This window comes from Bacillus sp. PPSBB_2 (assembly GCF_045291115.1).
GTDB lineage: Bacteria > Bacillota > Bacilli > Bacillales > Bacillaceae_G > Bacillus_A > Bacillus_A cereus.
Genome location: NZ_CP147983.1, coordinates 590735 through 648405 on the forward strand (window position 1 = coordinate 590735; position 57671 = coordinate 648405).

Below are 57671 nucleotides of genomic sequence, written 5' to 3' on the forward strand. Positions count from 1 at the left end.
AAGGCAATTGTTTCAATACATAAAGCTAATATTAAAAAGTATGTCCCAATTTTAAGGGAAAGTTTACTCATTTTTTCACCATACCTTATTCATAATAAAGAGTCAGTGGTATACGATTTCCCACTGACCGAAGTAATTATTCACTTTTCCATTTATATCCGACTTTATAGACCGTTTCTAGGTAATCTTCAATAGGAAATCCTTTTTTGCGTAGTTTATCACGGATATTACGAATGTGTGAATCAATTGTTCTATATTCGATATCTGTTTCATAGCCCCAAATTTTTTCGATTAAATCATCTCGGCTATAAGCACGGTTTGTATTTTGTAAAAATAGTCCGAGTAACGAAAATTCGATAGGAGTTAATGAGATTTTTTCATCATAAACTGTGACAGTATGTTTCGTTTTATCCCACTCAATACCATTGAAACTAACAAAGCCATCTTTTTTTGTACGGCGTAATATAGCCTCGATTCGTGCGACTAATACATGCTCATCAAATGGTTTTGTAATATAATCATCTGCGCCCATCGTGAGGCCTTTCACCATATCGTAGTTTTGGTTGCGAGCTGTTAACATAATGATAGGAACGTTGGAAATTTGACGAATTTGATAGCAAGTATCCCATCCATCCATACTTGGCATCATAACATCTAATAAAATAATATCGAATTCTTTTTGTTCGATTAATTTTAGTGCTTCAAGGCCAGAGGTAGCTTTCATACAAAAATAGCCGCGAGGGCTTAAGAACAGATCTAATAATCGTAACATACGTTCTTCATCGTCTACTAATAAAATTTTTACCATAATCTTGTGCACCCCAAACTGTTCATTCTACTTGTATAGTTTACATGAAAATAATAAAAAACTCTTTTTATGTGATTGAATGGAGGGCTGATTTTTTCGCTCAGAGTAATTGACATAAAAAATGCACTAGTTTTGCACAACTATTTTTTATAATAGAAAACGTAGCGACACAAAATACCCTATGTTGCGACATAACGTCATGTCATTTTATTTATAAAATGACAATTCCATTCTATTGTGTATGTGAGATAGAGAGGGTTTTCGTATTCACCTCGCATCGGATAAGAAAAATTTCCTATCTCACACTTTTTTTAAAAGGAGATCATACACATGAATTCAAAAGAAGAAATTTCAAAAAAAGAAAAGCAAGATCGTAATACGGTTGTCATGTGCGTTGCCGTATCTATGGTTATTATTATAAGTTGCGTAAATAAAATTTTGGGGATTTTATAATATGAAAAAAGCTGATTGCTTCTTAAGAAGCAATCAGCTTTTTTCATTGTTAGGGGGAGTGTTCATATAATAAACCAAGGTAAAATTGCTAATCCAGAAGTTACAATTGCTGTAGTAAATATTAAAAGCATAGCTCGTTTGTTTTGTTTCATGTCACATTCTCCTCTACATATCAAGTACATGCGATCAGCGTGGGATGTAGTTCCTCACTGAGTAAAGTTTCACTTTATATTTTTAGTATAATGAATGGAAAGGTTTGGTACGATCGATAAAGGTGACATGAAGATTACATTGTTGTAATGAAAAAAACATCTTTCTTATTAAGAAAGATGTTTTTGGAAAACTCCCCCACTGAGTAAAGTTTCACCTTATATTGAAGTATTAATCATTTAAGAACAGAACCATATGTTCCTCGTCCCAATATTGACCGTTATGTTTTAATGAACGCTCTTGTACGCCGTAAGTTTGGAAACCTAATGACTCATATAATTTTTTTGCTGCATCGTTACCAACTACAACATCGAGCATAAGTTGTTCTACATGTAATTTATCGGCATTTTTAATAATTGCTTTAATTAGAGCTCGTCCTGCTCCGAGACCACGTGCTTTTGGGGAAACAAAAACGGAGCCAATTTTTGCTTTATGTTCTTGTTTAATGAAAGGCTTTGTTTCTAAAGTAGCGATACCAATTAAATCGTTATCTTTGAAGACCCCTAGAGTATACTTATCCGGATTGCTTAATCGTTTTGCCATAGCAGCTACAGGATCCTCATGTTTAAGAACATCTTCATAAGAAGAGCTAAAAGCTTCCGGGTTCTTCGTTAAACCTTCCATACAAACTTTTAAATATATTTCTGCGTCCTCTGTCGTTAATAAGCGAATTTCCATCGTTGTAACCTCCTTGGTCGATTTTAAATAAAATAAATCCATTGCTTTTATAAGAATGTGTATGCGTTTTGTTAGAAGTCTCTTTTAATTTGTAAAAGAATGAAAAGATATATGCTACAATGTTTTGTTTTAATTATGTAATGAAATTATATATTAACTTTATTAACTATTCAAGTGTTTAATATGTTACATTTTTATAACTAAAATAACTCCTCGATTGAGGAGTTATTTTTTAAACATTGGATTGATAGCCATCAATTCGTTTTGGATGTGTGTAAATATTACAAGAGTCATTTCTAATAAACCCTACGACTGTAATGCCTAAATCATGGGCAAGTTGCAATGCTAGTTTTGTTGGGGCAGATTTAGATAGAACAATTTCACATCCGATTTTTGAAACTTTGAGTAAAATTTCAGATGAAATACGTCCGCTAAATGCGATAATTTTTCCTTTAACAGATATATCATTGCGTAAACAATGACCGTATATTTTGTCTAATGCATTATGTCTTCCGATATCCATTCTTGATAGAAGGATATTATTTCGATCACATAGCGCGGTATTGTGAACACCACCAGTTTGGCGGAAGGTAGTGGAAGATTGTTGTAAAGTATTCATTAAGTAAAAACATTCTTCAGGAGTAATTTTTACGTGTATATCATGTAAGTCTTTTGCTTTTGCTGCGTCGTTTACGAAAATAAAACCTTGTCTACCTTTTCCGCAGCAAGAAGTGACGTATCGTTTATTATATAAAGTTTGATAGAGCGGATTCACTTTTGATGATTTTACATGGACAATTCCGTTATCTTTTTGAACCCATAGTTCTTCAACATCGTTATAGGAAGAAATAATCCCCTCAGAAATTAAAAAACCAATTACCATATCTTCAATATAATTTGGTGTGCATACGACTGTTACATATTCTTCACCATTCAATTTAATAGTAATAGGAGATTCTGTAACAATCTCATCCAGTTGTTTTGAAAATGTACCAGATTGATAACGTACAATTGTATAAGTCTCTTGCGTAGGCCCCATATTTAATTCCCCTCGTAGAATATAGTTTAGATCAGTATTTCTGCTTTCTAATTACCCTGATTTTAAAAAAAATAGATAACAAGATTCCTTACGGAATTTGTTTCGATATTATTGAATTTCCCAGATACAATGGATGTATGGAAAGGATCCATCGGGAATTTGCTCATTTCCCCTGTAGCTCTGTCTACGATAAAAAGTCTGTTACCCGAGCCATTGCTATCACTACCAACACACTAGCTGTTTCGATAACTGATTGGGCTTTTGGATAGTAGTTCAAAAGGTAGCCCCCAAAAGTTGTCATTGTATTCTCGTAGGCGAGGTTGTGGTTACGCAATGAGCTTCTGGGAAATCCCATAGTATCGAAGCATATTCCAAATAACCAATGAAAGGAGGTCCTTCCAAATGAACTTATTTGTCGGATTAGATGTCAGCTCTGAGAAACTAGATGTGTGCTTTTTATCAGACGATAACCAATTGACAATTCTTCTTGAAGCGAGTCTCGGAAATGACGTGAAAGGCGCTCATCAAATTAAACAAAAAATTTTAGAATTTCAAAATGTGTACTCGTTTTCTCAAATCGTCATAGGCATGGAGTCAACTTCTATGTACAGCTTTCATCCTGCTACATTTTTTAATGAGGATCGAGAATTAAAGCGTATAAATACCGTCGTTACCATCGAAAATCCTTTTCGCATCAAGCAATTCAGTCGAATATTTGATGAAGATAAAACAGATAAAAATGATGCGATGCGAATCGCTGACTTTTTAAGAATCCAAAGATTCACTACGTCTCCCATTAAAGAAGAGAAATATATGGCTCTTCAACGTTTAACTCGCACACGTTACCAATTAATTGGACAACTTGTAGAAACGAAACAACATTTTCTCGAAAATTTAACTTACAAATGCAACACGCTCACGCGTGAGTTAAAGAATAGCGAAACTCCTTCTTCTGTATTTGGAGCTACCTTAATCGCTTTAATGACAGAAGATTATGGGTTAGAAGAATTAGCTCAAATGCCTTTAACAGATTTCGCCTCTTTGCTTCAAGAAAAAGGTAACGGCCGGTTTAAAAATCCAGAAGGATTAGCGAAAACGATTCAACGAGCCATTACTATGTCTTATCGTTTAGGAGAAGTCGCTCAAGAATCCATCAATATTATCCTGAGTATTCTTGCTCGCGAAATTCGTGCACTCGAAGCCAGTATCAAAGACCTTGATAAGGCAATTGAACAGCTCGTAATGGTCCTACCAGAATACCAATGCTTGACGAGTATTCCTGGTGTTGGAAAAGTGTATGCTGCTGGATTACTAGCTGAGATCGGACAAATCCAACGATTTGAAGACCAAACGAAACTAGCTAAATATGCCGGATTAAGCTGGAAAATCAAGCAATCTGGAAATTATCAGTCTGAAAATACGCCCTTAACCAAACAAGGCAATCGTTATCTTCGCTATTACTTAGTTGAGGCTGCCAATTCAGTAAGAAGATATTTGCCTGAATATCAAGCATTTTATCAAAAGAAATACAAAGAAACACCCAAACATCAACACAAAAGAGCCATCGTCTTAACCGCAAGAAAATTTGTGCGTCTGGTGGATACGCTACTACGTAACCATCAACTCTACACGCCACCAAGGAGCGTGATAGAAAAATAACACTTTGTTATTGACGCAATCTTGGAAACGGCCCGAAAAAATTTCATTTTTGGTCGGGTCTATTTCCGTATGCTGAAAAAATCGCACCTAGAAAAAATCAGTCTTGTTTTACTCTTGACTTATTACCACTAGACNCATTGCTATCACTACCAACACACTAGCTGTTTCGATAACTGATTGGGCTTTTGGATAGTAGTTCAAAAGGTAGCCCCCAAAAGTTGTCATTGTATTCTCGTAGGCGAGGTTGTGGTTACGCAATGAGCTTCTGGGAAATCCCATAGTATCGAAGCATATTCCAAATAACCAATGAAAGGAGGTCCTTCCAAATGAACTTATTTGTCGGATTAGATGTCAGCTCTGAGAAACTAGATGTGTGCTTTTTATCAGACGATAACCAATTGACAATTCTTCTTGAAGCGAGTCTCGGAAATGACGTGAAAGGCGCTCATCAAATTAAACAAAAAATTTTAGAATTTCAAAATGTGTACTCGTTTTCTCAAATCGTCATAGGCATGGAGTCAACTTCTATGTACAGCTTTCATCCTGCTACATTTTTTAATGAGGATCGAGAATTAAAGCGTATAAATACCGTCGTTACCATCGAAAATCCTTTTCGCATCAAGCAATTCAGTCGAATATTTGATGAAGATAAAACAGATAAAAATGATGCGATGCGAATCGCTGACTTTTTAAGAATCCAAAGATTCACTACGTCTCCCATTAAAGAAGAGAAATATATGGCTCTTCAACGTTTAACTCGCACACGTTACCAATTAATTGGACAACTTGTAGAAACGAAACAACATTTTCTCGAAAATTTAACTTACAAATGCAACACGCTCACGCGTGAGTTAAAGAATAGCGAAACTCCTTCTTCTGTATTTGGAGCTACCTTAATCGCTTTAATGACAGAAGATTATGGGTTAGAAGAATTAGCTCAAATGCCTTTAACAGATTTCGCCTCTTTGCTTCAAGAAAAAGGTAACGGCCGGTTTAAAAATCCAGAAGGATTAGCGAAAACGATTCAACGAGCCATTACTATGTCTTATCGTTTAGGAGAAGTCGCTCAAGAATCCATCAATATTATCCTGAGTATTCTTGCTCGCGAAATTCGTGCACTCGAAGCCAGTATCAAAGACCTTGATAAGGCAATTGAACAGCTCGTAATGGTCCTACCAGAATACCAATGCTTGACGAGTATTCCTGGTGTTGGAAAAGTGTATGCTGCTGGATTACTAGCTGAGATCGGACAAATCCAACGATTTGAAGACCAAACGAAACTAGCTAAATATGCCGGATTAAGCTGGAAAATCAAGCAATCTGGAAATTATCAGTCTGAAAATACGCCCTTAACCAAACAAGGCAATCGTTATCTTCGCTATTACTTAGTTGAGGCTGCCAATTCAGTAAGAAGATATTTGCCTGAATATCAAGCATTTTATCAAAAGAAATACAAAGAAACACCCAAACATCAACACAAAAGAGCCATCGTCTTAACCGCAAGAAAATTTGTGCGTCTGGTGGATACGCTACTACGTAACCATCAACTCTACACGCCACCAAGGAGCGTGATAGAAAAATAACACTTTGTTATTGACGCAATCTTGGAAACGGCCCGAAAAAATTTCATTTTTGGTCGGGTCTATTTCCGTATGCTGAAAAAATCGCACCTAGAAAAAATCAGTCTTGTTTTACTCTTGACTTATTACCACTAGACTTTTATATGTATTTCTCTCCCACATTTATCATAAAACAATGGGAAAAATAAAAACACCTATTAACAAGAAGATCACAGATTATTTTGGTTATTATTGTATATGTACGATATAATAGAACTGTAGAATAGTGATATTTTCAAGCTTTCGTAGTTATACCTTATAACATCTAGAATCGACTTCATAAGAAAGTATTTGGGTAGAGCGTTTCAAAAATATGTACAGTAATGCGATTTTGAAAACGGATTCATGATTGTGTTGTACAGTTGGTTGTAAGGAGAGGGGAAACTATGGCAGAACAGACAGTCCGTGTAACCGTCGATGGTAAAGAATTTTCTGCATCAGGTGAAAAGACGATACTACAATTATTTAACGAGAGTAATTTGGAACATCCTCAAATTTGTCATGTACCAGAAGTAGATCCAATTCAAACTTGTGATACGTGTATTGTAGAAGTAAATGGAAAGTTATTGCGTGCTTGTTCAACGAAATTAGAGAACGGTATGCATATCGAAAGACAGTCCCAGCGTGCAAAAGAGGCACAGACTGAGGCAATGGATCGAATATTAGAGAATCATCTACTGTATTGTACCGTTTGTGATAACAATAATGGTAACTGTAAAGTCCACAATACAGTACATATGATGGGAATTGAGGAACAGAAATATCCGTATGAGCCAAAAGTAAGTGCGTGTGAAGTGGATATGTCACATCCGTTTTATCGATATGATCCAAATCAATGTATTGCTTGTGGACAGTGTGTAGAAGTATGTCAAAACTTACAAGTGAATGAAACTATATCGATTGATTGGAGCTTAGACCGTCCACGTGTTATATGGGACAATGGTGTAAGTATAAATGACTCATCTTGTGTAAGTTGCGGGCAATGTGTAACAGTATGTCCATGTAATGCGTTGATGGAGAAATCAATGTTAGGTGAAGCTGGATTCATGACAGGATTGAAACCGGATGTGTTAGATCCGATGATTGATTTTGTAAAGGATGTAGAGCCGGGATATAGTAGTATTTTAGCAGTTTCAGAAGTAGAGGCTGCGATGCGTAAGACGAAAGTGAATAAAACAAAAACAGTTTGTACATTTTGTGGTGTAGGTTGTTCATTTGAAGTATGGACGAAAGACCGCCACATTTTGAAAGTGCAGCCTGTTTCAGATGCGCCGGTTAACGGTATTTCAACATGTGTAAAAGGCAAATTTGGATGGGATTTTGTAAACAGTGAAGATCGTATTACAAAGCCATTAATTCGCCAAGGAGATATGTTTGTTGAAGCTTCATGGGAAGAGGCTCTTGAAGTTGTTGCATCCAATATGCAGCATATTAAATCGGAATATGGAAGTGATGCATTTGGGTTTATTTCTTCTTCGAAAGTAACGAATGAAGAAAATTATCTTATGCAAAAACTAGCCCGTCAAATATATGGAACGAATAATGTAGACAACTGTTCCCGTTATTGTCAATCTCCAGCAACAGACGGTTTATTTAAAACTGTCGGTATGGGCGGGGACGCTGGAACAGTGAAAGATATTGCGGAAGCAGGCCTTGTCATTATCGTTGGAGCAAATCCGACAGAAGGACATCCTGTACTTGCAACGCGTGTAAAACGTGCTCATAAATTACATGACCAAAAATTAATTGTGGCGGATCTTCGTAAACATGAAATGGCAGAGCGTGCGGATTTATTCATTCATCCGCGCCAAGGAACTGATTACGTATGGCTCGCTGGTATTACGAAATATATTATTGATCAAGATTGGCACGATAAAAAGTTCATAGCTGAAAATGTGAAGAATTTTGATGAATATAGCAAAATGGTAGAAAAGTATACGCTTGATTATACAGAAGAAATTACGGGGATTTCGAAAGAAAATCTGAAAGAAATGGCACGTATGGTATATGAAGCAGATGGTACTTGTGTACTTTGGGGAATGGGTGTAACTCAAAATACTGGAGGAAGTACAACTTCAGCAGCAATTTCAAATCTATTGCTTGTTACGGGTAACTATCGTCGTCCTGGTGCAGGTGCATACCCATTACGCGGACATAATAACGTACAAGGCGCTTGTGATATGGCAACATTACCAAACTGGCTTCCAGGTTACCAAGCGGTTTCAGATGATGTGCTTCGTGCGAAATTTGAAAAAGCATACGGTACTACAATTCCGAAAGCACCAGGCTTAAATAATATTGCAATGTTACTGGCAGCAGATGAAGGAAAACTGCGTGGTATGTATGTTATGGGTGAAGAAATGGCTTTAGTAGATTCGAATGCCAACCATGTACAACATATTTTAGCGAATTTAGATTTCCTTGTTGTTCAAGATATGTTCTTATCGAAAACAGCTCGTTTTGCTGATGTTATTTTACCGGCAGCACCAAGCTTAGAAAAAGAGGGAACATTTACGAATACAGAGCGCCGTATTCAAAGATTATATGAAGTATTGAAGCCGCTTGGTGATTCCAAGCCAGACTGGTGGATTTTACAAAAAGTAGCTCGTGCGCTTGGCGGGGACTGGAATTATGAAAGTCCAAGTGAAATCATGGATGAAATTGCATCGCTTGCACCTTTATATTCTCAGGCAACATACGATCGTTTAGAAGGATGGAATAGTTTATGTTGGGGTAGCCATGATGGTAGCGATACACCGCTATTATATGTGGACGGATTTAACTTCCCGGATAAACTAGCTCGTCTATCATTAGATGAATGGGTACCACCAGTTGTAGCGCCAGATGAGTATGATTTACTTTTAAATAATGGTCGTATGTTAGAACATTTCCACGAAGGGAATATGACGAATAAATCGGCTGGTATTTTATCTAAAGTATCTGAAGTGTTCGTTGAAATCTCGCCTGAACTTGCCCTAGAGCGCAATGTGAAAGATGGTGGCCTTGTAGAATTAGCATCACCATTTGGGAAAATTAAAGTACAGGCACTTGTTACAGATCGTGTAACGGGGAAAGAGCTATATTTACCGATGCATGCAACGGTAAATGAAGAGGCAATCAATATTTTAACTGGAACGGCGACAGATCTTTATACGTGTACACCAGCGTACAAACAAACAATGGTAAAGATGCGTGTATTACGTGAAAAAGGGAATCGTCCGTTACCATCTTCAAACCCGAGAGATAAAAAGCGTAATCCGCAAAACGGTGTTGAAATCGAGCGAAAATGGCAAAGAAAACAATACGTATCACTTGTGGACTAGGGGGCGGAGATAGTGGCGAAAGAAATTACTGTAATTAAAAAGAAAGTTGTAACAGAGGAAGAACAGAAACAGCAAGTAGCAGATGAACTTCTAAATGAGCTATCTAATAATCGTGAAGCAGTAGAAGAAACAATGCAGCTTTTAGCACAGTTGCAGAAGGCTGGTATATTAGATGCGGCAATTAGTTTACTTGCTGCGAAGGAAGATGTTTCAAAAATCGCTGTGGAGCAACTAAATCGTGAACCAGTTAAAAATGCACTCAACAATATGATGGGGGCAGGAGAAGCGTTATCTTCAGTTGACCCAGAAATAACGAAGCAAATTACGTCAAGTTTAGTTACAGGATTGCAATTTGCAACAGATGAATTAAATAGTGGTAAAAAAACAAAAGTGATGGATTTCTTTAAAGTATTAAAAGATCCAGATATCAATAGAGCTATTACATTCGGTTTTAGCTTCTTGAAAGCATTTGGACAAGGGCTAGAGAAAAAATAGAATAAATGAAAAAGTGATGGGAAGTAGCCATCACTTTTTTCATTATATGTATAAGAGTGTTCATGTTAAGCGGAATATATTATTATTAAAAAGATGGATTAGGACTGGAAATATGGAATCCATCTCAAATACCGTTTTAGAATTTGGAGGAATATATGCAACACCGTAAAAAACTATCTATACCAGGAGTAATGAGACATTCCTTTCAAACAGTTAAATTTGCTTTTTGGAATGTATTAACTTTTCAACTTGCTTATAAATTATTAGCAGCGATTGTGTTCGTTCCACTATTTGGAATTATTTTTAATAAGTTATTGTATTTTGGTGGTTATGCAAATGCGACAAATGATGAATTATTAGCGTTTTTAAAGACGCCTTATGGCATCTTAGCAATCGTAATTTTATCATTGTTAGCACTGTTTCTTATCTTTACAGAATTTGCGGTGCTTATTATTATTTCGTATTTCGCTCATAAAAGACAGAAGGTGAAATTACGTCCGATTTTATATAAAACGGTAACGTATTTACCTACTCTTTTCACATATTGCTTACCAGGATTTATTTTATATGCTGTCGTATTGTTGCCTCTTTTAAATATGGGATATGAAACGGCATTAATCCCGCAAATTCAAATTCCTAACTTTATTACAGGAGAACTGTTTAAGACAACGATGGGACAAGTTGGTTATTACACGTTCTTTGCTGTAGTCGCGTATTTGAATCTTCGATGGATTTTCGTTCTACCTATTGTTGTTTTAGAGCAAAAACCATTTCGCGTGGCAGCACGTAAAAGTGCAACTTTAGTAAAGGAAAGCTTTTTTAAAGTACTATTCTTTTTAGTAGGATTTTTTATCTCAATTGGAATTGTATATGTCGTGTTTTTGGGAATGTATTTATTGTGCCTATGGGGTGTTTATGAATTTACACACCCGAAAGGAACATTTGCATTATTAGCTGAATCAACGATTTCTGTATTTTTAACGAGTACATTGTATTTATTCAGCTTTATCGTGACGCCATTTTATATTATGGCGATTACGCGATTATACTTACAAAAGGTTCCAGTTGAGGATGTTTTATTAGAAGAAGGATTAGATTATTCGAAAACGAAAGCAGATAAATGTTTCTTCCAAAAACATCGTTGGAAATTCATTGGCGTATACATTGTAGGAATTATTACCGCGGGAATGGTCGTTGCCTTCATTGTAACGTTTATTTCAAATTCGTATAAAGAACCGATTATTATGGCGCACCGCGGGTATATATCAAAAGGCGTAGAAAATACGAAAGAAGCTGTGCAAGGTGCTATTGATGCAAAAGCAGACTACGCTGAAATAGATGTATTACAAACGAAAGACGGTGAACTAGCGGTTATACATGATTTGAAGCTGAAACGTCTCGCAAATGCCAATGTGCATGTGTCAGATTTAACGATGGCGGAGTTAAGGCAGCTTACCCTTAGTCAAGATGGACTTTCAGGACAAATAAGTACACTTGATGAAATCATTAAGCTAGCAAATGGCAAAATCAAACTTAATATAGAAGTGAAGCTTCATGGGGGCGAAAAAGATTTTGTAAACAAAGTCTTAAAAACGATTAAAGATAATGAATTTGAGAAGCAATGTGTAATTCAAACGTTACACTATCCACTTATTAAAGAGTTTAAGCGTGCAAATCCAGATATAAAAGTAGGGTATATACTGTATGCAAGTAGAGCTAACTTAAAGAATGTGAAGGCTGACTTTTACGTAGCAGAAGAATATATGTTAAATAAGAAATTAGTAAAAGAAGCAAGGAAGTTAAACAAACCAATTTACGTATGGACAGTAAATGATATGGAAAATTTAAAGGCATATTATAAGTTAAACGTAGATGGTATTATAACCGATTACCCTGAAGATGCACGTGAAACAATTAAGATGTTAAAAGAGCAAGAAGCGGAAGAAAGTGATCTGTTTGATAAAATTACTGAAACGACAGATGATTTATTTTCTAAGTTATTTATAAGTTACCCAGCTGCTAGCTAAATGCTCGCAGCTGTTTTTTTGTGAAAAGAATATATCTCTAAAGTATTGAGTAAAGTAATAACTGTATATGTATACGTTATCGCTTAGGTTTCTTACATTGTTACATTATTGTCAAATAATAAATGATTGCTGTTTATTTTGAAGCAGTATAATAAAAATAGAGTGAAAGATAATGGAATGACACGAAACCCCTAATAGAATCAATGTTTTATATATTTACACTATTCTAAATATAAAAACTTTAGGAAAATGATATGTTAGCGTTTTCATAACTTTTAAGTTATGCTAGAATAAGGACATAAGTTATTAATTATTACAAAAAGAAAAAAGAATCTCTTTTTTCTGTTAATTATAAGGGGGCATTTCATTATGCGTATTGGGGTACCAGCAGAAATTAAAAACAACGAAAACCGTGTGGCAATGACACCAGCAGGTGTTGTACATTTAATTCGTAACAATCACGAAGTATTCATTCAAAAGGGTGCAGGTTTAGGGTCTGGTTTCACAGATGCTCAGTATGTTGAAGCGGGAGCAAAAATTGTTGATACAGCTGAAGAAGCTTGGAATATGGAAATGGTTATGAAAGTTAAGGAACCAATTGAAAGCGAATACAAACACTTCAGTGAAGGCTTAATCTTGTTCACATACTTACACTTAGCTCCAGAGCCAGAATTAACAAAAGCTTTAATCGAGAAAAAAGTTGTTTCTATCGCATATGAAACAGTACAATTAGAAAACCGTTCATTACCATTACTTGCGCCTATGAGTGAAGTAGCTGGTCGTATGGCTGCACAAATTGGTGCACAATTCCTTGAGAAAAACAAAGGCGGTAAAGGTATCTTACTTGCAGGTGTTCCAGGGGTTAAACGTGGTAAAGTAACAATCATCGGTGGTGGACAAGCTGGTACAAATGCTGCTAAAATTGCAGTTGGACTAGGTGCGGATGTAACAATCATCGACTTAAGTGCAGAACGTCTTCGTCAATTAGATGACATTTTCGGAAACCAAGTAAAAACTTTAATGTCTAATCCTTACAATATTGCAGAAGCTGTTAAAGAGTCTGATCTTGTAATCGGTGCAGTATTAATCCCAGGTGCAAAAGCTCCAAAACTTGTAACAGAAGAAATGATTAAATCAATGGAACCAGGTTCTGTTGTTGTAGATATCGCGATTGACCAAGGTGGTATTTTCGAAACAACTGACCGTATTACAACTCATGATAACCCAACTTACGAAAAACACGGCGTTGTTCATTATGCAGTTGCAAACATGCCAGGTGCGGTTCCACGTACATCAACTCTTGCATTAACAAACGTAACAGTACCATATGCAGTACAAATTGCTAACAAAGGCTACAAAGAAGCTTGCCTAGGCAACTCTGCATTACTAAAAGGTATTAACACATTAGATGGCTATGTAACATTCGAAGCAGTTGCAGAAGCTCACGGTGTAGAGTACAAAGGTGCTAAAGAATTATTAGAAGCAGAAACAGTATCTTGCTAATAGAAGCATTATACAAAACAAAATCGAACAATATATAAAACAACATGATAAGAGCTAAGAGTGAAGATCTCTTAGCTCTTCTTGGCAAAAGGGGGCATACATCGTGGCCAACCTATTTAAAAAGAAATCCGTTACGCAATTGTTAGGGGAAAGTAAAAGTAAAACTTTGACGAAAACGCTAGGGGCATTTGACCTAACAATGCTAGGGATTGGTGCGATAATTGGTACAGGAGTTCTAGTATTAACTGGATTAGTAGCAGCAAGAGATGCTGGTCCAGCAGTTATTTTTTCATTCATGATTGCAGCCATCGTTTGTGGATTTGCAGCATTATGTTACGCAGAGGTTGCTTCTACACTTCCTGTTTCAGGTAGTGTGTACACATACTCATATGCAACAATTGGTGAGTTTGTAGCTCATTTAATGGGATGGACATTACTATCCGTATATGTTGTAACGACTGCCGCAGTAGCTGGCGGATGGACTGGTTACTTCCATAACTTAGTGAGTGGATTAGGGCTTGAAATTCCAAAAGCACTGCTAACGATTCCGTCTCAAGGTGGTATGGTGAATTTACCAGCAGTTATCGTTACATTAGTTATAACTTGGTTATTATCAAGAGGTACGAAAGAAAGTAAACGAGTGAATAACATAATGGTATTAATTAAAATTGGTATCGTTGTTTTATTCATTGCAGTTGGTGTATTCTACGTGAAACCAGAAAACTGGATACCATTTGCACCGTACGGTTTAAGTGGAGTTTTCGCGGGGGGAGCAGCAGTATTCTTTGCTTTCTTAGGATTTGATGCATTAGCAACTTCTGCTGAAGAGGTAAAAAATCCGCAACGTGATCTACCGATTGGTATTATCGCTTCGTTAGTCATTTGTACAATCATTTATGTTGTAGTTTGTCTCGTTATGACGGGTATGGTTTCTTATAAAGAATTAGATGTACCAGAAGCTATGGCATATGTGTTAGAAGTTGTAGGACAAGATAAAGTAGCAGGTGTAATCGCAATTGGAGCTGTAATTGGTATTATGGCAGTAATTTTTGCTTACATTTATGCAACGACACGTGTATTCTTTGCGATGAGCCGTGACGGTTTATTGCCAGAATCTTTCGCGAAAATTAATAAAAAGACAGAAGCGCCAACATTTACAGTTTGGTTAACAGGAATTGGTAGTGCTTTAATTGCTGGATTTATCGATTTAAAAGAATTGTCGAATTTAGCGAATATTGGAGCGTTGTTAACATTTGCGATGGTTGGTGTGTCAGTTATTATTCTTCGTAAAACACATCCAAAATTACAACGTGGATTTATGGTACCACTTGTACCGATCTTGCCGATTATTTCGATTGCATGTTGTCTATTCTTAATGGTAAATCTACCATTAAAAACATGGATGTACTTCGGTGCTTGGTTAGCAATTGGAGTAGTTGTATACTTTGTTTATTCGAAAAAACATAGTCATTTAAAAGACGATGGAAGTTCGCAGGATAATTTAGAACAAGCTAATTAAAAGCTTAATTAAAAGGGATATAAGTATAGTAAGCCTTGTGCGTCTAGGGAGCGCGCAAGGCTTTTTCTTTTGTTGAAATAAAGGGAATGTATATTACTTTATTGAATTTTTATGTCGGAATATGAAAAAGGGTGGGAGCAAAATGGAAGAAACAAAAGTTGTAGTTGGAGCAGAGGGTTATAATAATAACCCTGGTTGGTTACATACGAATGAAGAAGAATTAAATTTATTACGGAGAGAAACTTGGCTTGATAAATTTCAATCTAATTCTTTATCAGTAATTTTGGCAGAACATGTATGGGAGCATTTATCATATGAAGAAGGAATTGAAGCTGCAAAAATTTGTTATGAGTTTTTAATGGAGAATGGATATATTCGTTGTGCAGTACCAGATGCATTTTTTCCAGATGAAGAATATCAACAAGGGGTACAAGTAGGTGGACCTGGTCCATTAGATCATCCTGCAGCAAGCCATAAAATTGTTCATAACTATAAAACAATCACGTCCATGTTTGAATCAGCAGGTTTTCAAGTGAGGCTCTTAGATACTGTGATGAGAATGGTAAGTTTCACTATAATGATTGGAATGAGAAAGATGGATTTATTTATCGTTCGAAACGTTTTGACCATAGAAATCGGGATAATCAGTTAGGATTTGTTTCTTTAATTGTGGATGCGGTGAAAATGAAAAGTAAGTAAAAAGGGGTGTGCGAATTGTGCATCCTTTTTTGTATGAGAATATAGAGGGTGCGGAAAATATGTATACGACTTATTAAAATGTGAACGGAATGTTCATAAAAAAAAATCAGATTTCATTGACACATATGAGTAGGCGCTCATATAATAAGAGTATAAGATATATGAATGATTGTTCATATGTTCAATTAAAGAGGTGAGCTATAATGGCTGGAAATAAAGTAGAAACACCACAAGAGACATGTTCTCAAACGATAATTCATGAAGAAGTTGTAGAGCAAGTAAAACAAACAATTCCAACTGATGAAAGTTTAAGTAAAGTAGCAGAACTATTTAAAGTATTAGGTGACCGTACACGTACGAGAATATTACATGCGCTATTTGAAGCTGAAATGTACGTTTGTGATTTAGCTTATTTATTAGGAATGACACAATCATCTATTTCGCATCAGCTTCGTGTGTTAAAGCAAGCGAAACTTGTGAAGAATCGTAAAGAAGGAAAGGTTGTTTATTATTCGTTAGCTGACCAGCACGTAATTCATATCTTCGAGCAAGCGTTTGAACACGTAAACGAAGAAGAATAAAAAGAACGCGAGGAGGGAGAACGATGGCTGAAGCGTTAGTGAAAAAGAAACTGATGTTAGAAGGTTTAGATTGTGCGAATTGTGCAATGAAAATTGAAAAAGGTGTTGGGAATATAGAAGGAGTAAATTCTTGCTCTGTAAACTTTGCAACAAAGACAATGATTTTAGAAACGGCACAAAATAAAGAAAACGAAGTTGTTACGGAAGCAAAACAACTCGTTACAAAATTAGAACCGCATATTAAAGTGCAAGAAGAACAAAAAAATAAAATTGCTAAAGAAGTATTTATATTAGAAGGTTTAGATTGCGCGAACTGTGCAATGAAAATTGAAAATAAAGTGAAGGAAATGCCAGCTGTCTCAGAAGCAACTGTTGATTTCGTATCGAAGAAACTACGAGTAGAAGTTGCGAATAAAAGAGAACTAGAAGCGACTGTAGCAAATATAACAAATGTCGTTCAAAAGTTAGAGCCAGACGTGAAAGTTGTTCGTGAAGAGAAGAACGGTCATGACCACGGGCATAGTCATGATCATGGTGAAGCAAATGTGAAAAAGATGGTAGGGAGATTAGTGGTCGGCGGAATTTTGACAGCAATTGCTGCATTAGCGGGCTTACCACAAATGGTAACAATTCCGTTATTCGTCCTTGCTTATTTATTAATAGGTGGAGATATCGTTTGGAGAGCGATAAGAAACATAACTCGTGGCCAAGTATTTGATGAAAACTTCTTAATGGCAATTGCAACTGTAGGAGCTTTTGCAATTCAACAATACTCAGAAGCTGTAGCAGTAATGCTATTTTATCAAGTAGGAGAACTATTCCAAAGCATTGCGGTAAACCGCTCTCGAAAATCAATTACTTCATTAATGGATATTCGTCCTGATTATGCGAATGTAAAGGTTGGAAATGAAACGAAACAAGTATCACCAGAAGATGTACAAATTGGCGATTATATTATCGTTAAGCCAGGTGAGAAAGTGCCGTTAGACGGAAAAGTAATTGAAGGAACATCAATGGTAGATACTTCAGCATTAACAGGTGAATCTGTACCACGTGAAGTTGAAGTTGGAAATGATGTATTAAGTGGCTTTGTGAACCAAAACGGTGTGTTGACAATTGAAGTTACAAAAGAATTCGGTGAATCAACTGTATCGAAAATTTTAGATTTAGTTCAAAATGCAAGCAGTAAAAAAGCACCAACGGAAAACTTTATTACGAAGTTTGCACGTTACTACACTCCAGTTGTAGTTATTACAGCGGCAATCATGGCGTTTATTCCACCACTTATTTTAGAAGGAGCTACATTCTCTGAGTGGATTTATAGAGCTTTAGTGTTCTTAGTAATCTCTTGTCCATGTGCGTTAGTTGTATCCATTCCTCTTGGATTCTTTGGAGGTATTGGTGGTGCATCTAAAAGTGGTGTGTTAGTAAAAGGTAGTAACTATTTAGAAGCTTTAAATGATGTGAAATATATTGTTTTTGACAAAACAGGAACATTAACAAAAGGTGTTTTCAAAGTTACAAAAATGGAACCGAGCGAAGGTACTACAAGTGAAGAGTTATTAGAGTATGCGGCATTTGCTGAAGTATATTCTAACCATCCAATTGCCCAATCTATTCGAAAGGCATATGGAAAATCAATTGATGAAAAAATAATCGATGATTATAACGAAATTTCTGGTCACGGTACAGTTGTAAAAGTACAAGGAAAAGAAATTTTTGCAGGTAATGCAAAATTAATGAGAAAAGAAAATATTGAATTTAAGCAACCAGAAACAGTAGGTACATTAGTTCATGTTGCTGTAGATGGAAGATATGCAGGTTATATTGTTATCTCTGATGAGGTAAAAGAGGATTCGAAACAAGCGATTCAAAAATTAAAAGAACTAGGTATTAAAAAGACAGTAATGTTAACTGGTGATGCAAAACCAGTTGGTGAAGCTGTCGGTAAAGAATTAGGCTTAGATGAAGTTCATGCGGAATTACTACCACAACAAAAAGTAGAAGAGATTGAAAAAATTGATGCAGCGAAGCACGGAAAAGAAAAAATTGCCTTCGTTGGTGACGGTATTAACGATACACCAGTATTAGCCCGTGCAGACGTTGGTATTGCGATGGGTGGTTTAGGGTCAGATGCAGCAATTGAAGCGGCAGACATCGTTATTATGACTGATGAGCCTTCAAAAATTGCGACAGCTGTAAAAATTGCAAAACGTACAAGAAGTATAGTGTGGCAAAATATCATCTTTGCTTTAGGTGTAAAAGGGATCGTTTTATTACTTGGTGCTTTTGGTATTGCAACAATGTGGGAGGCTGTTTTCTCAGATGTTGGTGTAACACTACTTGCAGTGTTAAATGCAATGCGTGTATTACGAGTGAAAGATTTATAAAAAAGAGGACGCAACCTGCGTCCCCTTTTTTATTAGTGATTTTGTTGAAATTGATTCAATAAAATAATATCAAATATTATTTTACTTTTAAATAGTATTATATTAAAATTTACAAATTAAAAACATTCGTCTTATTATTTTAATATATTTTTTACAAATATCCATATAGTATTGAAAAAACCAGAGAAGGAGAAACTTCTCTGGTTACTTTTGTATGTTTTTTTCAACTTGTTCTCGAACAGTTTGAATGTAATTCATTTTATGATCCCAACACTCTTGGCTTAAATCGACAGGGTATTCTTCAGGATTTAAAGTTCGCATATATTCTTCCCAAAATAGAGAGAGACTCTGTTCATTATATTTTTGAATATCTAATATACTTGGTAGTTCATATGTTCTTTCACCGTTAACGAAAATATCTTTATGCAGTTCACGGGCTTCAAAGTTTGTTACGAATTTACTTATATATGTGTGAACTGGATGGAACATTTTTAAGCGCTCTTCTTTTCCAGGTTCTTCAGAATCTAACGCAATATAATCGCCTTCTGCATGATCGTTTACCCGATTGATAATACGATAAATTCGTTTCAGTCCTGGAGTGGTAATTTTTTCAGGGTTAGATGAAATTTTAATCGTATCATTTAATTTTCCGTCAGTATCTTCAATCGCAACTAGTTTGTAAACAGCCCCCAATGCAGGTTGCTCAAAGGACGTAATTAATTTTGTCCCAACGCCCCATACGTCAATTTTTGCTCCTTGAGATTTAAGGTGCATAATTGTGTATTCATCTAAATCGCTAGAAGCGATAATTTTTGTATTTGTAAACCCTGCTTCATCTAATAGTTTTCGTGCCTTTTTCGATAAATAAGCCATATCACCACTATCAAGACGTATGCCATAGAAATCAATACGATCCCCAAATTCTTTTGCAACACGAATCGCATTTGGAACACCAGATTTCAATGTGTCATATGTATCAACGAGAAAGACGCACTTTTTATGAGTTTCAGCGTATTTTTTAAACGCGACGTATTCATCGCGATATGCTTGAACGAAAGAGTGAGCGTGTGTGCCAGCTACAGGAATCCCAAAGCGTTTCCCAGCACGAACGTTGCTTGTAGAGGAGAAACCACCAATAAAGGCAGCACGCGTCCCCCAAAGGGCAGCATCGAACTCATGGGCACGTCTTGTGCCGAACTCTAAAAGCTCATCATTACTTGCAGCATGTTTCATACGTGCTGCTTTTGTGGCAATTAATGTTTGGTAATTCACAATATTTAAGAGGGCAGTCTCAATAATTTGTGCTTCACCAAGTGGTGCATCAACACGTAATAAAGGCTCGTTATTAAATACAACTTCACCTTCTTGCATACTGCGAATCGTCCCAGTGAATTTCATATTTTGTAAATAATGAAGGAATTCTTCTTCAAATTGTAATTCTGCTAAATAAGCGATATCGCTTTCAGTAAAACTGAAATTTTCTATGTACTCTACAATTTTCTCAAGGCCAGCAAAAACAGCGTAGCCGTTCTCAAATGGAAGCTTTCGAAAATATAAATCAAAAACAGAACGGCGATTATGAATACCATCTTTCCAATATGTATAAGCCATGTTGATTTGATATAGGTCTGTATGTAAGGCATAACTATCGTCTTTATAATGAGTCATCGCGAGAACACCTCCATAATTTGGTTATAGTATACCAATTTTTCACCATTCGTAGCAAAGAAGAGATATTGATGTGAAGTCAAGAGAGAAAAAAATGAAATTATGCATATTTTTTAGAAAATTTATATTTATCAATTTATATTTCTACAGATTTTATGTATTATTAGAGTAATGGGGGTAATGAGAATGGAGGAGGACAATGCAACAAACATTAGAAAAAATAGGCAAACAAGTCTTTTATAAACGGCTACAGCAAAAAATGACACAAGAAGAATTATGTCAGGGCATTTGTTCTGTCTCATACTTAAGTAAGATTGAAAATGGAAAGATTGAAGCATCAGAAGAAATTCTACAATTGCTCTGCGCAAGATTAGAAATTGCCGTGACGGATTTGAGGGATGTAGAAGAAGATGTGAAGGGGAAGCTGGATGAATGGTTGAATGCACTAGTTCATTTAGACAAGCAACAAGTAGAACGTATATATGAAGAGTTGCAAGGTGAAATGAAGCATGTGTTGGATTTTGAAATTATAAATTATTATAAACTGCTGTATACACGTTATTTAATTATGAAAAGGGATTTTCCTGCTGTCGAAAAAGAGTTAGAGAGCTTAAAGAAGATGTACAAAAAGTATTCACCATTCCAAAAATTATTATATACGTATAGCAAAGGGTTATATTATTTTTTACAACATAGATATAAGAAGGCATTGGAGTATTTGACTCGAACAGAAGTAATGGCAAAGGAACAAGGTTATCATGAGAATGGAATATATTTCAATTTGGCTCTTGTTTATAATGAATTAGAAGTTGAACATATGACTTTACATTTTGCTAATGTAGCAATGGAAGGATTTAAGAATGAATATAAATTCCGTTATGTGATAAATTGCCAGTTACTTATTGCGTTGAGTTATATACAAAAAAAGCAATATAATGAGGCACTATCTATTTATAATAATATTTTGAGGGAAGCAAATTCTTTTGCTGATAAAGAAAGTATAACAGCTATTGCTTTAAATAATTTAGGCTTCTTGTACTATAACTTAAAAGATTATGCAAAAGCAAAAGATTATTATTTACAATGCCTAAAGTACAAAAAGGAAGAGGATTTAAATTATATTGATGCAGTGTATGAGATCGCTTTGCAGTGTATTGAATTAAAAGAATTTGAAGAAGCGAAAGATTGGGTTAATAAAGGAATAGATGTTGCCAAGAGGGATGAAAAGTATAAAAGTATGCTATATATACTTTCAATGCTTAAGAATAAATACTTTGAAACGAAAGATGTTTATAAAAGATTTTTAGAAGTTGAGGCAATCCCATTTTTTAGAGGCGAAGAAAATAAAAAGGAATTAAAAATGGTTTATTTAGAACTAGCAGGATATCACGAGGAATTACTAGAATTTAAGGAAAGTAATAACTACTATAAATTAGCAATTAATTTATTAGAAGAAAAGGGAGGAAAATAATATGAAAAAAATAATTATTGGTGCTTTGGCTTTGGTAGCTGTATTAGTGGTATTGGAACCGCAATATGCTTGGACATCGGATATTTATGGTCAAGGCGAAAAAGTAGTAGAATTAATAAATTCTTAACAGAAACCCCTTTCCAATCGGAAAGGGGTTTTTCAATATTTGTTCCTCAAAATTCTACAAAACTTGAGAAAATAATTATTTGAATTTTTAGTATATTAATAGTGGAAACATAATGCTAATATAAAACTACTCTTTTTCAAAAAAAATTTTTATTAGGGGGAAGGTTCATGAAAAAGAAAAGTTTAGCGTTAGTGTTAGCGACAGGAATGGCAGTTACAACATTTGGAGGGACAGGCTCTGCATTTGCGGATTCTAAAAATGTACTCTCTACGAAGAAGTACAATGAGACAGTACAGTCACCTGAGTTTATTTCTGGTGATCTAACTGGAGCGACTGGTAAGAAAGCGGAATCTGTTGTGTTTGATTACTTAAATGCAGCAAAAGGTGATTACAAGCTAGGGGAAAAGAGTGCGCAAGATTCTTTCAAAGTGAAACAAGTGAAGAAAGATGCTGTAACTGATTCAACAGTAGTACGTATGCAACAAGTTTACGAAGGAGTGCCTGTATGGGGTTCTACTCAAGTGGCTCACGTAAGTAAAGACGGTTCTTTAAAAGTATTGTCTGGAACAGTTGCACCTGATTTAGACAAAAAGGAAAAGTTGAAAAATAAAAATAAGATTGAAGGCGCAAAAGCAATTGAAATCGCGCAGCAAGATTTAGGGGTAACACCGAAATATGAGGTAGAACCAAAAGCGGACTTATATGTATATCAAAATGGTGAAGAAACAACATATGCATACGTTGTAAATCTAAACTTCTTAGATCCAAGTCCAGGAAACTACTACTATTTCATTGAAGCAGACAGCGGTAAAGTATTAAATAAATATAATAAATTGGATCATGTAACAAATGAAGATAAATCACCAGTTAAGCAAGAGGCTCCTAAACAGGATGCGAAAGCAGTAGTAAAACCTGTAACAGGAACAAATAAAGTAGGAACTGGTAAAGGTGTATTAGGAGATACGAAATCACTTAATACAACGTTATCTGGTTCATCTTACTACTTACAAGATAATACGCGCGGGGCAACAATTTTCACATATGATGCGAAAAATCGTACTACATTGCCAGGAACTTTATGGGTAGATGCAGATAATGTTTTCAATGCAGCGTATGATGCAGCAGCAGTAGATGCTCATTACTATGCAGGTAGAACATATGATTATTATAAAGCTACATTTAACAGAAACTCTATTAATGATGCAGGAGCTCCGTTAAAATCGACAGTTCATTACGGAAGTAAGTATAATAATGCATTCTGGAATGGCTCACAAATGGTATACGGAGATGGTGATGGTGTAACATTCACTTCATTATCTGGTGGAATTGATGTAATTGGTCACGAATTAACGCATGCTGTTACTGAAAATAGCTCGGACTTAATTTATCAAAATGAATCAGGAGCGCTAAATGAAGCAATTTCTGATATTTTTGGTACTTTAGTAGAATTCTATGATAACCGTAACCCGGATTGGGAGATTGGTGAAGATATTTATACGCCTGGTAAAGCAGGAGATGCGCTTCGCTCTATGAGTGATCCAGCGAAATACGGTGATCCAGACCATTATTCTAAGCGTTACACTGGTACTAGTGATAACGGTGGGGTTCATACAAACAGTGGTATCATTAACAAACAAGCTTATTTATTAGCAAATGGTGGTACGCATTCGGGTGTAACTGTAACGGGCATTGGTAAAGATAAGTTAGGTGCAATTTATTACCGTGCAAACACACAATATTTCACGCAATCTACTACATTTAGCCAAGCTCGTGCTGGTGCAGTACAAGCTGCAGCTGATTTATATGGTGCGACTTCTGCGGAAGTAGCAGCAGTTAAGCAATCATTTAGTGCTGTTGGTATTAACTAAGGATTAAAAAGGATAGCTATTAATAAAATACCTCAAAAATAAAGAAGGAGCATAGGCTCCTTCTTTATTTTTTTCTCCATTTTTTCCACAAATAAAACAATCCAATAACGCCTGCGATTGTTACAACCCACTTCGCTTCATTTGTTCCGTTCATGACTTGGTATGCCGAATATACTTCAATCAATAAGGCCGGTATTTTACCTATTGTACTGGCAATACTGAAGGAGAGTAATGACATTTTCCCTAGAGCTGCAAATAAAGTCACGATACTTGATGGGATGAAAGGTATCAATCGAAATGATAGAACGAGTAAAAAGGCCTCTCTACCTTCTACATAAAGAAGACGCTCTACCTTTGGGTATTTATTTACTTTATCGTGAGTGAACTTTTGAAGGCCCATGCGGTAAATATAAAACGAGATAATAGCCCCTAATGCTTCGCCTACGATCGAAATAACAGTACCATTTGTTACGCCAAAGAGCTGTATATTAATGGCGGTTAAAAAAATACTAGGGATAAAACCTAAAAGACTAATGATGATGTTAATTAAGATACTAAGTGGAATTGCGATTGAATAGTATTCTGTTAAGAAATTTTGAATCGTTTCAGCCATTGTTTAAAATCCTTTATCTTTTTTTGCATTACACCACATTTCGTTTGTATAGGCAAGGAGAAATTTACATAATGTAGAAAAACGTTGATAAGAAGGGTATTTTATACCTTATATGGGTATTGGGTATATGAAAATAGGGGTATTTTAAAATGTTTTTAAAAATACTATAAAAACCTTTGTATAAAAGAGTTTTTATAGTTATGTTATCGGTGATTTCATCTGGGAAATAATCGAAAAATATAGGGGGTATATATTATAAAAGGCGAAAAATAGAGGGTTGATGAAATTGCTGGGGTAAATATGGAAAAATAGATAAAAAAAATGAAAACTGATAGATTTTTTCGTTGTGAAATTGACTTTTAGTGAAGTTGCGATAATAATCATGGAAGAGGTGATATGATGAAACGAATAAGTAGTCTTTTCTTCAGTAGTTTATTGGTATTAATGCTGATCTTAAGCGGATGTGCAGGAAAAGAACAAAAAACAGAGAAACAGACAGGGAATCAAGCTACATCGGTAGAAAAAATTAGTGATAATATTTTAGATGAAATGGAAGGACCACCTAAAAATGGTCATACGATTGAAAGACATGTAGGCAAGTCAGAAGAGGATTTGAAGAATCGCTTGAAGACAGATAAAGTGTCAGCCGCAAGTACATACTATGATAAAGAAACAGCGACGAAAGCTGTAAAAGATAGCTTGAAGCAACATGACAAGGAAATTCAAGATTGGTTAAAAAATTCTAAAGAGGCTCGTCTCGTATTAAATACAACTCATTCATTTCCTGTTGGAAAAACGGTAATAAAGAAAAATATGAGTGTAAAAGACAAGTTAGTAAAAACTGTTACTGTTTTAGCAAGAGATAAGTCAGGAGAATTAGGGTTTAAGATTATTACTTCTTATCCATCTGATAAATAAGAAGGGGGAGTACATTATGTATACGACATTACAATACTTTCTTAAATCGTACTGTACGTTAAGTATTCATGAGGATGAAATAGTAAGCGTGATGGAAGAGTTTATTGAACAAGAAGACGAAGAAATTGTTTTGAAATTACGTGATGAATTAATAAATATGAAGAAAAAGAACGCGTGGGAAGAGGCGTGTGTATTAGCTGCGAAGCAAGGAAATCGTATGTGGTCTTTAGAAGAAACGAAAGACCATCTTGAAACTTTTTTACTATTACTGCAAAAGAAAAAGGCGTGATTTAATCACGCCTTTTTCTTTATGCTATTCGGTTGGTATTATCTATTCTTTTGGAGCGCTTTTATATACGCTTTTTGAAATTTGTCCATTTGATATTACTTCCCCGTTTTGTGTTACTTTTTTATACGTAACCGCGGTGATTTTATCACTAGTTCTACTAATTACTTGAGAAGAAACTTCAACATTTTTACCAGTATTTGTACCGAAAATGCGTGTAGTAATACTACCTCCATTTGAAAATGCTTGAATATAAATATGATTGCCTGTATTATTTTTAAATTTTAAATCTGGACCATAATCTGCTACTGCTGCATCTTGCCCAAGTGGTAAATAATTTACTGGCATAGAATGATTGCTTCGAGAAACAATGCCTAAATCTGCCCTTAAAGCTGCACTGTATAATGTACTACTGACTTGGCAAACTCCTCCGCCTGCACTTTGTATTACTTTACCTTGTGAATATACTGCTGCAGATTTATAACCATGTGCAGCATCAGTTACGCCAACGCGACCGTTAAAACTAAATGTTTCATCAGGTGCGACAATAACCCCACTTAAAGTATTAGCTGACTTATTTACGTTAAATGATTGATTTCCGTTACGGCCAGCCATTGGAGTAGAATATTCAGCAATGACTTCTTTAATACCCATTTTCTGTATGTCTTCTGTAGAACGTTCTGGTTTTATGAATGTAACTGGTAATGTAACATCTGATTTACCAGTAGTAATAGCTTCATTTGTTAAACCGCTTAGTTTCCCTTTATCAATTTTTTCTCCGTTTTGGCTTTGACTAATATTTACTGTTGAGCCTTCAATACTTAATTCTGCGTTAACAGGATTTTTTAATGTTTCATTATATTTATCTTTTATAAAGGTTTCATAAGCTGTTGCATTTAATTGTGGTGTTAATTTATAGTCACGTTTTAATTCACCGTTTTCAGCTTGCTTACGCATTTTATAACGATTCATTACGTTTCCTTCTTGTTCTTTGAAGATTTTGTCAATAATATCTTTCTCTTTATAATTTATTCCTAAATCTTTCCATGTGTAAGTTTGTTTATCGTTTTGGAATATGTAGGTAAGGGATTTTTGATCTAACTCAGTTACCTTTTGATTAATAATTGCTTGAATATCCTTCTTATTTTTTCCGTCGAGAGAAATACCTTCAAATGTAGTATTTGGTAATGAAGTAGTATCTAATTGATTATTTAATTTGGATACATATTGATATCCCCCAACACCGCCTACACAAAGTAATATGCCCCCAGCAATTGCAGAACCAATCAGTATTTTACTTAGCTTCATTTATTTCCCCCCAGAAATTTATGTATAAATATATGTATTACATTTTTTGTATAAAAATGATGAAAATAACATTGAGGGTGTTGCAAAACTAAAATAAATATGCAATGTTATGAATCAGAAAAACTAGCTGAACATGCAATAGATAGCGATTTTGACCATACCAACGTGGCTGTTCCAGCCCTTTATCTTTGAGATGACTAAACTGTTGTTCAATTTTTCCACGCTCTTTCATCAACTGTTTGCCAAAGGTAGTTTGTAGAAAATGAGACACTACACGACGATGTGTACTTTTGATTGGTCCGCTATTACGCGGGTTAATTGGATTGATCGCAAAGATATCACATGCTCCGGCAATTTCATGAATGTGCTGACTATCATAAGCGGCATCTGCAACGGAAAATAACACATTTTGGTTTTGTATATCCCGAAGCAATGCAGGAGCTATTTTACTATCATGTACATTTGCGGTTGTAAATGCATACGACAATATAACACCTTCTGGTGTAGAACAGACATGAGTTTTATATCCCTTATACCAACCATAGCGAGTAGATTTTCCCCATTTCGCTTGAGAATCATATAAACTACTCCGTAAGGCTGTACTATCAATTAAAACGCACGGAATTAACCCTAAATTCTTTTCTTGAAGAATTTGTTTATGAAGCAACGGAATTTCTTCGTTGCGAAACCAAGTGCCTACACGTGAAAAAGTAGATATATGAGGAACAAGCGAAAGGCCACAAGATACACGAAATGAAGGATATTGATGTAAAAAACGAGTTAACTTACGTAATGAATTGATCTGGAATACCGTTTTTATAAAAAAACATTTGAGTAAAGCTTTTCTACAGATGGGTGGGCGGCCTGTCATAGGCGGAACGCCTCCAATGGTTAAACTGTCTACGTAGGCAAATAAAATTTGTAAAATGGATTGATTTTGATCAAAATTGGTTATCATACTAGTAAATCCGTCCTTTCTGGAGATAGTTTTAGGATACTATCATTCTTCCAGGAAAACGGGTTTCTTTATGCATTCATTTTTGGATATTTATGAGTTTTGCAACACCCTCAACATTATGTACGTACTAGTATACTATTATTTTCACTGTGTGTGTAATGTTTTCATAAAAAATGTTACACCGCTGTAATAATTGTCACTTCTTGTCACAATGTGTATGAAAAATATGTTGAAAAATATAATAAAAAGGCTGTCTAGAAAGATCTAGCAGCCTTTTTATTATAATTTTTTATGTTCATTTTTATTCGTAACACCGAGATGTTTTTGAAGGGTAGTTGAAATAGTATCGACGCTTTTTTCATTTGGAACGTAATAATAAATACCACCTATATATTTATCTGTACCCTCTACTTGCATTTTTTCCATTTTTAAATTTGAATCCATTGAATTTTTTGTAATTGTCATCATATCATCAAAAGTTAAATTGGTTTTTAAATCTTTATCGACAGCGTCTAGTAGGCCACCGATTTTATTAATGGAATTAAGAGATAGTGCCTTTTCAGCAATGGCCTCTAATACAAGTTGTTGACGTTGACCACGCATATAATCACTATCGATATGACGAGTTCTAGCTAGTGCCAGTGCCTCTTCTCCATTTAAATGTTGACGTCCTTTTTTTAGATGAATGGCATCTGCTTCATCTTTACTATTTTGCTCTGTGAACTCAACTGGAACGTCTACAGTAATACCACCAAGAGAATCAACAATTTTAATAAAGGATTTAAAATTGAATTTTACATAGTAGTCAACTGGAACATCTAAAAAGTTCTCTACCGTATCAATTGTGCTGTCTACACCACCGAATACGTGCGCATGTGTGATTTTATCGTATTTATCACGTGATTTAATGTAGACGCGTGAGTCACGTGGAATGCTTACAAGTTTAACGGATTTATCGTTTTTATTAATTGTTGCAAGTAATAACGCATCTGTTCGAGTTGCTTTTCCATAACCTTTTTCCCTAATATCACTTTCATCAACACCCATAATTAGTACGGAAATATTGTCGGTCATAGGTTTAACAGCTTTTTCACGTTTACTGGACTTATCTCCTCGACCTAGTTCAGCATAAGCATTATTTAAGACGGACTTTGCTTTACTGTATATATGGAAGGAGTAGCCTCCTGCTCCAAGTGCTACAATTAGTAATGGAATAAGAAGGAACCAAAGTAGGCGTTTTTTCTTTGAGCGTCCTTTTTTGGCTCGCGTATTGTTGTTCGTGTCGGATTTCATCATTTTTTCTCCTTTAAAACTATCAAAGTGTATACATTTAGAAGTGTATTCAAACACATAAAAAATATTTTACGCTAAATAAAAGCGATTGTACATGTATAAAAAATAGATGTCTTGATTATTTATAAGACACCTATTCGTTATTGTATACAAAAGATAGGGATAAGAAAATGATAAAATTTTACCTAATTACAACATAATGCTTACGATAATTGCAGATAAAATACTAACGAGAGTAGCTCCATATAGTAATTTAAGGCCAAACCTCGCAACAACGTTTCCTTGTTCTTCGTTTAATCCTTTTACCGCACCTGAAATAATACCAATGGAAGAAAAATTGGCAAAAGATACAAGGAAAACAGAAATAATACCAACTGTACGGGGAGAAAGGCTATTAGAAATTTTACTAAGGTCCATCATTGCGACAAATTCATTCGTTACAAGCTTCGTTGCCATAATGCTGCCAGCCGCGACAATTTCAGAACTGGGTACACCGATAAGGAATGCGATAGGTGCAAATACATAGCCGATTAATTGTTGGAACGTAATACCGAATATAATGAGGAACAGGTCATTAATACAACTAATTAATGCGACGAATCCGATGAGCATAGCGCCGACAACAATGGCTACACGAAAACCATCAAGAATGTATTCTCCAAGCATTTCAAAAAAGCTTTGTTTTTCACCTTTGATTTCTAAAATATCTTCGTCATCTTTAACGTCGTAAGGGTTAATGATGAGTACGATAATAAAACCGCTAAATAAATTGAGAACGAGTGCAGTTACTACATATTTAGGTTCAATCATTGTCATATAGGCACCTACGATAGACATAGATACGGTTGACATAGCAGAGGCACAAAGTGTATAAAGACGGTGTTTTGGAATTTGAGCTAATTGTTTTTTCACTGTAATAAAAACTTCTGATTGGCCGACAATGGCAGAGGCGATAGCGTTGTAAGATTCTAATTTACCAAGACCATTTATTTTACTAAGAAAGTACCCGATCCAACGAATAAAAAATGGTAGTATTTTGAAATGTTGTAATATACCAATTAAAACAGAAATAAAGACGATTGGTAATAATACAGTAAGGAAAAATGGCATTTCACCTTTATTTGCAAGACCACCAAATACGAAATTTATTCCATCAGCAGCATACTCGAGTAGCTTGGTAAACAAACTGGAAATGATTCTAATAAGTATGAGGCCGATTTCTGTATTTAATAGTAAATAGGTTAAAATTAACTGTATAATAAGCATGATAAAAATTGGTTTAAATTTAATATGCTTCTTATTATTGCTAGCAATATAAGCGAGCAAGAAAACAACAATTAGTCCGACGAAAAAAGTAATGAATTTCATGGTAAGCCCCCTAAAAGAGATATTCTGCTATATATGTTTTTCATTTCAAGGGAGAATATGCATCTTTGGTAAAGAAAGGAATAGAGAGAGCATGAATATATGTAGAGTGCATCACGTTGCAATTATTTGTTCGAATTATGAGACGTCAAAGGATTTTTATACTAGGATATTAGGGTTTAAAGAGATAAATGAAGTATATAGAAAGGAACGAGATTCTTATAAATTAGATTTATGTGTAGGAGAAGAGTATCAAATCGAATTATTTTCATTTCCAAATCCGCCTGAGCGCAAAAGTTTTCCAGAAGCAGCCGGTCTTAGACATTTAGCATTTGCTGTTACAAATATAGAAGAAGCTGTGAAGCATTTAAACCAATGTGGTGTTGAGACGGAACCAATCCGTATTGATGAAATAACGGGGAAGAAATTCGTCTTTTTCCAAGATCCTGATGGTTTACCTTTAGAATTGTATGAGGTTTGAAAATTGGTGGATTTTATATAGAGTTGCTTTCCAATAATTGAAGAAACTAAAGTGAAACTTCTTTTTAAAAGGAGGTGTAACTTTAGCTAAGAAAGCTAAAGAGCATATGTGGATATTTTAAAATTATTGATGGTAGTCATTCTTATTGGGTTAACAGCATTTTTTGTGGCTGTTGAATTTGCAATTATTAAGGTACGTAGCAGTCGTATTGATCAACTCGTTAGCGAAAAAAGACGAGGTGCACTGGCAGCTAAAAAGGTAACTTCAAATTTAGATGAATATTTATCGGCCTGTCAGCTAGGTATTACAATTACTGCTTTAGGGCTTGGGTGGTTAGGGGAACCAACCATTAAACATTTACTCGAGCCGTTGTTTTTAAAATTAAAATTCTCACCTGCAATTTCCAGTACAGTTTCATTTATTATTGCCTTTGCAGTAATTACATTTTTACATGTTGTCATTGGGGAACTTGCTCCAAAGACATTTGCTATACAAAAAGCAGAACAAGTTAGCTTATTGTTATCGAAACCACTTATTTATTTTTACCGAGTTATGTATCCGTTTATTTGGGCTTTGAATGGTTCAGCGAGGGTTGTAACTGGTTTATTCGGATTACATCCAGCTTCTGAACATGAAGTAGCTCATTCAGAAGAAGAATTAAGGTTAATCTTATCTGAGAGCTATGAGAGCGGAGAGATTAACCAAAGGGAATTTAAATATGTAAATAATATTTTTGAATTTGATAATAGAGTAGCAAAAGAAATTATGGTACCTCGTACGGAAGTTGTAGGCTTATATGAGGATGAACCATTTGAAACACATATTAAAGTAATCGCGCAAGAAAAGTACACGAGATATCCTGTATTTGGTGAAGATAAAGATGAAATTATTGGGATGGTTAATGTAAAAGATTTATTTATTCGTTATATGGATGGTAATCGGGATGAGGAGTGCTCGATTATGCCATATACAAGGCCAGTTATTGAAGTGCTAGAAAATATTCCAATTCATGATTTACTATTACAAATGCAAAGAAAACACATTCCATTAGCTGTATTGTATGATGAATATGGTGGTACAGCTGGGATTGTTACACTAGAAGATATTTTAGAAGAAATTGTTGGAGAAATTCGAGATGAATACGATGAAGATGAGAATCCTCCTATAGAGCATGTAAGTGAAGGTTATAAAATCGTAGAGGGAAAAGTGCTTATTAGTGAAGTAAATGATTTGCTTGGCATACATTTAATTGCTGATGATGTAGATACAATTGGTGGCTGGATTATGGTACAAAAACAAATCGTTGCTGAAGGAGATATTATTGAGAAACACGGTTTTTATTTTAAAGTCCTTGAAAAGGATATGCATCAAATTAAACGAGTGGAAATAAGGAAAGTAGAAGAATGATTTTCTATAAACTTTAATAAAAAGGATATACAGAAAAATAAATGTTTGCGCTTTCAAAAAAGGTGCTATATAGTGAAGGTGGATACTGAAAAATTCTTCTGAATGATACTCGTGTTTTTAGAGGGCGGATTTTTTGGATAAGGATTTAGAATGAAAAAGTATAGGTGATAAAAATGATAGCAACGAAGGATATACGTATAGAAAAAGATTTTTTAGGTGAAAAAGAAGTACCAAGTGCAGCTTATTATGGTGTACAAACATTACGTGCCGTAGAAAACTTCCCAATTACAGGATATCGCATTCGTCCATCACTCATTACAGCAATGGCAATTGTGAAAAAAGCGGCGGCGCTTGCGAATATAGATACTGGTTACTTAGCTAAAGACATTGGGCATGAAATTGCAGAAGCAGAGCAAGAAATTGTTGATGGAAAGTTTCATGATCAATTTATCGTGGATCCTATTCAAGGTGGAGCCGGAACTTCTATTAATATGAATACAAATGAAGTAATTGCGAATAGAGCGTTAGAACGTATGGGATATGAAAAAGGGGCGTATGCGAAAATTAGCCCAAACACTCATGTGAACATGGCCCAATCAACGAACGATGCGTTTCCGACAGGAATTCATATTGCAACTCTTATGATGTTAGAAAAGCTTCTTATTACAATGGAAGAACTTCATTCTGCTTTTCGTAAAAAAGCAAAAGAGTTTGATCATGTTATTAAAATGGGACGCACACATTTACAAGATGCAGTTCCAATTCGCCTTGGACAAGAATTTGAAGCGTATAGCCGAGTGCTTGCGCGTGATATAAAAAGAATTAAACAGTCTCGTCAACATTTATATGAAGTGAATATGGGCGCGACAGCTGTTGGTACAGGATTAAATGCAAATCCTACGTATATTGAACAAGTAGTAAAACATTTAAGAACGTTTAGTGGATTCCCACTTGTTGGTGCAGAGCATTTAGTTGATGCAACGCAAAATACAGATGCATACACAGAGGTATCTGCAGCACTTAAAGTATGTATGATGAACATGTCTAAAATTGCAAACGATCTTCGTATTATGGCGTCTGGTCCACGTGTTGGGTTAGCTGAAATTCAATTGCCAGCACGTCAGCCAGGTTCATCGATTATGCCAGGAAAAGTAAATCCAGTTATGGCAGAAGTGATTAACCAAGTCGCATTCCAAGTAATCGGAAACGATCATACAATTTGCTTAGCATCAGAAGCAGGACAATTAGAGTTAAACGTAATGGAGCCTGTGCTTGTATTTAATTTAATTCAATCTATTAGTATTATGAATAATGGATTCCGTGTATTCCGTGAATATTGTATTGAAGGAATTACGGCAAATGAAGAATTGCTGAAGCAATATGTTGAGAAAAGTGTTGGAATTATTACAGCAGTTAATCCTCATATTGGTTATGAAGCAGCATCTCGTATTGCACGTGAAGCAATTGAAACAGGGAAATCTGTTAGGGAGTTATGTTTAGAACATGGTGTACTGACAGAAGAGGAATTGGATATTATTTTAGATCCATTCGAAATGACTCACCCTGAAATTGCTGGGGCTTCTTTATTAAAAAATAAAAAATGTAATGTGAAAAACACCGATCCACTTGGATCGGTGTTTTATTTTTAAAAGATATTAAATACAGCGTTTAATTGAAGTAAGCTAATAACAGCTAAGAAGATTAAACTGTATTTCATTGCTGTTTTAAATAGAGCAGATTCTTTACCAACTAGTCCAACTGCGGCACAAGCAACTGCTACAGATTGTGGTGAAACCATTTTTGCCATTGTACCACCTACTACGTTTAAGGCAACGAGTGTAGAAGGAACGATGTTTAACTGGTCTGCTGTTACTGCTTGAAGTGGTGCGAATAAAGAACCACTTGAAACTACTGAACCTGTAATGAATACGCCAATCCATCCTAAGATTGGAGAAAGAATTGGGAATGCATTACCAGTAGAAGAGAATGCAAGTCCAAGTGTAGATGACATACCAGAGTAGTTCTCTACGTAAGCTAATGCGATAACGCTACAAATTGTATATACTGGAGCTTTTAATTCTTTCATTGTTTCAATCATTAATTCTTTAACCATTTTACCTTTTACGCGGTAAACGATAAGTGAAACGATAATTGCTAGTACAATCGCAGTAGTTGTAGAAGAGAATACATCAAATTTGAAAACAGCTGCGAAAGGTGTATCAGCTTTTGTAATTGGTGTAGTTTTCATAACAGCATTATGAAGACCAGGGAACTGAATGTTAAATACTAAGTTTGCTAACGCACCATCTGGAGCAAATAAAGCTTTAATCGGTTTTAAGTTAAAGATTGTTACAAATGCAGTTAAGAATACGAATGGAGACCAAGCATATAAAATTTGATTGAATGTGTGTGATACTTTAGTTTCTTGTTTTTCTTCTTTAGTAGAAGATTTTGGTTGCCAAACACGTAAGAATAATGCAAGAGAGATCATACTTACAACGGCTGCGAAAATATTAGTAAGTTCTGCGCCTAAGAAGTAAGTTACAGCGAATTGAGTAATAGCGAAAGAAACACCACTTACAAGAATACCTTGCCAAGTTTCTTTAATACCTTTAATTCCATCGACCATTGAAACAAGTAAGAAAGGTAAGATAACACTAATGAAAGGTAAAATAAGAACAGTTTGACGACCAATAGTTAATGCGTCAAGTTGAGTTAATTGTGCTGGTACTGTAACTGGAATACCCATAGCACCCATAGCACCACCAGCAATATTAGCTACTAAACAAATACCTGCTGCTTTTAATGGATTAAAGCCCATACCTACAAGTAGTGCAGCTGTAATAGCAACTGGAACTCCTAGACCAGCTGCGCCTTCTAAGAAAGCACCGAAAGAATAAGCGATTAATAATACTTGTAAACGTTGATCATTTGTAATGCTTGAAATACTATCGCGAATAATATTGAATTGCTCTGTTTTAACAGTTAATTTGTAAAGGAAAATTGCGGCGATAACGATAGTACAAATTGGATAAAATCCAGATAAAACACCGAATCCGGCAGATGCTACAGCTACTGTTGCTGGCATTTTATAAACAAATATTGCAAGGATAATAGCGACAATCACACTATAAAGACCAGCCATGTAACTTTTCATTTTGAATCCCATTAAACAAATGATGAAACAAAAGATTGGAAGTGCTGCGATTAGTGCAGATAACCAAATATTGTTTAATGGGTCATAAATTTGTGTCCAAGTACTCATAATAATGACAACTCCTATCTATTATATGTGAAGAAATTCACATTATTTGTGAAACTATTCACAATCAACTTACATGCTTAGTATATTCTCCTTCAACACTATTGTCAACGTAAAAAAGTATAATTATTCCATAATAGTGTTAAAAGAAAAGCTTTGTTCATAAAGTAGACAAAAAACACACTCAAATGAATTTAAGTGTGCTGTATAAACTATGTGCATATTATTTTGCTTATTCAGATGGCATGTTCCTTATAGGCGTATATTAGATGAAGTCTTTTATATTAAGTATAAAGTTTGATATATGCAATTATCTGTCCTGTTTGATCTAGTGGGGGGAACGGTGAGTGGATTTAATAGGAAGTTTTGCACAACAATCCAACCGCTTGCAATACGAATAAAAAATAAGAAACAAATTTTTAATATCACATCATCTCTTTTTACTGAAAATTCCTTTTAGCGTAACAAAGAGGTTAATTATAGTTCAACTACATTACGATAGGTTATCAATTATAGACGGTATTTTACAATACCGTTACTGTGCATTTCAATGAGGTGAAAATATAACAAAAAGCCTGATAAAACAACGTTTGCAAGCAAAGTATTCGTAGGCCATTATTTTGCTTTTTCGTTATATCATATAGTATAATATTCAAAATCAGCAAGGATTTTTTCCTGAATTTTTGCTGATGAAGATGGAAAAATTTTTCGGCTTTATAGGTTGATAAAGTTATGTCGTAACAGGAAATATAAGAACAGATATATAAATAAATAAAAAGAACATAAAAACGCAAATAAAAACGAAAATGAGGGGAACTTTATGAGCCAAAATCAATTCGAATGTCGTATTTCAGAAGAAGATGTACAAATGTTAAGAGCGTTAGCTCACCCACTTCGCCTACGTCTAGTAATGGAACTTATGCAAAGAGGAACATGTAATGTAACACAGCTACAGGAAGTATTAGAAATTCCACAATCAACTGTTTCACAACATTTAACGAAGTTAAAGCAAAATAAAGTAGTACGCTTTGAAAGACGAGGATTAGAAGTGTATTATCAAATCCATAATGATAAAGTAAGTGCGGTAGTAAAAACATTATTTTCTTAAAATTTGAATATTATGGAAAAAGACGTGTAGAATATACGTCTTTTTTTATTTGTCAGAAAGGTAGCGAGAGAGTAAATATTAGCATGTTAGGAAGAAATGACTATCAATCAACATGCTGCCTTACGGAATATATTCTAAAAGGAAAAGAAAAAATAAAAAGGAGTGTAGTAAGCAAAAGGAGGGATAGTAGTATGGATGTGAAACGTGTGAAACAAATCTTATCTTCTTCAAGTAGAATTGACGTTACATATGAGGGCGTACCAGTATGGATTGAGAGCTGTGATGAGCAGAAGGGGAGTGCTCAAGTGTATGATGTATCTAATCCTGGTGAGAGCGTTCATGTGGACGTGACAGCTTTAGAGGAGAAATAATAAAAAAGACGCTTCTAATTTTAGAAGCGTCTTTTTGTTATTCCATCATACTTGCAACTTTTTTAGAGCATAGAAGAAGTACAAATCCTAAGACGATAACGATAATCCCGATACTTGCAAATACTTCAAGGTATCCTAATGATTGTGTAAAGGAAGCAAGTTTACCAGCTAACCAGTTAGCCATACCTGAACCAGCTAACCATACACCCATTAATAATGATGCTAATTTAACAGGTGCAATTGCACTTACCATAGATAATCCGATTGGTGATAAGAATAGTTCTCCAATTGTATGGAACATATAAGTGATAACGATGAATAATAAGTTTGCTTTAACAGTTATATCAGCTTCACTACTTCCGGTTTTTAGAACCGCTAATGTTAAAACCAGGTAACCTATACCTAGTAAAATCATACCAAATGCCATTTTTGTTGGTATTTTTAAATCGCCACGCTTTGATTTAGAAAGTTTTAACCATAGCATAGATACGAATGGTGCAAGGAGTACGATGAACGCTGGATTAACGGATTGGAACCAAGATGTTGGCACTTCCCATCCGAAAATTGTACGATCAACAAATTTATCTGTATAAAGTGTTAAAGAACTACCAGCTTGTTCAAAGCCTGCCCAGAAGAATACTACGAAACAAGTTAAAATTACAATTGCCCAAGTGCGATTTTTTTCTTGTTTTGTTAAAGGTTTCTTTTCAATTGTAGGTTGATTTTTTGATTTTTTACCGACAACTGTTGTTCCAGCTTTACCAAGGTAGCGAGGAGCTAATAAGTTGAAAACAATTTGCCCAACAATCATACCGATACAAGCTGCTAAGAATCCGTATTTATATCCCATAACCATAACGCCATCAACGCTTGTTTTAAAGAAGTCTTCTGCTAAAAATCCACAAATAAGTGGAGCAAAGAAAGCACCTACGTTAATACCCATATAGAAGATAGTAAATGCACTGTCACGACGTGAATCATTTTCATCATACAATTCACCTAACAGTGTAGAAATATTTGGTTTAAAGAATCCATTACCAATAACTAATAATATTAATCCAAGGAAAAGTCCTGTTTTTGTGTTCATTGAGAATAGTACAAAGTTACCGATTGCCATAATAATTCCGCCGAGAGTAATGGCATGACGTCTTGTAATATAATGATCAGTTAGCCATCCGCCAAGAATTGGCATGAAATATACTGCTGCTGTAAAATAACCGTATAATTGCACTGCAAATGCCTTATCAAATCCTAACCCGCCACTAACCGCAGTAGTTGTTAAATAAAGAACTAAAAGGCCACGCATTCCATAATAACTAAATCTTTCCCACATTTCTGTTAAGAACAACAAGTACAACCCTGGTGGATGTTTTTTTGGTGATTGTTGCTCTCCAGCTTTGTCTAATTTTAAAGCTGCATCCATTTTTGTTTCCCCCCTAATCCTGTATAACGGATATTTATGTAATCATTTTAATTTACAAAATATTTAGAAGTCAATAGAATTATATGGAAATAGAAAGAAAATTTCTAAAAAAGTTCTATTTTTCTTCAACCGTTACTGTATTTTGCCCTGAAAACGAGATGATAAGCGTTTTCAAATGTAATAATTGAATTCTAAAAGAAAATAAAATAGTGATTAATCAGAAAATTTAGATTAAAATATTTATTCTGATATAAAGAAAATATATTCTATTTACTTTCTCAATATAACATATTGGGAATAAAAATACAAAACGAAATAATGTGACATTTAAGTGAATTGAAAAATAACCAGCTCCACAGAAGGGAGCTGGTTAAGGAAATATTATTTAACAAAGCGTTTTTCGATGTCATCTAGTAATAGGTTAGCAGCAATTACACCGCCAGCTGTATTCCAAATAACGTCATCCACTTTGTATGCTTTACCATTTTTTACTGCATTTAAATTTTTAAATAGAGGATCGTTTATATATTCTTTTTCTAGTTCAGATCCTTTTTTCTCATTTCCTTTATCGAATGTGAAGTAGAATAATACGTCACCATCCATAGCAGAAATACGCTCTTTAGATACGTTACGCTCTGCAAAATCATCTTTGTTTTGATCTCCAGGACGTTTAAATCCAAGTTCTTTTAAAATAACACCAGAGAATGTATCGCCATGATAAATACGAACATCACCAGGCATGAAACGAACCATAGAGATTTCTTGATTTACTTTATCGCCAAGTTTGCCTTTTAAATCTTTCATACGTGATTCGTAATCAGCTACAACTTTTTGACCTTCTTTTTCTTTATTTAATGCTTTTGCATAAAATTTGAAGTTATCTTTCCATTCACCACGTAATGTTTCTGAGAACACAGTAGGTGCAATTGCTTTTAATTGTTCGTACACTTTTTCGTGGCGCATTTTGTTACCGATAATTAAGTCTGGTTTTAAAGAAGCGATTGTTTCAACGTTAACTTGTCCTTCATCACCAACAACTTTTACATCTTTCATTTTATCCTTAATATGTGGATACCATGGGTCACCAGTCCAAGACTTTACAGCACCAACTGGTTTCACACCTAATTCAAGTAAAGCTTCAGTTCCTTCATTTGTTAAGATAACTACACGTTTTGGATTAGCAGGAACTTCTGTTTTACCCATTGCATGTTCTACAGTAACCACTTCTTTTTTATTATCTTCTTTTGTAGATTCTTCTTTGTTATTTGATTTTCCACAAGCGCTTAAAAGCATTGAAAATGCTAGTAAAAATACAAATACTGTAAACGATTTCTTCCGCATGAAATTCATTATGTACCCCCTATATGTTGAGAATATTTTTCAATAGCAAGCATGATATTAAGCCTTTATCTTTTGATTGTCAATACATATGGGTGAAAATAATTCTCATTTCCGTTGACAATGAGAATTAAGTTGAAATACACTAACAACGTATCATTATACATTGAAGGGGAAACGCTGCATGTTATTAAAAACAAATCGAGCAAAATGGATTGGATTATTTGTTGGAATCATTGCAGTCGTTATTTGTATTTGGGGAAGTATTATTTTCGGATATACAAATACGAGTTGGAAACTAGCATTGGATGCTTTTTTCCATTTTAACGGTTCCAATGAACATATTATTATTCAAAATGTACGTCTGCCTAGGGCGTTAATTGCAGCTAGTGTTGGTGCTAGTTTAGCCATTGCTGGTTGTCTTATGCAAACTTTAACTAAGAATCCACTTGCTTCTCCAGATTTTATTGGATTAAATTCAGGTGCTGCGTTCTTTATAGTTGTAGCAATTGTAATCTTTTCAGTAACATCATTATCAGCTTTCACATGGATTGCCTTTTTAGGAGCGGCGGTTGCAGCTGTACTTGTATTTGCTTCTAGTTCTTTAGGAAAAGAAGGGACTACTCCTCTTAAGTTAACGTTAGCAGGGGTCGCAATTAGTGCATTATTTTCATCATTAACACAAGGATTACTTGTGTTAAATGAAAAAGCACTTGAAGAGGTATTATTTTGGCTTGCTGGATCTGTGCAAGGGAGAAAGTTAGAAATTTTACAATCTGTATTCCCATATTTATTAATAGGATGGATTGCATCTCTTATGATGGCAGGGAAAGTAAATACATTGATGATGGGAGAAGACGTCGCGAAAGGACTTGGACAACGAACAATTTTAATGAAATCATTCGTGTTACTTATTATTGTACTGTTGTCTGGTGGTTCAGTTGCGGTTGCTGGCCCAATTGGATTTATTGGAATTATTACTCCGCATTTTGCGAGATTTCTTGTTGGAGTTGACCACAGATGGAGAGTGCCTTATAGCGGATTGTTAGGTGCAATACTACTAATATTGGCTGATATAGCAGCAAGATATGTCATTATGCCACAAGAAGTACCAGTAGGAGTTATGACAGCATTTATTGGAGCTCCATTCTTTATTTATATTGCACGTAAGAGAGGGCTTAGCAAATGAAGAAATATATTCCGTTTCGTATAGGAAAAGGTGAGCTCTCGTTTTTAATGTATAAACGAGCTTGTCTCGTCTTGTTAAGTTTACTAGTTGTTTTAATAGGATTATTCTTTGCGAGTGCAGGTATGGGGGACATGAAAATTGCTCCTTATGACGTATGGCAAGCAATTACTGGAAATGGCGATGCGATGTCAAATATGGTTGTAAATAAGTTTCGTATGCCACGTATTTTAATTGCTATCCTCGTAGGAATTGCGCTTGCAGTAGCGGGCTGTATTTTACAAGGGCTCGTTCGAAATCCACTTGCTTCTCCTGATATCATCGGGATTACGGGCGGGGCAAGTGTCGCAGTTGTATTATTTTTAGCGCTATTTAGTGATAAAAATAATGCGCTAACTGTAAGCATTCATTATATGCCGTTAGCAGCTTTTGCAGGAGCAACGATTGTAGCGGTTTTTGTATACTTATTTGCATGGAAAAATGATGGATTATCACCAATTATTCTCGTTTTAATTGGTGTTGGATTTTGGGCATTAACGAAGGCGGCAACAACATTATTTATGTTGTTAGCACCAATTTATCAAGCGAGCCAAGCGAATGTATGGATTACGGGTACCGTTTATGGCTCTTCTTGGCAAAATGTTATGGTACTTGCACCGTGGGTTCTCATTTTAACGGTAATATCATTTATAGCTGCTAGACATTTAAATGCGCAAGAGCTAGGGGATGATATTGCGGTAGGACTTGGTGTTCCTTTAACGAAGTCACGCGTATTCATGTTATTACTTAGTACGGCTTTAATTGGGGGAGCAGTTGCCTTCGCCGGAGGGATTGGATTTGTCGGTTTAATGGCACCTCATATTTCACGAAGGCTAGTTGGTTCTTTATACGGTGCATTGCTCCCAGTTGCAGCTATTGTTGGTGCAATTCTAGTACTTGCTGCAGATTTAATAGGGCGTACAATTTTCACACCACTTGAAATTCCAGCAGGGGTATTTACATCAGCAATTGGTGCACCTTATTTTATTTATTTACTTTATAAAAGTCGGAATTCATAAAGGGAGATGAATATGCAAAAAGCATTGGAGACGAAACGCTTGACGTTGTCTTATGGTGAAACAATTATTATTGATGAGTTGAATTTAGAAATTCCAAAAGGTGAAATTACAATCTTTATCGGTTCCAACGGTTGCGGGAAATCAACTTTATTACGTTCACTAGCTAGATTATTAAAGCCAACAACTGGTGACATTTTGTTAGATAATCAAGCTATTCAAAGTATGCAAACGAAGCAAATTGCTCGTCAAATGGCAATTTTACCGCAAGGACCGCAAGCACCAGAAGGGCTTACAGTATTGCAACTTGTAAAACAAGGACGCTATCCATATCAAACATGGCTGAAACAGTGGTCAGAAAAAGATGAGGAAATGGTACAGAAGGCACTTGCAGCAACAGGTATGACAGAATTTGCTGAGCGTGATGTGCATGCTCTTTCAGGTGGGCAGCGTCAACGTGCTTGGATCGCAATGACACTTGCACAAGATACAGATATCATTTTACTGGATGAGCCAACTACATACTTAGATATGACTCACCAAATTGAAGTGCTAGATTTATTATTCGAATTAAATGAAACAGAACAAAGAACAATTGTTATGGTATTACATGATCTGAATTTAGCATGCCGCTATGCAGATAACATTGTAGCAATTCAAGATAAACAAATATATGCACAAGGTAAACCTGAAGAAGTGGTAGATGAGAAACTAGTACGTGATGTATTCCGAATGGAGTGTCAAATTAGTACGGATCCGTTGTTTGGAACACCGCTTTGTATCCCTCACGGAAGAGGAAGACGTGTAGTTAAAGAAGTTGCTCAGGCAATGAGATAAAAAAACGATGAGTGATTCATCGTTTTTTTTATTTGGTACAAGAAAATAAGAGGAAGAGAGGAATACGTAAGCGACGTTTATACTCTTCTTCATCTTGAAAATAGGTTGGATTTGGTGTAGCTTCTTTTAATAATGTAATGGTAAATCCGGCTTGCTGTAATAATGTGAAATACTCTTCCGTTGTACGATGATATTTAATAACTTCTTGGTCAATCCATGGTTCAACCCGTTTGTCTAGTTTAAAGTAATCATCGACGAGCCAACTCGTTCTTTTACCACTTGTTTGTAAGCTTTCAAATGAAGAAGTAATAATGGGATGTTGAACGCTAAAGGTAAAGGTGCCATTTGTTTTTAAAGTTTGAAATACATTTTGAAAAATAGTATCAAGATGTTCAATATAATGTAAGGCGAGTCTAGATGTTACTAAATCAAAAGTGGAAGAGGGGTAGGTATAATCTTTGAGGTTTAAAAAATGAACAGATCCATTTTTATTTTCTAGTTGTTTTTTAGCTTTTTCATACATAAGTTCGGAGCCTTCAATGCCGGTGTAAGAGTAGCATCCCTTCTCTAATAATTCCGCGCCAAACTTAGCATCACCACAGCCTAAATCGAGAATTTGTTTTCCTTGTACATGACCAATGAGCTGAAAGAATACTGGTTTTTCAATGGATTCATTTGGGCTATTTTCTCGGTATCTTCGTTTCATATATTGTTCGAAAAATGCTGTGTTATTGTATACATCAGATTCTGTAAATGCCATGTTTGAAACCTCCCGAAATATTTTTTTAATTCTATCAAATATGAAAAGTAAATGATAGATTTATTGTAATGAATCATATATAATCTAGAATTGTAAGCGGTTACTTTAAACTATTTTTCTATAATAAATTCTGAAAACGTGTTAAGCTAGTAGAGGGATTATTAGAACTATTAAGACAATAATCCGCTTACATGAACGATGGGAGGCTTCACGATGTCTAGTAAAACACTTGCGAAATTTTTAGAAGAAAATTTAGAGGATTTAAAATCAAAGGGGCTTTATAACGTAATTGATCCGCTTGAGAGTTCAAATGGACCGATCATTACAATTGGCGGAAAAGAATATATTAACTTATCTTCAAACAACTATCTGGGATTAGCAACAGATAGCCGTTTGCAAGAAGCAGCAATTGGTGCTATTCATAAGTACGGTGTTGGAGCAGGGGCTGTTCGTACAATTAACGGTACTTTAGATTTGCATATTAAGTTAGAAGAAACAATTGCAAAGTTTAAACATACAGAAGCAGCAATTGCTTATCAATCAGGATTTAACTGTAATATGGCAGCGATTTCAGCTGTTATGGATAAAAATGATGCGATTCTTTCAGACGAATTAAATCATGCATCTATTATTGACGGTAGTCGTCTATCAAAAGCAAAAATTATTGTTTATAAACATTCTGATATGGAAGATTTACGCCAAAAAGCAATCGCGGCGAAAGAATCAGGTCTTTACAATAAATTAATGGTAATTACAGACGGTGTCTTTTCGATGGATGGAGATGTTGCAAAACTACCAGAAATTGTTGAGATTGCAGAAGAGTTAGATTTGATGACATACGTAGATGATGCACACGGTTCAGGTGTACTTGGAAAAGGTGCAGGAACTGTAAAGCACTTCGGTCTTTCTGATAAAGTTGATTTCCAAATTGGTACATTATCAAAAGCAATTGGGGTAATTGGTGGATATGTAGCAGGGAAACAAAACTTAATTGACTGGTTAAAAGTTCGTTCACGTCCATTCTTATTCTCTACAGCATTAACACCAGCTGATGCAGCAGCTTGCATGAGATCAATTGAAATCTTAATGGAAAGCACAGAGTTACACGATCGCTTATGGGAAAATGGCCGCTACTTGAAACAAGGATTAAAAGAACTTGGCTTTAACATTGGGGAAAGTGAAACGCCAATTACACCTTGTATTATTGGGGACGAAGTATTAACACAAGAATTTAGTAAACGTCTAAATGAAGAAGGTGTATACGCAAAATCTATCGTGTTCCCAACTGTAGCAAAAGGAACAGGGCGCGTTCGTAATATGCCTACAGCAGCTCATACGAAAGAAATGTTAGATGAAGCAATTCTTAAGTATGAAAAAGTAGGAAAAGAAATGGGCATCATTTAAGTAACGACATCTTTTGAATAGCTTGCAAATGAGGAGTGGGGAAAATGAAAAAAATTCTAGTAACCGGTTCTTTAGGGCAAATTGGTTCTGAACTAGTAATGAAACTTCGTGATGTATACGGCGCATCAAATGTTATTGCAACAGATATTCGTGAAACAGATAGTGAAGTAGTAACGTCTGGTCCATTTGAAACGTTAGATGTAACAGATGGACAAAAACTACATGATATCGCAAAGCGTAATGAAGTAGATACAATTATTCATTTAGCAGCTTTACTTTCAGCAACAGCAGAAAAAAATCCGTTATTTGCATGGAATTTAAATATGGGTGGACTTGTAAATGCTCTAGAAGCAGCTCGTGAATTAAACTGTAAGTTCTTCACGCCAAGTTCTATCGGTGCATTTGGTCCATCAACGCCAAAAGATAATACACCGCAAGATACAATTCAGCGTCCTACTACGATGTATGGGGTAAACAAAGTGGCAGGAGAATTACTGTGTGATTATTATCATCAAAAATTTGGCGTAGATACGCGCGGTGTCCGTTTCCCAGGTTTAATTTCTTACGTAGCGCCTCCAGGAGGCGGAACGACTGATTATGCAGTTGAAATTTATTATGAGGCGATTAAAAAAGGTGCATACACCTCATACATTGCTGAAGGAACATATATGGACATGATGTATATGCCTGATGCTTTACAAGCGATCATTTCATTAATGGAAGCTGATCCAAGTAAGCTAGTGCATAGAAATGCATTTAACATTACAGCAATGAGCTTCGAGCCAGAGCAAATTGCAGCGTCAATTCGTAAACACATTCCGACGTTTACAATGGATTATGCAGTAGATCCAGCTCGTCAAACAATCGCTGATAGCTGGCCAAACTCTATTGATGCAACAGCAGCAATGAAAGAGTGGGGCTTTAAAGCAGAATACGATTTAGACAAAATGACAACTGACATGCTGGCTAAGTTAAAAAAAAGCTCACAGCTGAGTTAGTGATGAATTAATAGGAAGAGTCGATTCTTAGGAATCGGCTCTTTTTATTTGTATTTTGGGAATATACAAATAATTACAAATGTGATAGAATGAGTTAATTTGTGTGTAAAGGGGAGACAGAGAATGGAGAAATGGGAATTAGCAAAGGAAATTTACAGTACGTCACGTTTAACGGGAACATTTAAGCTTCGATCAGGGCAAGTATCAAATCAATATTTTGATAAGTACTTATTCGAATCTAATCCAGTACTATTATTAGAAATTGTAAAGCGATTAAAAGAGCAAATTCCTCCTGAAACAGAAGTGTTAGCAGGTTTAGAGATGGGAGGAATTCCAGTAGCAACGGCATTATCTTTACAAACAGGTATACCGGTCGTATTTGTAAGAAAAGAAGCGAAGAAGTACGGCACATGTAAGTTAGCAGAAGGCGTTAATATTGCTGGGAAAAATATTTGTGTTGTTGAGGATGTTATTACGACAGGTGGTCAAATATTATTAAGTACGAAAGATTTAAGAGAGCTAGGTGCGAAAGTACATCATGTTCTAGGTGTGATTGAACGAACGAAAGAGGGAAGAGAAAACTTATTAGCAGATGGTTTACAACTACATTCTTTATTTACAATGGATGAGTTAATTGAAGGAGAAAAGCAACATGCAAAGAGTTGATGTCGTATATGCACTAATACATGACGAAGAAACAGATAAAATATTAATGGTACATAATGTAGAACAAAACGTTTGGTCATTGCCAGGTGGGGCTGTGGAAAAAGGTGAAATATTAGAGGAAGCACTAATAAGAGAAGTGAAAGAAGAGACAGGTTTAACTGCTACGTTAGGTGGACTTGTTGCGATCAATGAAAAATTCTTTGAAGAATCAGGGAATCATGCGCTATTTTTTACATTCCGAGCGAATGTAGAAAAAGGTGAACTTATTGCGGAAGATGAAGGTGAAATTTCTGCAGTAGAGTGGGTGGATCGAACAATTGCGAATGAGCGCTTCCCATACTATGACGGAGGATTTGAATATTTGTTAGAAATAGCCATTCCATACAAGTTTCAACCAGAAACAAAGTAATTGAACGAAAAAACAGGAGCCACAAGGCTCCTATTTTCTATTCAATCGTCTTCAGTAATAATTTTTTCAGTAATGGTTTAATCTTCAGTCGTAAATCTTCAGCGTGATTTGCAACTAAGAAGTGATGGTTATAAATGTTTTTCATCAATTGATAAGTTGCTTCTTTCGCTTCGCCTTCTTCGATGAAGATACCGATTACTTCCATACCACTTTTACGCGCGAGTTTAACAGCTTCATGCGTATCTAAAATTCCGTCTTGTTGATAGTCTAGCGCAGAAGGCTCACCGTCTGTGAAGACTAGTAAGAATTTATGTTTCTCAGGTCTTTTGGCAAGCTTTTCAGAAACGATACGAATAATATATCCGTCGCGGTTATCTTCTTCTTCACGAAGTTGCATAATTTCTGGACCAACGTTTGGTAACGTTGAGTTTTTATAATTTACAACTTCATGGATAACGTTCGGCTTATCTTCAGGTTTAGCGCTAGAGGCATCTTCCCAAAATCCGCTAATAGCGTGCGGGATTTTTAAAGATTTTAAAGCTTCATGGAATAGTACAACACTCTTCTTCGTTTCTTCCATTTTGTTATACATAGAACCAGAACAGTCAACTAACAGTTGGAATGCAACGTCGAGCTCTTGTGATTCTTGCCCTTTTTTATAAAACATGCGAGGCTGCTTTTCAGTATAAATACGAAGGAATTTCTTACGAAGTCTTCCGTAATATTTATCACTATTTGCATTCGTTTTATTTTCAATCGTTTTTTCGATAATTTTCTTTAATTCTTTTACATCTTTATTAACGACTGATTTGATAGCTTGGTAATCCTTTTTCTCATCAGGATTTGGTTTACGTGCTTCTTTAAATGTATGAGAAGCGCCAGTGTTATATTTACCATATGCACCATCATTTTGACTAGAAGCGTGTGAAGCCCTTGCTTCTTCTGTATCAGCGCCATCAAAGTTGGATTGTGTACTTTTTTGAGAAGTACCTTGTACAGAACCAAGTGCTTGGTCGCCATCTTCTGATTCACGAGCAGTATCGCCCATCATGTTTGTTTTTGTTCCGCTTTCTAATTCAAAGCGTAAAAAGTTCTCGTTTTCGTTATTTTTATTTTCACGATGCCATGTGGAGAAACTTTCATCCATTTTGTTTTTATTTTCATCGTCATCTATAAGCTGCGTATCATCATTTGCTAAATCTTCGACGCGACAGTTCTTTTCGTCTGCAAGAACAGATAAATAAAGCGGTGCATGTCCGAAATAATTGTTAAGCATATCACTTTCAAGAAGCTCCTCTAAGCGGTAACGAATTTTCTCAACGATATACATAATATCTTCCGTATTACGAGCTTGGAATGTTTCATGCAAAATAGCTTCAATTTGTTCGAAATATTCATTATTAAACATTTCATATTTATCGCTCGTTAATGAAAGATAGCATAGGCAAAATAGACGATCACCGTGATAGTTACGAACGCGATTGATTTCATTTTGTGAGCTAAAGTAATTGCGATACATTTCTTTTCTTCTTTTAAAAACATGCTTCGTGCCAGGACGTAAGTTCTTTACAATTTCCTCAACGCGTAAATCTTCTAATAGAACAAATAATTGTGTTAAAAACTTTTTTAGGGGCGATTCTTGCAATTCAATCGCATAAGAACGAATTAAAGTCATGTCCGAGTAATGTTTATTACCAAGTGCTTTTAAGAACACTTCGCTTTTTAATCCGATTACTGTATCTTCTTCTTTTCGATCATCCCAAAAGTGACTAATGACAACTTTCTTTTCAATTTCGTCGTAGTATGCTTTATAGCCATATTCAAGATAGGCATCGTCTTCTTTTAGAAGGGCATACATTAAGTTTTCCATTTGTAGAAACAGCGACGCATCAATTTTTTTGTCACTAAAAATTTGTCTCATAAATTATCCCTCAAAGAAATAACTTTCTGCTAATTCACGGACAGTCATTTGTTCTGTTTCATCATTAAGTTTTGCAATTATGCTTCGTTCAATCGCTCGCATAACAGGAATATATACACCTAAATCACATGCGTCGATAATGCCACGAATACTTGCCGCTTCTTCACTTACACGTCCATCGCGAGCTAAAGGCATAAGGTCGCTTGCAAAGGCAACAAACTTTTCAATTGTTGCAACATCATTTAATTTTGATTCTGCTAATAATAGTTCTTTTAATGTGTCACCTTGAATGTAAGGAACTTCAATAATAACGAAACGGTTTTTTAATGCTTCATTTAGTTCACTTGTTCCAACGTAACCTTCGTTAATCGCAGCAATTACACGGTATTCGTCATCACCGTATACGACCTCTTGTGTAAATGGGTTTGTGATCATTTTACGGTAATCTAATGCGCCGTGAAGAAGTGGTAACGTTTCAGGTTTTGCCATATTGATTTCGTCAATATATAGGAAGTGACCGTTCTTCATTGCTTTCATAAGAGGACCGTTAACGAATGAAACTTCAGATGCACCATCTTTCGTTTGTAGTGTGTTGTATCCTAAAATACCCTCTACATCTAAGTCGACAGAGCAGTTAATGCTATGCATTGGTTTTTGGAATAAAGAAGAAAGAGTTTCCGCTAGTACTGTTTTACCACTACCAGTCGGTCCTTTTAATAGAATGTTCTTGCCAAGAAGAAGTGCTGTAATCGCATCTTCAATAATGCTATTATCAGACGCTTTATATATTTTCGTTCCGATTAAATGTGCATTTTCACCAGCTTCTTGCTTATTCTTTTCATGAATCGTAGAAAGCTGTTGTTTTAAATCAGCATGTATATGAAATTGTTCTAACATGTATTTCCCACCTAACATTATTTTCATAAAGTAATACATCTTATGATAACTTGTTTTAATATGGTATGCAAAGAAAAGGAAGGGGGATAAAGGGAAAAGAAAAAGCAATCAAGATGAAGTTGATTGCCTAAAGTAAAGGAGAAATAAGCCTCATGAAAGACTCCAATATGCGTTTTTTTATACTTCTTTTTTGGAAAGAGTTCCATTTAATTTCAGTCGAATGTTTAAAATCTTCTTCAAAATCACGTTTAATATCGTGAACTGTTTTTGATTCATAAAGTACACTAATAATTTCGTAATTCAATTCAAAGCTACGTACATCCATGTTCGCTGTTCCAATAGTTGCAATTGTATCATCAACGAGTACAATTTTTGCATGCATAAAACCATCTTTATAACTGTAAATAGAAGCACCAGCTTTTAAAAGCGGAGTGAAATAGGATTGAGATGCTTGATCACTAATGATGCTATCACTTTTACCTGGATATAAAATCCGTACATCTATTCCGGCAATTGCACTTAAGCGTAATAATGTTAAAGTTTCTTGATCTGGAATAAAGTAGGGTGTAGCGATCCAAATGGATTTTTTTGCAGAGCCCATAACAGCTAATAATGTATTACGAATACTTTTATCATCGGAGCTTGGTCCGCTTGCTACGATTTGAACAGCACCTTCTGCATTTGAAATCTCTTTACCTGGGAAGTATTGTCTATTCATGAATTGATCCCAGGAATAAGTATTTAAACCACTAGAGGCATAGAGCCAGTCTTCTAGAAAGATTGCTTGTAATTTATATAATGCTTTTCCTTCTATTTTTAAATGACTATCACGCCAAACAGGAAATTTCTTGGAACGGCCAAGATATTCATCACCGACATTGAGTCCTCCGGTAAAACCAATTTCGCCATCTACAATAACAATTTTTCGATGGTTACGATAATTGACAGTTTCAAGTAACCAAGCTGAAAAAATAGGGTCAAATTCTACAATTTCAATCCCAGCTTCTTTCATAGGTTGTAAAAATCGTCTTCTTAACGTATTACTTCCAAGGCCATCATAAAGGAAGCGTACAATAACACCATCTTTTGCTTTTTGTATTAAAGCATCTCGAACTTTTGTACCAATTTCATCAGATTTATAAATGTAGTATTGAATATGTATATGATGTTTTGCTTGCTCTATAGCTCGCAAAATTTCTGAAAATGTTTGATCTCCGTTTGTTAAAAGTTTTGTAGTTGTTTTATCTGCGGCAGGACCGCCTCCAAATTTTTGTATGACTTCTGTTAAATGTATGGAACGTTCATTTAGTGGGACTGTGAGTAATAACTCTAGTCTTCTTCCTTCTAATATTTCACGGAATAATTTTCTTTGTTCTTCTGAACGATGGAGATGTTTTTTTCTTCTCCAGCGGCTGCGCCCGAAAATAGCGTATAATAACACACCTATAATAGGAAGAAGTGCTAATACTAAAAACCATGCTAATGTACTTTGTGGAGATCTATTTTCTATAAAAATAACGAATGAAATTCCTACGATTGTGATGGACCATAGAGCACCGACAAATGTATATAACGAGATATACGATGTATTTAATAGGAACAGAACGATAGATACAATTGTAAATATTAATAGTAATTGAACGATAGGCTTCTTCATTTCTATATAATTCCCCTAATCTTTTTTCAATATAGACTTCTTAAATAGAAGATGTAATATGACATCTTTATTATAAGGTGTTTTGCTTTTTTTACAAAATATAGACATTTCACCTATACTTTCCGCATTTGTCCTACATACAGTGTACTATCCCATTTTTTATCCCACTCTTAACGCATATGAAAATGAAAAAATCGAAAAGGAGCGGAGAAACATGAATTATATAGAAAATAATGGATTGTATTATCGAAATCATCATGGAGGACACAATCATGGTGGGCACAATCATAACGGTGGACATCATCACCATGGAGGACACAATCACTATGATCACCATCATCATCACGGAGGCGGATGGGGCTGGGGTGGTGGTAGTTCATGGGGAGGCGGATTTTTCCCTGGAAGCTTTGCAGGAGGAGTGTTAGGCGGACTGACAGCTGGTGCATTAACAGGTGCAACAAGTGGAGGGTATTATCCGGCTCCATATCCAGTAGCTTATCCGTCGCCATACCCTGTAACGTATCCAATGCCATACCCAGGTTATCAGCAAATACCATATTCGTATTAAACTAAAAAAGAGGCTATCCTCTTTTTTAGTTTAATACGGTATTTATTTATAAAATACTTCCAAAATTAAGGTGAAAATATGTTAATATTTTGTTATTGTAATTCAAAAACATATACATTGATGTAGAGTTTTATATTATTATTCGTGAATAGTTATGTAGTATGTTCTAATTTCTATTTCGTTATTAAAAACAAAGAGATCAGATGTGAGTGGTATTAGTTGGAAACAAGGCTTGCATAGAGCCACTTAAAGGGATTGCAGTATAATAAGGTGCGAAATAATTAGGGAGATGAGAAGCTACTATTTATAATTAGAACGGTATAATATTGCTTTTTATTACAAATAATATTATGTTATTTTAATCGGTCTATTCAAAAAGATAATTTATGTAATGGGCTAGTATTAGAAAATGAAATATCTCTATTTCTATGAAGAGAAACAGGTTGTGTTTTAGTCAGATAGAAGCAAGGAGAGATGCGCATGCTAGAACAGAGAGGTCATGCATTATATGACTCTTCATTGCGAGATTTAAAGTTAGCATTAGATGAGTCTTCAATTGTTGCAATTACAGATCGAAAAGGTCTTATTACATATGTAAATGATAAATTTTGTGAAATCTCTAAATACAAAAGAGAAGAATTAATTGGAAAAGATCACCGTATTTTAAATTCAGGACATCATCCAAAAACCTTTTTTCAAGACTTATGGAAACGTATTTTGAATGGGAAAGTATGGACAGGTGAGATTCGGAATCGAGCAAAAGATGGTACATATTATTGGGTCAAAACAACAATTGTTCCATTTTTAAATGAAAAAGGAGAGCCATACCAGTTTATCGCAATTCGAAATGATATTAGTAGTAGAAAAGAAGCGGAACATAGATTACGGCTAAGTGAAAGTCGTTATAGGGAACTTGCCTATCATGATGCTTTAACGAGTTTGCCTAACCGTTTACAATTAATAACGACCGTTAACGAATTGATTGCAGATAAAAAAGAATTTGGTATGATTTACTTTGATTTGGACCGTTTTAAATTAGTAAATGATACATTAGGTCATATGATAGGGGATTTACTTTTAAGCGAAGTTGCTTCAAGGTTGCATTATGTACTAGGAGAGAAAGATGTTCTGGCTAGGCTAGGTGGCGACGAATTTGTGCTGTTAACAAAAAATCATAGACAAGATGATATGAGTCAGTTAGCGACATCTGTGTTGTCATGTTTTCAGGCACCATTTATGCTGGAAGGCCATGAAGTATACATTTCAGCTAGTCTAGGACTTTGTTCTTATCCACAAGACGGACAAGATGTGGAAACGTTATTGAAAAACTCTGACTTAGCTATGTATAGTGCAAAAGAACAGGGGAGAAACGCTGCGTGTTTCTTTACAGATGAGCTACGCGCGAAAATAAATCGTAGAATGAAAGTTGAGTTTGCTTTGCAAAAGGCAATTCGTGATGAAGAGTTAGATGTAGCATTGCAGCCTATTATTGATTTGAAAACGAAGAGATATTCTGGTATAGAAGCTCTAGTACGTTGTATGACAGAAGACGGACCTATTTCACCAAGCGAATTTATCCCTGTAGCTGAAGAGTCTGGACTTATTATAAAACTAGGAGACTGGGTATTAGAAAAATCATGTCGCTTGTTTAAAACATTGCCGAATTATCAAGAAGGACTAAAGTTATCTGTGAATTTATCTATACAACAATTAATGCAGAAACGTTTTATTTTATCAGTACGTAGCATTTTAAAGAGAACTGGCTTTCCTCCGAACCGTTTAATATTAGAAATAACGGAAAGCATTGCAGTCCGTCATTTTGATTATATTATTGCTACATTACAAGAATTAAGAAATATGGGTGTTTTAATTGCTTTGGATGATTTCGGGACTGGCTATTCTTCCTTATATTATTTAAAACAACTACCACTGGATATTGTAAAAATTGATCGTAATTTTATTCGTGAATTTCATTATGATCACGCACAACCAGAACGAACGATTGTAAAATCCGTTATTGAAATTGCTCATAGTTTAAATTTAGCAGTAGTTGCTGAAGGAGTAGAAACAGTAGAGCAAGAGAGTTTGTTACAATCAATGAGCTGTGATTATGTACAGGGATTTTATTATGCGAAACCTTTATCTGTAGGAGAGCTAAAAGAAAAGTTAATTACAGATTTTTAATAAAAAAGAGAAGCCAGCAGCTTCTCTTTATTTAATCCGTTTTTTGTGAGTCTTTCATTAGTACTGGATAAAGAATAAGACCTAATACGAACAATCCAATTCCTAAGAAGAATGTTTTTAAATCAGCAGTTCCCGTTTTGATAACCCAAATGGAGTATATCAACGCTAATGTCGTAATGATTCCATCTTTTACTCGAGATCCTGGCAGTATATCATACGTTTCTCCTGTAATAACTAATTTTAATTGGTACAAGGTAGAAACAAGGTATGGAATTAAATAGGCTAATGTTGCTACGACGATAGCGAAACTATACGCTTCTGAAACAGTACCAGAAATCGTTGAAAATAAGAAAATTTGCGTCATTACATTTGTAATCAATAGTGATTTTGAAGGACTACCTTTTTTATTTGTTTTCCCGAAAAACTTAGGGAAAAGTCCATTTTTTGCTGCCTGGTAAGGTACTTCTGAACTAACAACAATCCAGCCAACTGTAGATCCAAATAAAGATATAAGAGCGAGTAAAGCCATTATATATGCACCTTTATTTCCAATTGCTAAATTTAATGCGTCTACTAATGGTTTTTGAGACTCTTTTAAAGCATCTTGCGGAAGAGCTCCCATTGTAAGTAAAGTAATTGACATGTAAATAAGAAGAGCGATAATTAATCCGAAAATCGTAGCTTTTTTTACATCGCGCTGTGATTTTGCACGATTAGAAAGCATAACTGCTGATTCAATACCGATAAATGCCCAGAGTGTTGCGATAGCAGCTGAATTGATTTGTCCACCTAATGAGATTGATTGTCCTGCTTCATTCATAAAGGTTTGACCGTCTCCGAAATTAGAGGCGTTGAAAATGAATAATGTAATTACAATAAACATTGTAAATCCGATAATTTTTGCAATGGTAGCAAGTAGATTCATGTTTCCAGCTCGATCAATATTTTGAGAAAGAATATATTGAATTCCCCACAGCATAAGGCTACATACGAGGAAAGTTAATCCTTTTCCGAGTTCCAGTGAAAATCCATTTATTGAAAAAAGAATTTGCTTACTTTGTAAAACTGGAAAGAATGTTGATAAATATCCAGCAAAGGAAATAATAACAGATGCTGTTGCAGCCCAGTTAGCAGCCCAATATCCCCATGCCATACTATATCCTGCAACTTTACCAGCTTTTTTTGAAGGAAACATCGCTTGAGCATAGCTTTGTGGTCCAGCTTTTAATTCTGGTTTCCGAATCGCTAAATTTCCAAATACAAGTGCAATCATAAATACGCCAAGGCCTGTAATACTCCATGCGAGTGTAGAACCCATTGGCCCTGATACTTGTGCTAAATTTGCTGGAAGCATAAATACGCCACCGCCAACCATATTCCCGATAACAAATGCTGTTAAAACCCATAATCCCCATTTTTTCGTTTCCATTTTTGTTAACTCCTTTGTAGTAAGTTTTGCTTAAACATCATTTTTTACTAGCTTTTTGACACTAAAAAAAGAGCCATGTAGATAAAAAAATACCTACATGGCTCTTTCGCCAAAGCGTAGGTACAACGGGAATAACCCTTGTACCTACGCGTAATTTTTCCGCTAGGTTTCAAGGGTTACGTATGATGATGATGTTTTTGTGCAAATGTAACTACAGTTGTTGTATAAGTAAGCATAGTTCTTTGCTCCCTTTCTCCTCTGATTTTGAAGTTAGTATACTACATGTTTTTTTGAATGAAAAGAAAAATATAAAAATTTTTATAAAAATACGTTTTAAAGATTAAATATTTACCTATATTTTTCTTGTACTGGAAAATAAGTGAGAGATTGGCAGAAGAGTGAAGCATGTTATAATACATATAGAATTAGAAGGTGACAAGGGGCTATTGTAGATGATGAGTAAGTATGAACAAATTTATACAGAAATCAGTAAATCTATTGATAATAAACAATTAAAAGAGGGATGCAAAATCCCATCAGAAACAGAATTAATGAAGCAGTATGAGGCAAGCCGAGGCACCGTAAGAAAAGCTGTAGATTTACTGCAAGAGCGTGGATATGTGCAAAAAATTCATGGGAAAGGTGTTTTTGTTTTAAAGCGAAAAAATATTGAATTTAATTTTGGCGGTATTGTAAGTTTCCAAGAAGAAAATGAACGTTTAGGACGTCATTGTATTACGGAAGTTGTGGAAATGGACAAAGAAAAAGCCACAAAAGAAATTGCGAAATTATTAAATGTAAAAGAAAAAACAGAGATTGACCATATTAAACGTGTACGAAATATTGATGGAGAAAAAGTAATTTTAGATATAAATCATTTTGTATCTGAGTTTATTCCAGGATTAACGAAAGAAATTGCAACTGCATCGATTTATAAATACATCGAGAAAGAGCTTGGGCTACATATTAGTTATTCGCAGAGGGTAATAGAAGTACAACCATGTACAGAGGATGACAGAAAGTATTTAGATTTAAATGGAACAGACTATGTTGTCGTTGTAAAAAACTTTACACATTTGTATGATGGAAGTCAGTTTGAATATACAGAATCACGCCACCGTTTAGATATTTTTCACTTTTCGGATGTGGCACGCAGGAAGTAAAGAGGTGGAACAAAATATTGTTTCATCTCTTTTTTTTATAAAAAAAACACAAACTCGTATATACGAGTGTTGACTAACTTATATATACGAGTTAATATGTAATTGTAAACGGTATCAAAAAAAGAAAAGAGGGACGGGAATATGGGGAAAGACTATCGTAAAACAGCAGAGGAAGTGTTGCAGTATATTGGTGGGAAAGACAATATTGAACAAGCTGCACATTGTGTGACGAGGCTCCGTATCGCTTTAAAAGATGAAAGTAAAATAGA

Annotated in this window: 48 protein-coding genes and 2 pseudogenes (2 of these 50 running past the window's edge); 32 read left to right on the plus strand and 18 right to left on the minus strand. The window is 35.1% G+C overall.

Translation table 11 applies throughout. The features are described from left to right. Positions 1-71, minus strand: the start of a protein-coding gene (locus V6946_RS02895) for a HAMP domain-containing sensor histidine kinase (RefSeq protein WP_000041024.1). It extends 1384 nt beyond the left edge of the window; 71 of the gene's 1455 nt are visible here — the first part of the coding sequence; it begins with the start codon at positions 69-71; its stop codon lies off the left edge, out of view. A 65-nt stretch (positions 72-136) separates the two neighbouring features. Next, on the minus strand, positions 137-808 hold the full coding sequence (locus V6946_RS02900) for a response regulator transcription factor (protein ID WP_000238957.1): 672 nt from the start codon (positions 806-808) through the stop codon (positions 137-139). Positions 809-1138: 330 nt separating this feature from the next. Between V6946_RS02900 and V6946_RS02905 the strand changes: the two genes are divergently transcribed. Continuing rightward, positions 1139-1261, plus strand: coding sequence for a hypothetical protein (locus V6946_RS02905; RefSeq protein ID WP_001085006.1), 123 nt, complete (start codon positions 1139-1141; stop codon positions 1259-1261). Between the two features lie 381 nt (positions 1262-1642). Here the strand turns inward: V6946_RS02905 and V6946_RS02910 are convergent, their stop codons facing one another. Next, complete coding sequence (locus tag V6946_RS02910; protein ID WP_197228421.1) at positions 1643-2149, minus strand: GNAT family N-acetyltransferase; 507 nt, start codon at positions 2147-2149, stop codon at positions 1643-1645. 232 nt (positions 2150-2381) lie between these two features. Beyond that, complete coding sequence (fdhD, locus tag V6946_RS02915) at positions 2382-3188, minus strand: formate dehydrogenase accessory sulfurtransferase FdhD (protein ID WP_000529241.1); 807 nt, start codon at positions 3186-3188, stop codon at positions 2382-2384. A gap of 402 nt (positions 3189-3590) precedes the next feature. On the opposite strand from fdhD, the gene V6946_RS02920 reads away from it, so the two are divergent. From V6946_RS02920 to V6946_RS02965, 10 genes and pseudogenes are all read left to right on the plus strand, one after another. Beyond that, positions 3591-4847, plus strand: coding sequence for an IS110 family transposase (locus tag V6946_RS02920; RefSeq protein ID WP_256426878.1), 1257 nt, complete (start codon positions 3591-3593; stop codon positions 4845-4847). A 326-nt stretch (positions 4848-5173) separates the two neighbouring features. Next, positions 5174-6430 (plus strand): IS110 family transposase, encoded by a 1257-nt coding sequence (locus V6946_RS02925; RefSeq protein ID WP_256426878.1) that lies wholly within the window; start codon positions 5174-5176, stop codon positions 6428-6430. A 422-nt stretch (positions 6431-6852) separates the two neighbouring features. After that, positions 6853-9789: a formate dehydrogenase subunit alpha gene (gene fdhF, locus V6946_RS02930; protein WP_006925034.1), complete on the plus strand. Its 2937-nt coding sequence runs from the start codon at positions 6853-6855 to the stop codon at positions 9787-9789. Between the two features lie 12 nt (positions 9790-9801). Next, positions 9802-10284, plus strand: a complete 483-nt coding sequence (locus V6946_RS02935) for a DUF1641 domain-containing protein (RefSeq protein WP_001040540.1) — start codon at positions 9802-9804, stop codon at positions 10282-10284. 155 nt (positions 10285-10439) lie between these two features. Then, positions 10440-12311, plus strand: coding sequence for a glycerophosphodiester phosphodiesterase (locus tag V6946_RS02940; protein ID WP_366982350.1), 1872 nt, complete (start codon positions 10440-10442; stop codon positions 12309-12311). A gap of 369 nt (positions 12312-12680) precedes the next feature. Next, positions 12681-13814, plus strand: coding sequence for an alanine dehydrogenase (ald, locus tag V6946_RS02945; protein WP_001219742.1), 1134 nt, complete (start codon positions 12681-12683; stop codon positions 13812-13814). Positions 13815-13917: 103 nt separating this feature from the next. Continuing rightward, positions 13918-15333, plus strand: a complete 1416-nt coding sequence (locus V6946_RS02950; RefSeq protein ID WP_001284893.1) for an amino acid permease — start codon at positions 13918-13920, stop codon at positions 15331-15333. 142 nt (positions 15334-15475) lie between these two features. Beyond that, positions 15476-16032, plus strand: a pseudogene (locus tag V6946_RS02955) (class I SAM-dependent methyltransferase). A 203-nt stretch (positions 16033-16235) separates the two neighbouring features. Beyond that, the gene (locus V6946_RS02960) at positions 16236-16613 is read left to right on the plus strand and encodes an ArsR/SmtB family transcription factor (RefSeq protein ID WP_406622205.1); all 378 of its coding nucleotides are present in this window, start codon (positions 16236-16238) and stop codon (positions 16611-16613) included. A gap of 23 nt (positions 16614-16636) precedes the next feature. Further along, entirely contained in the window at positions 16637-19003 is a 2367-nt protein-coding gene (locus tag V6946_RS02965) for a heavy metal translocating P-type ATPase (RefSeq protein WP_000796560.1), read from the plus strand. A gap of 204 nt (positions 19004-19207) precedes the next feature. On the opposite strand, the gene V6946_RS02970 is transcribed toward V6946_RS02965, so the two are convergent. Further along, the gene (locus tag V6946_RS02970; RefSeq protein ID WP_000150184.1) at positions 19208-20671 is read right to left on the minus strand and encodes a nicotinate phosphoribosyltransferase; all 1464 of its coding nucleotides are present in this window, start codon (positions 20669-20671) and stop codon (positions 19208-19210) included. A 199-nt stretch (positions 20672-20870) separates the two neighbouring features. On the opposite strand from V6946_RS02970, the gene V6946_RS02975 reads away from it, so the two are divergent. The 3 genes from V6946_RS02975 (at position 20871) to V6946_RS02985 (ending at position 24137) form a co-directional block, all read left to right on the plus strand. Beyond that, on the plus strand, positions 20871-22142 hold the full coding sequence (locus tag V6946_RS02975; RefSeq protein ID WP_366982317.1) for a tetratricopeptide repeat protein: 1272 nt from the start codon (positions 20871-20873) through the stop codon (positions 22140-22142). A gap of 1 nt (position 22143) precedes the next feature. After that, complete coding sequence (locus tag V6946_RS02980; RefSeq protein WP_000720172.1) at positions 22144-22269, plus strand: NprX family peptide pheromone; 126 nt, start codon at positions 22144-22146, stop codon at positions 22267-22269. Between the two features lie 167 nt (positions 22270-22436). Continuing rightward, complete coding sequence (locus V6946_RS02985; RefSeq protein ID WP_000730383.1) at positions 22437-24137, plus strand: M4 family metallopeptidase; 1701 nt, start codon at positions 22437-22439, stop codon at positions 24135-24137. Between the two features lie 64 nt (positions 24138-24201). On the opposite strand, the gene V6946_RS02990 is transcribed toward V6946_RS02985, so the two are convergent. After that, positions 24202-24750 carry a TVP38/TMEM64 family protein gene (locus V6946_RS02990; protein ID WP_006925018.1) on the minus strand — a complete coding sequence of 183 codons (549 nt, stop codon included), beginning with the start codon at positions 24748-24750 and terminating at the stop codon, positions 24202-24204. A gap of 399 nt (positions 24751-25149) precedes the next feature. Here V6946_RS02990 and V6946_RS02995 point away from each other — a divergent pair, with 399 nt between their 5' ends. Together V6946_RS02995 and V6946_RS03000 are read left to right on the plus strand one after the other, a co-directional pair. After that, positions 25150-25668, plus strand: coding sequence for an RNase A-like domain-containing lipoprotein (locus V6946_RS02995; protein ID WP_000822700.1), 519 nt, complete (start codon positions 25150-25152; stop codon positions 25666-25668). A 16-nt stretch (positions 25669-25684) separates the two neighbouring features. Beyond that, entirely contained in the window at positions 25685-25957 is a 273-nt protein-coding gene (locus V6946_RS03000; protein ID WP_000288803.1) for a hypothetical protein, read from the plus strand. Positions 25958-25999: 42 nt separating this feature from the next. On the opposite strand, the gene V6946_RS03005 is transcribed toward V6946_RS03000, so the two are convergent. The 4 genes from V6946_RS03005 to V6946_RS03020 all read right to left on the minus strand — a co-directional run bounded on the left by V6946_RS03005 (position 26000) and on the right by V6946_RS03020 (position 30881). Further along, positions 26000-27262, minus strand: a complete 1263-nt coding sequence (locus tag V6946_RS03005) for a VanW family protein (protein ID WP_006925017.1) — start codon at positions 27260-27262, stop codon at positions 26000-26002. An 88-nt stretch (positions 27263-27350) separates the two neighbouring features. Further along, entirely contained in the window at positions 27351-28220 is an 870-nt protein-coding gene (locus V6946_RS03010) for an ISNCY family transposase (protein ID WP_023520903.1), read from the minus strand. A 279-nt stretch (positions 28221-28499) separates the two neighbouring features. After that, positions 28500-29516 (minus strand): LCP family protein, encoded by a 1017-nt coding sequence (locus V6946_RS03015; RefSeq protein WP_002163841.1) that lies wholly within the window; start codon positions 29514-29516, stop codon positions 28500-28502. 186 nt (positions 29517-29702) lie between these two features. After that, positions 29703-30881: a NupC/NupG family nucleoside CNT transporter gene (locus tag V6946_RS03020; RefSeq protein ID WP_006925013.1), complete on the minus strand. Its 1179-nt coding sequence runs from the start codon at positions 30879-30881 to the stop codon at positions 29703-29705. A 91-nt stretch (positions 30882-30972) separates the two neighbouring features. Here V6946_RS03020 and V6946_RS03025 point away from each other — a divergent pair, with 91 nt between their 5' ends. The 3 genes from V6946_RS03025 to aspA all read left to right on the plus strand — a co-directional run bounded on the left by V6946_RS03025 (position 30973) and on the right by aspA (position 34415). Beyond that, a complete protein-coding gene (locus V6946_RS03025; protein WP_001017675.1) occupies positions 30973-31359 on the plus strand; it encodes a VOC family protein in 387 nt (128 codons plus the stop codon). Positions 31360-31467: 108 nt separating this feature from the next. Next, on the plus strand, positions 31468-32766 hold the full coding sequence (locus tag V6946_RS03030; protein ID WP_000353314.1) for a hemolysin family protein: 1299 nt from the start codon (positions 31468-31470) through the stop codon (positions 32764-32766). A 173-nt stretch (positions 32767-32939) separates the two neighbouring features. Beyond that, positions 32940-34415, plus strand: coding sequence for an aspartate ammonia-lyase (aspA, locus tag V6946_RS03035; RefSeq protein ID WP_406622208.1), 1476 nt, complete (start codon positions 32940-32942; stop codon positions 34413-34415). Here aspA and V6946_RS03040 read toward each other — a convergent pair. After that, entirely contained in the window at positions 34412-36031 is a 1620-nt protein-coding gene (locus V6946_RS03040) for an L-lactate permease (RefSeq protein WP_000109103.1), read from the minus strand. The two genes, aspA and V6946_RS03040, sit on opposite strands and share 4 nt — an antisense overlap. Before the next feature lie 817 nt (positions 36032-36848). On the opposite strand from V6946_RS03040, the gene V6946_RS03045 reads away from it, so the two are divergent. After that, positions 36849-37136 (plus strand): helix-turn-helix transcriptional regulator, encoded by a 288-nt coding sequence (locus V6946_RS03045; protein WP_000081428.1) that lies wholly within the window; start codon positions 36849-36851, stop codon positions 37134-37136. A gap of 191 nt (positions 37137-37327) precedes the next feature. Further along, the gene (locus tag V6946_RS03050; RefSeq protein ID WP_000382679.1) at positions 37328-37507 is read left to right on the plus strand and encodes an acid-soluble spore protein H; all 180 of its coding nucleotides are present in this window, start codon (positions 37328-37330) and stop codon (positions 37505-37507) included. A gap of 37 nt (positions 37508-37544) precedes the next feature. Here the strand turns inward: V6946_RS03050 and V6946_RS03055 are convergent, their stop codons facing one another. Together V6946_RS03055 and V6946_RS03060 are read right to left on the minus strand one after the other, a co-directional pair. After that, entirely contained in the window at positions 37545-38930 is a 1386-nt protein-coding gene (locus tag V6946_RS03055; protein ID WP_406622210.1) for a peptide MFS transporter, read from the minus strand. Between the two features lie 381 nt (positions 38931-39311). Then, positions 39312-40280 carry an ABC transporter substrate-binding protein gene (locus V6946_RS03060; RefSeq protein WP_001010276.1) on the minus strand — a complete coding sequence of 323 codons (969 nt, stop codon included), beginning with the start codon at positions 40278-40280 and terminating at the stop codon, positions 39312-39314. A gap of 172 nt (positions 40281-40452) precedes the next feature. Here V6946_RS03060 and V6946_RS03065 point away from each other — a divergent pair, with 172 nt between their 5' ends. From V6946_RS03065 to V6946_RS03075, 3 genes are read left to right on the plus strand one after another with little or no spacing between them, the layout of a single operon-like run. Further along, a complete protein-coding gene (locus tag V6946_RS03065; protein WP_000925232.1) occupies positions 40453-41457 on the plus strand; it encodes an iron ABC transporter permease in 1005 nt (334 codons plus the stop codon). After that, complete coding sequence (locus V6946_RS03070) at positions 41454-42512, plus strand: iron ABC transporter permease (protein WP_000760056.1); 1059 nt, start codon at positions 41454-41456, stop codon at positions 42510-42512. The genes V6946_RS03065 and V6946_RS03070 overlap by 4 nt, the downstream gene beginning before the upstream one ends. 12 nt (positions 42513-42524) lie before the next feature. Further along, positions 42525-43346, plus strand: a complete 822-nt coding sequence (locus V6946_RS03075; RefSeq protein WP_001167962.1) for an ABC transporter ATP-binding protein — start codon at positions 42525-42527, stop codon at positions 43344-43346. Between the two features lie 28 nt (positions 43347-43374). On the opposite strand, the gene V6946_RS03080 is transcribed toward V6946_RS03075, so the two are convergent. Next, entirely contained in the window at positions 43375-44106 is a 732-nt protein-coding gene (locus tag V6946_RS03080) for a class I SAM-dependent methyltransferase (protein ID WP_006919544.1), read from the minus strand. A gap of 213 nt (positions 44107-44319) precedes the next feature. On the opposite strand from V6946_RS03080, the gene V6946_RS03085 reads away from it, so the two are divergent. The 4 genes and pseudogenes from V6946_RS03085 to V6946_RS03100 all read left to right on the plus strand — a co-directional run bounded on the left by V6946_RS03085 (position 44320) and on the right by V6946_RS03100 (position 47583). Further along, positions 44320-45510 carry a glycine C-acetyltransferase gene (locus V6946_RS03085; protein ID WP_000095905.1) on the plus strand — a complete coding sequence of 397 codons (1191 nt, stop codon included), beginning with the start codon at positions 44320-44322 and terminating at the stop codon, positions 45508-45510. A 44-nt stretch (positions 45511-45554) separates the two neighbouring features. Further along, positions 45555-46519 (plus strand): annotated as a pseudogene (locus V6946_RS03090) (L-threonine 3-dehydrogenase). 112 nt (positions 46520-46631) lie between these two features. Then, the gene (pyrE, locus tag V6946_RS03095) at positions 46632-47174 is read left to right on the plus strand and encodes an orotate phosphoribosyltransferase (protein WP_006919541.1); all 543 of its coding nucleotides are present in this window, start codon (positions 46632-46634) and stop codon (positions 47172-47174) included. Next, positions 47161-47583 carry an NUDIX hydrolase gene (locus V6946_RS03100; RefSeq protein WP_006919539.1) on the plus strand — a complete coding sequence of 141 codons (423 nt, stop codon included), beginning with the start codon at positions 47161-47163 and terminating at the stop codon, positions 47581-47583. Before pyrE ends, V6946_RS03100 begins: the two co-directional genes overlap by 14 nt. Before the next feature lie 37 nt (positions 47584-47620). Here V6946_RS03100 and V6946_RS03105 read toward each other — a convergent pair whose 3' ends face one another. The 3 genes from V6946_RS03105 to V6946_RS03115 all read right to left on the minus strand — a co-directional run bounded on the left by V6946_RS03105 (position 47621) and on the right by V6946_RS03115 (position 52058). Next, positions 47621-49504: a nitric oxide reductase activation protein NorD gene (locus V6946_RS03105; protein WP_001248875.1), complete on the minus strand. Its 1884-nt coding sequence runs from the start codon at positions 49502-49504 to the stop codon at positions 47621-47623. Positions 49505-49507: 3 nt separating this feature from the next. Continuing rightward, positions 49508-50401, minus strand: coding sequence for an AAA family ATPase (locus tag V6946_RS03110; protein ID WP_000892973.1), 894 nt, complete (start codon positions 50399-50401; stop codon positions 49508-49510). A 127-nt stretch (positions 50402-50528) separates the two neighbouring features. Then, positions 50529-52058 carry a cardiolipin synthase gene (locus V6946_RS03115; protein ID WP_000743030.1) on the minus strand — a complete coding sequence of 510 codons (1530 nt, stop codon included), beginning with the start codon at positions 52056-52058 and terminating at the stop codon, positions 50529-50531. 214 nt (positions 52059-52272) lie between these two features. Between V6946_RS03115 and V6946_RS03120 the strand changes: the two genes are divergently transcribed. Further along, positions 52273-52626, plus strand: coding sequence for a hypothetical protein (locus V6946_RS03120; protein ID WP_001106379.1), 354 nt, complete (start codon positions 52273-52275; stop codon positions 52624-52626). A 480-nt stretch (positions 52627-53106) separates the two neighbouring features. Continuing rightward, positions 53107-54810 carry a bifunctional diguanylate cyclase/phosphodiesterase gene (locus V6946_RS03125; protein WP_000893345.1) on the plus strand — a complete coding sequence of 568 codons (1704 nt, stop codon included), beginning with the start codon at positions 53107-53109 and terminating at the stop codon, positions 54808-54810. A gap of 31 nt (positions 54811-54841) precedes the next feature. On the opposite strand, the gene V6946_RS03130 is transcribed toward V6946_RS03125, so the two are convergent. Then, a complete protein-coding gene (locus V6946_RS03130) occupies positions 54842-56239 on the minus strand; it encodes an amino acid permease (protein WP_000448447.1) in 1398 nt (465 codons plus the stop codon). Positions 56240-56691: 452 nt separating this feature from the next. Here V6946_RS03130 and treR point away from each other — a divergent pair, with 452 nt between their 5' ends. Together treR and treP are read left to right on the plus strand one after the other, a co-directional pair. Then, positions 56692-57402 carry a trehalose operon repressor gene (gene treR, locus V6946_RS03135; RefSeq protein ID WP_000987242.1) on the plus strand — a complete coding sequence of 237 codons (711 nt, stop codon included), beginning with the start codon at positions 56692-56694 and terminating at the stop codon, positions 57400-57402. Positions 57403-57543: 141 nt separating this feature from the next. Next, a protein-coding gene (gene treP / locus V6946_RS03140; RefSeq protein ID WP_000513942.1) for a PTS system trehalose-specific EIIBC component crosses the window boundary here: on the plus strand, positions 57544-57671 show its 5' end (the start). Its footprint extends 1300 nt past the window's final position; 128 of the gene's 1428 nt are visible here — the first part of the coding sequence; it begins with the start codon at positions 57544-57546; the stop codon falls past the right edge of the window.

Coding starts and splice junctions, on each gene's coding strand:
- V6946_RS02985 (WP_000730383.1), top strand. CDS start 22,437: ATGAAAAAGAAAAGTTTAGCGTTAGTGTTAGCGACAGGAATGGCAGTT.
- V6946_RS03085 (WP_000095905.1), top strand. CDS start 44,320: ATGTCTAGTAAAACACTTGCGAAATTTTTAGAAGAAAATTTAGAGGAT.
- V6946_RS02900 (WP_000238957.1), bottom strand. CDS start 808: ATGGTAAAAATTTTATTAGTAGACGATGAAGAACGTATGTTACGATTA.
- fdhD (WP_000529241.1), bottom strand. CDS start 3,188: ATGGGGCCTACGCAAGAGACTTATACAATTGTACGTTATCAATCTGGT.
- V6946_RS03005 (WP_006925017.1), bottom strand. CDS start 27,262: ATGAAGCTAAGTAAAATACTGATTGGTTCTGCAATTGCTGGGGGCATA.
- aspA (WP_406622208.1), top strand. CDS start 32,940: ATGATAGCAACGAAGGATATACGTATAGAAAAAGATTTTTTAGGTGAA.
- V6946_RS03010 (WP_023520903.1), bottom strand. CDS start 28,220: ATGATAACCAATTTTGATCAAAATCAATCCATTTTACAAATTTTATTT.
- V6946_RS03100 (WP_006919539.1), top strand. CDS start 47,161: ATGCAAAGAGTTGATGTCGTATATGCACTAATACATGACGAAGAAACA.
- V6946_RS02990 (WP_006925018.1), bottom strand. CDS start 24,750: ATGGCTGAAACGATTCAAAATTTCTTAACAGAATACTATTCAATCGCA.
- V6946_RS02940 (WP_366982350.1), top strand. CDS start 10,440: ATGCAACACCGTAAAAAACTATCTATACCAGGAGTAATGAGACATTCC.
- V6946_RS02975 (WP_366982317.1), top strand. CDS start 20,871: ATGCAACAAACATTAGAAAAAATAGGCAAACAAGTCTTTTATAAACGG.
- V6946_RS03125 (WP_000893345.1), top strand. CDS start 53,107: ATGCTAGAACAGAGAGGTCATGCATTATATGACTCTTCATTGCGAGAT.
- V6946_RS02905 (WP_001085006.1), top strand. CDS start 1,139: ATGAATTCAAAAGAAGAAATTTCAAAAAAAGAAAAGCAAGATCGTAAT.
- V6946_RS03075 (WP_001167962.1), top strand. CDS start 42,525: ATGCAAAAAGCATTGGAGACGAAACGCTTGACGTTGTCTTATGGTGAA.
- V6946_RS03115 (WP_000743030.1), bottom strand. CDS start 52,058: ATGAAGAAGCCTATCGTTCAATTACTATTAATATTTACAATTGTATCT.
- V6946_RS03080 (WP_006919544.1), bottom strand. CDS start 44,106: ATGGCATTTACAGAATCTGATGTATACAATAACACAGCATTTTTCGAA.
- V6946_RS03120 (WP_001106379.1), top strand. CDS start 52,273: ATGAATTATATAGAAAATAATGGATTGTATTATCGAAATCATCATGGA.
- treR (WP_000987242.1), top strand. CDS start 56,692: ATGATGAGTAAGTATGAACAAATTTATACAGAAATCAGTAAATCTATT.
- V6946_RS03055 (WP_406622210.1), bottom strand. CDS start 38,930: ATGGATGCAGCTTTAAAATTAGACAAAGCTGGAGAGCAACAATCACCA.
- V6946_RS03110 (WP_000892973.1), bottom strand. CDS start 50,401: ATGTTAGAACAATTTCATATACATGCTGATTTAAAACAACAGCTTTCT.
- V6946_RS02965 (WP_000796560.1), top strand. CDS start 16,637: ATGGCTGAAGCGTTAGTGAAAAAGAAACTGATGTTAGAAGGTTTAGAT.
- V6946_RS02925 (WP_256426878.1), top strand. CDS start 5,174: ATGAACTTATTTGTCGGATTAGATGTCAGCTCTGAGAAACTAGATGTG.
- V6946_RS02910 (WP_197228421.1), bottom strand. CDS start 2,149: ATGGAAATTCGCTTATTAACGACAGAGGACGCAGAAATATATTTAAAA.
- ald (WP_001219742.1), top strand. CDS start 12,681: ATGCGTATTGGGGTACCAGCAGAAATTAAAAACAACGAAAACCGTGTG.
- V6946_RS02980 (WP_000720172.1), top strand. CDS start 22,144: ATGAAAAAAATAATTATTGGTGCTTTGGCTTTGGTAGCTGTATTAGTG.
- V6946_RS03040 (WP_000109103.1), bottom strand. CDS start 36,031: ATGAGTACTTGGACACAAATTTATGACCCATTAAACAATATTTGGTTA.
- V6946_RS03020 (WP_006925013.1), bottom strand. CDS start 30,881: ATGAAATTCATTACTTTTTTCGTCGGACTAATTGTTGTTTTCTTGCTC.
- V6946_RS02920 (WP_256426878.1), top strand. CDS start 3,591: ATGAACTTATTTGTCGGATTAGATGTCAGCTCTGAGAAACTAGATGTG.
- V6946_RS03105 (WP_001248875.1), bottom strand. CDS start 49,504: ATGAGACAAATTTTTAGTGACAAAAAAATTGATGCGTCGCTGTTTCTA.
- V6946_RS03065 (WP_000925232.1), top strand. CDS start 40,453: ATGTTATTAAAAACAAATCGAGCAAAATGGATTGGATTATTTGTTGGA.
- V6946_RS03070 (WP_000760056.1), top strand. CDS start 41,454: ATGAAGAAATATATTCCGTTTCGTATAGGAAAAGGTGAGCTCTCGTTT.
- V6946_RS02970 (WP_000150184.1), bottom strand. CDS start 20,671: ATGACTCATTATAAAGACGATAGTTATGCCTTACATACAGACCTATAT.
- V6946_RS03015 (WP_002163841.1), bottom strand. CDS start 29,516: ATGATGAAATCCGACACGAACAACAATACGCGAGCCAAAAAAGGACGC.
- V6946_RS03000 (WP_000288803.1), top strand. CDS start 25,685: ATGTATACGACATTACAATACTTTCTTAAATCGTACTGTACGTTAAGT.
- V6946_RS03130 (WP_000448447.1), bottom strand. CDS start 56,239: ATGGAAACGAAAAAATGGGGATTATGGGTTTTAACAGCATTTGTTATC.
- V6946_RS03060 (WP_001010276.1), bottom strand. CDS start 40,280: ATGAATTTCATGCGGAAGAAATCGTTTACAGTATTTGTATTTTTACTA.
- V6946_RS02995 (WP_000822700.1), top strand. CDS start 25,150: ATGAAACGAATAAGTAGTCTTTTCTTCAGTAGTTTATTGGTATTAATG.
- pyrE (WP_006919541.1), top strand. CDS start 46,632: ATGGAGAAATGGGAATTAGCAAAGGAAATTTACAGTACGTCACGTTTA.
- V6946_RS03050 (WP_000382679.1), top strand. CDS start 37,328: ATGGATGTGAAACGTGTGAAACAAATCTTATCTTCTTCAAGTAGAATT.
- V6946_RS02960 (WP_406622205.1), top strand. CDS start 16,236: ATGGCTGGAAATAAAGTAGAAACACCACAAGAGACATGTTCTCAAACG.
- V6946_RS03045 (WP_000081428.1), top strand. CDS start 36,849: ATGAGCCAAAATCAATTCGAATGTCGTATTTCAGAAGAAGATGTACAA.
- fdhF (WP_006925034.1), top strand. CDS start 6,853: ATGGCAGAACAGACAGTCCGTGTAACCGTCGATGGTAAAGAATTTTCT.
- V6946_RS03025 (WP_001017675.1), top strand. CDS start 30,973: ATGAATATATGTAGAGTGCATCACGTTGCAATTATTTGTTCGAATTAT.